This is a genomic window from Frischella japonica, assembly GCF_014489845.1.
In the GTDB taxonomy this organism is placed as follows: Bacteria; Pseudomonadota; Gammaproteobacteria; order Enterobacterales; family Orbaceae; genus Frischella; species Frischella japonica.
Window position 1 is genome coordinate 1 of sequence record NZ_JABURY010000014.1, and the last position, 57,671, is coordinate 57,671.

Annotated in this window: 38 protein-coding genes and 1 pseudogene (1 of these 39 running past the window's edge); 23 read left to right on the forward strand and 16 right to left on the reverse strand. The window is 33.3% G+C overall.

The window, feature by feature from the left end; genetic code table 11:
* Window positions 1-447 precede the first annotated feature (447 nt).
* Together FcAc13_RS05750 and FcAc13_RS05755 are read left to right on the forward strand one after the other, a co-directional pair.
* The gene (locus tag FcAc13_RS05750; protein ID WP_187755261.1) at window positions 448-1,170 is read left to right on the forward strand and encodes a cyclic nucleotide-binding domain-containing protein; all 723 of its coding nucleotides are present in this window, start codon (window positions 448-450) and stop codon (window positions 1,168-1,170) included.
* Between the two features lie 31 nt (window positions 1,171-1,201).
* Window positions 1,202-2,302: a YdgH/BhsA/McbA-like domain containing protein gene (locus FcAc13_RS05755; protein WP_187755262.1), complete on the forward strand. Its 1,101-nt coding sequence runs from the start codon at window positions 1,202-1,204 to the stop codon at window positions 2,300-2,302.
* A gap of 52 nt (window positions 2,303-2,354) precedes the next feature.
* Here FcAc13_RS05755 and hrpA read toward each other — a convergent pair whose 3' ends face one another.
* A complete protein-coding gene (gene hrpA / locus FcAc13_RS05760) occupies window positions 2,355-6,257 on the reverse strand; it encodes an ATP-dependent RNA helicase HrpA (RefSeq protein WP_187755263.1) in 3,903 nt (1,300 codons plus the stop codon).
* Window positions 6,258-6,651: 394 nt separating this feature from the next.
* Window positions 6,652-7,008 (reverse strand): hypothetical protein, encoded by a 357-nt coding sequence (locus FcAc13_RS05765; protein ID WP_187755264.1) that lies wholly within the window; start codon window positions 7,006-7,008, stop codon window positions 6,652-6,654.
* 791 nt (window positions 7,009-7,799) lie between these two features.
* On the opposite strand from FcAc13_RS05765, the gene FcAc13_RS05770 reads away from it, so the two are divergent.
* The 8 genes and pseudogenes from FcAc13_RS05770 to FcAc13_RS05805 all read left to right on the forward strand — a co-directional run bounded on the left by FcAc13_RS05770 (window position 7,800) and on the right by FcAc13_RS05805 (window position 18,490).
* Entirely contained in the window at window positions 7,800-8,237 is a 438-nt protein-coding gene (locus FcAc13_RS05770) for an META domain-containing protein (RefSeq protein WP_187755265.1), read from the forward strand.
* Between the two features lie 366 nt (window positions 8,238-8,603).
* Window positions 8,604-10,013 carry a pyruvate kinase PykF gene (gene pykF, locus FcAc13_RS05775; RefSeq protein ID WP_187755266.1) on the forward strand — a complete coding sequence of 470 codons (1,410 nt, stop codon included), beginning with the start codon at window positions 8,604-8,606 and terminating at the stop codon, window positions 10,011-10,013.
* A 411-nt stretch (window positions 10,014-10,424) separates the two neighbouring features.
* Window positions 10,425-11,780 (forward strand): hypothetical protein, encoded by a 1,356-nt coding sequence (locus tag FcAc13_RS05780; RefSeq protein WP_187755267.1) that lies wholly within the window; start codon window positions 10,425-10,427, stop codon window positions 11,778-11,780.
* A 483-nt stretch (window positions 11,781-12,263) separates the two neighbouring features.
* Window positions 12,264-12,424, forward strand: a pseudogene (locus FcAc13_RS12395) (pyruvate kinase); the annotation flags it as partial.
* Between the two features lie 229 nt (window positions 12,425-12,653).
* Window positions 12,654-14,180 (forward strand): hypothetical protein, encoded by a 1,527-nt coding sequence (locus FcAc13_RS05790; RefSeq protein WP_187755268.1) that lies wholly within the window; start codon window positions 12,654-12,656, stop codon window positions 14,178-14,180.
* 261 nt (window positions 14,181-14,441) lie between these two features.
* Entirely contained in the window at window positions 14,442-16,502 is a 2,061-nt protein-coding gene (ppk1, locus tag FcAc13_RS05795) for a polyphosphate kinase 1 (RefSeq protein ID WP_187755269.1), read from the forward strand.
* 10 nt (window positions 16,503-16,512) lie between these two features.
* Window positions 16,513-18,045 (forward strand): Ppx/GppA phosphatase family protein, encoded by a 1,533-nt coding sequence (locus FcAc13_RS05800; protein ID WP_187755270.1) that lies wholly within the window; start codon window positions 16,513-16,515, stop codon window positions 18,043-18,045.
* A 16-nt stretch (window positions 18,046-18,061) separates the two neighbouring features.
* Entirely contained in the window at window positions 18,062-18,490 is a 429-nt protein-coding gene (locus FcAc13_RS05805) for an H-NS family histone-like protein (protein ID WP_187755271.1), read from the forward strand.
* A 17-nt stretch (window positions 18,491-18,507) separates the two neighbouring features.
* Here FcAc13_RS05805 and lolE read toward each other — a convergent pair whose 3' ends face one another.
* From lolE to lolC, 3 genes are read right to left on the reverse strand one after another with little or no spacing between them, the layout of a single operon-like run.
* Window positions 18,508-19,743, reverse strand: coding sequence for a lipoprotein-releasing ABC transporter permease subunit LolE (gene lolE / locus FcAc13_RS05810; protein WP_187755272.1), 1,236 nt, complete (start codon window positions 19,741-19,743; stop codon window positions 18,508-18,510).
* Window positions 19,744-19,747: 4 nt separating this feature from the next.
* On the reverse strand, window positions 19,748-20,443 hold the full coding sequence (gene lolD / locus FcAc13_RS05815) for a lipoprotein-releasing ABC transporter ATP-binding protein LolD (RefSeq protein ID WP_187755298.1): 696 nt from the start codon (window positions 20,441-20,443) through the stop codon (window positions 19,748-19,750).
* Window positions 20,444-20,453: 10 nt separating this feature from the next.
* Window positions 20,454-21,644, reverse strand: a complete 1,191-nt coding sequence (gene lolC, locus FcAc13_RS05820; RefSeq protein WP_187755273.1) for a lipoprotein-releasing ABC transporter permease subunit LolC — start codon at window positions 21,642-21,644, stop codon at window positions 20,454-20,456.
* Window positions 21,645-21,935: 291 nt separating this feature from the next.
* Here lolC and mfd point away from each other — a divergent pair, with 291 nt between their 5' ends.
* Both mfd and FcAc13_RS05830 read left to right on the forward strand, forming a co-directional pair.
* Window positions 21,936-25,382, forward strand: coding sequence for a transcription-repair coupling factor (gene mfd, locus FcAc13_RS05825; protein ID WP_187755274.1), 3,447 nt, complete (start codon window positions 21,936-21,938; stop codon window positions 25,380-25,382).
* Window positions 25,383-25,401: 19 nt separating this feature from the next.
* The gene (locus FcAc13_RS05830; protein ID WP_187755275.1) at window positions 25,402-26,910 is read left to right on the forward strand and encodes a DUF945 family protein; all 1,509 of its coding nucleotides are present in this window, start codon (window positions 25,402-25,404) and stop codon (window positions 26,908-26,910) included.
* A 330-nt stretch (window positions 26,911-27,240) separates the two neighbouring features.
* Here the strand turns inward: FcAc13_RS05830 and FcAc13_RS05835 are convergent, their stop codons facing one another.
* Window positions 27,241-27,858 (reverse strand): riboflavin synthase subunit alpha, encoded by a 618-nt coding sequence (locus FcAc13_RS05835; protein ID WP_187755276.1) that lies wholly within the window; start codon window positions 27,856-27,858, stop codon window positions 27,241-27,243.
* A 187-nt stretch (window positions 27,859-28,045) separates the two neighbouring features.
* Between FcAc13_RS05835 and crcB the strand changes: the two genes are divergently transcribed.
* Window positions 28,046-28,420, forward strand: coding sequence for a fluoride efflux transporter CrcB (crcB, locus tag FcAc13_RS05840; protein WP_187755277.1), 375 nt, complete (start codon window positions 28,046-28,048; stop codon window positions 28,418-28,420).
* A gap of 241 nt (window positions 28,421-28,661) precedes the next feature.
* On the opposite strand, the gene rnd is transcribed toward crcB, so the two are convergent.
* Both rnd and FcAc13_RS05850 read right to left on the reverse strand, forming a co-directional pair.
* Window positions 28,662-29,753, reverse strand: coding sequence for a ribonuclease D (gene rnd / locus FcAc13_RS05845; protein WP_187755278.1), 1,092 nt, complete (start codon window positions 29,751-29,753; stop codon window positions 28,662-28,664).
* A gap of 2 nt (window positions 29,754-29,755) precedes the next feature.
* A complete protein-coding gene (locus tag FcAc13_RS05850) occupies window positions 29,756-30,916 on the reverse strand; it encodes a metallophosphoesterase (RefSeq protein WP_187755279.1) in 1,161 nt (386 codons plus the stop codon).
* 72 nt (window positions 30,917-30,988) lie between these two features.
* Here FcAc13_RS05850 and cmoA point away from each other — a divergent pair, with 72 nt between their 5' ends.
* The 5 genes from cmoA to FcAc13_RS05875 all read left to right on the forward strand — a co-directional run bounded on the left by cmoA (window position 30,989) and on the right by FcAc13_RS05875 (window position 42,258).
* Complete coding sequence (gene cmoA, locus FcAc13_RS05855; RefSeq protein WP_187755280.1) at window positions 30,989-31,720, forward strand: carboxy-S-adenosyl-L-methionine synthase CmoA; 732 nt, start codon at window positions 30,989-30,991, stop codon at window positions 31,718-31,720.
* A 130-nt stretch (window positions 31,721-31,850) separates the two neighbouring features.
* The gene (gene cmoB / locus FcAc13_RS05860) at window positions 31,851-32,819 is read left to right on the forward strand and encodes a tRNA 5-methoxyuridine(34)/uridine 5-oxyacetic acid(34) synthase CmoB (RefSeq protein WP_187755281.1); all 969 of its coding nucleotides are present in this window, start codon (window positions 31,851-31,853) and stop codon (window positions 32,817-32,819) included.
* 165 nt (window positions 32,820-32,984) lie between these two features.
* Window positions 32,985-39,014: an alpha-2-macroglobulin family protein gene (locus FcAc13_RS05865; RefSeq protein WP_187755282.1), complete on the forward strand. Its 6,030-nt coding sequence runs from the start codon at window positions 32,985-32,987 to the stop codon at window positions 39,012-39,014.
* Window positions 39,015-39,121: 107 nt separating this feature from the next.
* The gene (pbpC, locus tag FcAc13_RS05870) at window positions 39,122-41,476 is read left to right on the forward strand and encodes a penicillin-binding protein 1C (RefSeq protein WP_187755283.1); all 2,355 of its coding nucleotides are present in this window, start codon (window positions 39,122-39,124) and stop codon (window positions 41,474-41,476) included.
* A 95-nt stretch (window positions 41,477-41,571) separates the two neighbouring features.
* Window positions 41,572-42,258: a glutathione S-transferase family protein gene (locus FcAc13_RS05875; RefSeq protein WP_187755284.1), complete on the forward strand. Its 687-nt coding sequence runs from the start codon at window positions 41,572-41,574 to the stop codon at window positions 42,256-42,258.
* A 66-nt stretch (window positions 42,259-42,324) separates the two neighbouring features.
* Here FcAc13_RS05875 and FcAc13_RS05880 read toward each other — a convergent pair whose 3' ends face one another.
* From FcAc13_RS05880 to FcAc13_RS05915, 8 genes are all read right to left on the reverse strand, one after another.
* Window positions 42,325-43,386: a beta/alpha barrel domain-containing protein gene (locus tag FcAc13_RS05880; protein WP_187755285.1), complete on the reverse strand. Its 1,062-nt coding sequence runs from the start codon at window positions 43,384-43,386 to the stop codon at window positions 42,325-42,327.
* Between the two features lie 103 nt (window positions 43,387-43,489).
* On the reverse strand, window positions 43,490-44,500 hold the full coding sequence (locus tag FcAc13_RS05885) for an amidohydrolase family protein (RefSeq protein ID WP_187755286.1): 1,011 nt from the start codon (window positions 44,498-44,500) through the stop codon (window positions 43,490-43,492).
* Window positions 44,501-44,864: 364 nt separating this feature from the next.
* The gene (locus FcAc13_RS05890; RefSeq protein WP_187755287.1) at window positions 44,865-46,373 is read right to left on the reverse strand and encodes a helicase HerA-like domain-containing protein; all 1,509 of its coding nucleotides are present in this window, start codon (window positions 46,371-46,373) and stop codon (window positions 44,865-44,867) included.
* A gap of 368 nt (window positions 46,374-46,741) precedes the next feature.
* Window positions 46,742-47,614: an L-ribulose-5-phosphate 3-epimerase gene (locus FcAc13_RS05895; RefSeq protein WP_187755288.1), complete on the reverse strand. Its 873-nt coding sequence runs from the start codon at window positions 47,612-47,614 to the stop codon at window positions 46,742-46,744.
* Between the two features lie 137 nt (window positions 47,615-47,751).
* Window positions 47,752-48,396 carry a 3-keto-L-gulonate-6-phosphate decarboxylase UlaD gene (locus FcAc13_RS05900; RefSeq protein WP_187755289.1) on the reverse strand — a complete coding sequence of 215 codons (645 nt, stop codon included), beginning with the start codon at window positions 48,394-48,396 and terminating at the stop codon, window positions 47,752-47,754.
* Between the two features lie 35 nt (window positions 48,397-48,431).
* Complete coding sequence (araD, locus tag FcAc13_RS05905; RefSeq protein WP_187755290.1) at window positions 48,432-49,127, reverse strand: L-ribulose-5-phosphate 4-epimerase; 696 nt, start codon at window positions 49,125-49,127, stop codon at window positions 48,432-48,434.
* A gap of 10 nt (window positions 49,128-49,137) precedes the next feature.
* Entirely contained in the window at window positions 49,138-49,605 is a 468-nt protein-coding gene (locus tag FcAc13_RS05910) for a PTS sugar transporter subunit IIA (protein WP_187755291.1), read from the reverse strand.
* Window positions 49,606-49,636: 31 nt separating this feature from the next.
* Window positions 49,637-51,421 carry a PTS ascorbate-specific subunit IIBC gene (locus tag FcAc13_RS05915; RefSeq protein ID WP_187755292.1) on the reverse strand — a complete coding sequence of 595 codons (1,785 nt, stop codon included), beginning with the start codon at window positions 51,419-51,421 and terminating at the stop codon, window positions 49,637-49,639.
* 361 nt (window positions 51,422-51,782) lie between these two features.
* On the opposite strand from FcAc13_RS05915, the gene ulaR reads away from it, so the two are divergent.
* The 5 genes from ulaR to FcAc13_RS05940 form a co-directional block, all read left to right on the forward strand.
* Window positions 51,783-52,544 (forward strand): HTH-type transcriptional regulator UlaR, encoded by a 762-nt coding sequence (gene ulaR / locus FcAc13_RS05920; RefSeq protein ID WP_187755299.1) that lies wholly within the window; start codon window positions 51,783-51,785, stop codon window positions 52,542-52,544.
* Window positions 52,545-52,569: 25 nt separating this feature from the next.
* A complete protein-coding gene (gene ulaG / locus FcAc13_RS05925; RefSeq protein WP_187755293.1) occupies window positions 52,570-53,637 on the forward strand; it encodes an L-ascorbate 6-phosphate lactonase in 1,068 nt (355 codons plus the stop codon).
* A gap of 265 nt (window positions 53,638-53,902) precedes the next feature.
* Complete coding sequence (locus FcAc13_RS05930) at window positions 53,903-54,181, forward strand: hypothetical protein (RefSeq protein WP_187755294.1); 279 nt, start codon at window positions 53,903-53,905, stop codon at window positions 54,179-54,181.
* Between the two features lie 525 nt (window positions 54,182-54,706).
* On the forward strand, window positions 54,707-56,395 hold the full coding sequence (gene aspT, locus FcAc13_RS05935) for an aspartate-alanine antiporter (RefSeq protein WP_370633733.1): 1,689 nt from the start codon (window positions 54,707-54,709) through the stop codon (window positions 56,393-56,395).
* Between the two features lie 30 nt (window positions 56,396-56,425).
* On the forward strand, window positions 56,426-57,671 hold the 5' portion of the coding sequence (locus FcAc13_RS05940) for a bifunctional aspartate transaminase/aspartate 4-decarboxylase (protein ID WP_187755296.1). Its footprint extends 359 nt past the window's final position; the window shows 1,246 of its 1,605 coding nt (coding positions 1-1,246); the start codon lies at window positions 56,426-56,428; its stop codon lies beyond the right edge, outside the window.

Sequence of the window (57,671 nt, forward strand, 5' to 3'; positions counted from 1 at the left end):
ATAATGTATATTATGTTAAATAGACTATTAATTAATAATTTAAGCTTTACTTTATATTTTCTATTAAATCCTTTATACCCTTCAAGTTTTTGTTTGAAATTCAATCTGTTTAATTATAAAACTTTAATGTTGATTCTTTTTATATCTCTTTTGTATACAGAATCTTACCTATTATCGTTAAGGGCTATTTATAGCCCTTAACATATACTCACATCAGTTGATATGAGCTCCCCCTGTCACGCCAAAGGTCTCTGCCGTTATATAACTTGAATCATCTGAGGCTAAAAATACATAACTTAACCGACCAAATATCACTGTATTTTTTCAAATTATTAATAAAATTTAAAAATATTCGTTAATATTGATATGAATCCTTTAAAAACCTAATAAAAAATGTTACTCTCGTTCGCATAAAAATTATATTTCACAACAAGATATAGATTCTTTATGCACGATATATATAAGCCAATACGCAGTAAAAGTTATTCTGTTTCATGTGAGTTTTGCCGAATAGGCCCCTCTATTTGTATACCAAAGTTGCTTGAAAACACCCTCGATAATTTTATTAATCGCAAAAAGGAAATCGCTAAAAATCAAGTGATTGTTGATGAAGGTACACCTTTGGATAAAATATATATTATTAATAGTGGAGCCGTAAAAACCTATATTACAGTTAATGGTAAAGAGCAAATAAATGGGTTTTATCTTCCTGGTGATATCATCGGTTTAAATAGTATTCATAATTTAAAATATAATAACTCTGTTTGTGCTTTGACGAATACCTTAGTTTGTGAACTAAAATATAATGAACTGATAGGGTTAGTTTCTCAAAATACACATATGCAAAACACACTTTTGAAACTAATGAGTGAAGACATTCAAGATTATCAACAATTAATTTTATGTTTTTCCCAGAAAAATGCTGAAGAAAAAGTAGCTACCTTTATTTATTCACTTTATTTAAGATATGCACGGCGTGGGCATATTTCTTTAAATATTAAACTTTCCATGAGTCGTAGTGATATAGCAAATTATTTAGGATTAACGATAGAAACCATAAGTCGTATATTGACTCGTATGCAAGATTTAAATATTCTAACAGCACGAGGAAAATATATTTCGATTAAGGATCTATCTGCATTAATAAAGTTTGCAGAATATCACAAGTGACATTGTCACAAAAATGGGAAATGAATTTTATATGAAACAATTAAAGAAATCTTGTCTGGCTGCCCTGTTATTCTCTACTTTATCTTCCAATATAGTATTTGCAGCTCAGGAACTCACCCCAGAAAAAGCTAATTCATTACAGTCGTTTAAAGAAATTTCTATTCGTGGTTTATATTACAGCGAGTTAGATAAAGTGCGAGCAATTTCCAAAGCGGCAGATAAACAAGGCGCTGCTTATTTTTATATCACAAGTACCAATGTAGCACCAAGCAATGATGGACTACGTATCGTTTATGCAAAATTATATAAATCTGATGCCCAGTCTATTGATAAAACGGAACATAACTTTAGAAATTTTTCTGGGGTTTTAGAGTATCCTAAAGACACAGCTATACATTTTGAACCTTTTGACATTGTTAGATTGCGCGGTTATTTTCCGACTCAATATGAAATAAATACCGCAGTAGCAAAAGCAGCAGCTAAAAAACAGGCTTATGCTTTCTTTATCGATCGTTCAATCGAAGATAATGGTGGTAACCAAAACATTACCGCTTATTTATTTAAAAAAGATGCTCCCGAGCGCAAAATTCAACCAGAAAATGCAATCCCTTATGATTCTGAAGCCGGCCAGCTTGCTTTAGCACAAGGTGGAGAGGCTGCAATGCAAGTTGAGCGCCCAGGTTATTATTCCTCTACAGCATTCAATGAACAATTCTATGCTAAGAAGTTTAATAATACCGTTGAAAATGTAACAACAACTAAAGCCAAGAATCAAAACACTTCAGTTGAAACAGACACCAAGATTGCGGCAATTAATAGCGCAACAACTGATACGGCAAAAACTGATGAAAACAGTACTCAACCGTCTATTCTTCCTCAGCAACGATCATCACGTTATACTGTTACCTTACCGGATGGTTCTAAAATTGAAGAATTAAATGATGCGACTGCAGCAAAAATGGTACCATTTGATACCATCAAATTTAAAGGTTATTACGTTTCTGAACAAGAAATATCATTTAATGCTGGTAAAAAAGCGTTAGCAAAAGGCGCAAAATACTACCACATATCACGCATTGCTCAAGATAGCAGAGGACCTAATAAAACAATATATGTTGATCTTTACCGTTGACATTGCGTTTCTTATATAAATAAAACTAAAAGAAGAGGCTCTGCCCTCTTCTTTATTTATTAAATTCATCAATGACTTGATTGATTCTTTTTTCAGAAATAGGAAATGCTGTTCCAATTTGTTGAGCAAATAGATTAATCCGCAACTCTTCAATCATCCAACGGATCTGAGCAATTTTATCTTCCTGCCCTTTATATTGCCTCAGATTATTTATTAACGCAGTATAACGCTTAACTACGCGATTAATGATCATTAAATTAGCGCTATCACGTTTGGGATCAATAAATAGTTTTTCGATACGTTTATCAATAGCCTGTAAATAACGATAAACATCATGCAACTTTTGAAATCCTAAATCAGCCACAAAACCCTTATATATTAAATGTGATAATTGTTGTTTTATATCAGCAAAAGATAATGCCATATTTAAATCAACACGACCTTTCAGTTTTTTATTTAATTCATAATTTAAGGTTAAAATTTTTTCGACTTGCTTGGCTATTTCAACCACTAATTCATTAATGGTACCTTTTACCGAAACTAATAATTGTTGAAATAAATGTTGTTGAAAGATAAAGCCATCAGATTGCTGTTTAATTAAATAATCGATTCCACAAAAAATACAATCATCAATTAAGTCATCTATTTTACCAAATTGATTGAAATATAACCCGAGTTTAACTTTATTAGGAAGTTTTTCATGCATATATCTGATTGGTGACGGAATATTTAAATAAACTAATCGCCGAATACCCGCTAACATTAAATGATACTGTTCCTGTTGACTATCAACTAATTTAATAGCTACATAATCACCTTCATCAATTAATGTTGGGTATGCTTTAACAGTATAATGTTTTTGCTTTTTCTCATAAACTGATGGGATATCACCAAAATCCCATTGCGTAAGATGTTGTTTCTCAATCTCACTATTGGTTACTTGAGTTACATTACTTAACACTTTTTGGATTTTATCTTTCAATTGTTGTTTAATAGATTGAAGATCTTTACCCATAATAATGGTTTGATTATTTTCATCGACAATATTAAACGTCATCTTTAAATAATCATCGATTGCTGATAATTGCCAATTTTCTCTAGTTATGGAGACCCCCGTCATTTTCCTAAATTCATTTTCAAGTGTTGATAAAAAGTCCTGTTGACAAGAACTACACCTTTCTAAAAAGGCTTTAGCATAATTAGGTGCAGGCACTAAATTACGACGTAATGATTTAGGTAATGATTTTATTAAGGCAATAATCAATTCCTGACGAAACCCAGGGACTTGCCACTGAAATACTTCTGTATTTTCAATTTGATTTAAAATAGTTAATGGAATAGTAACGGTTACTCCATCTCTTTTACCACCAATATCAAAATGATAACTTAACTTTAATTTAAGATTATTGTCATATAACCAATAATCAGGATAATCTTGATCCGATACTTTAATTGCTTTAGGGTTAATTAATGTTTTTTTATCAAACACCAAATAATCGCTATGACGTAAATTTTCTTTTTTCCACCAAACGGCGAAATGTTTTGCTGATATTACCGTCGAAGGTATCTTCTCATCATAAAATTGATATAAAGTAGATTCATCAACTAAAATATCTTGTCTACGTGATTTATGTTCAAGTAATTCTACTTCTTCAATTAGTTTTAAATTTTTATGGTAGAAATCATAATTACCGTCCCAGTCACCTTCTACTAAAGCATGTCGAATAAATAATTCACGACTTAATTTAGGATCAATTTGACTATAATTGACTAATCGATTAGAAACGATTGGTAAACCAAATAACGTTACTTTTTCAATCGCTAGGGTTGTACCCTGCTTTTTTGACCAATGTGGTTCATTATATTGCTTTTTGATAAGATGGCCAGCTAAAGGCTCAATCCAGTCAACCTCAATCTTAGCAATATTTCTACCCCATAATTTAGTTGTTTCAACCAATTCACCAGCAACACACCACTTTGGTGATACTTTAAACAATGCAGAACCTGGAAAAATTGAAAACTTCATATTTCTTGGACCAAGATACTCTAGTTTTTCCAAATCTTTCATACCAATATGAGAAAGTAATCCGCTTAATATGGCTTTATGAATGGCTGGATAATCACTATCTTGAGTATTAATTGGAAAATTAATCTGTTTTATCGTTTGTCTAATCTGAGTATAAACATCCTGCCATTCTTTAATGCGCAAGTAATTTAAAAATTCTTTGCGACACAACTGGCGAAATTGATTATTCGTTAAACTTTTCTGTTGTTCCTCAATGTATTTCCATAAGTTAAGATAACTTATAAAATCAGAATTTTTATCTGCAAAACGTTGATGTTTCAAATCTGCTGCTTGTTGTTTATCAAACGGGCGTTCGCGCGGATCTTGTATCGATAAAGCTGCTGTGATAATCATAATTTCTCTAACACTAGTATGTTGGCGAGATTCAACTAACATCCGAGCAAAACGTGGGTCTATTGGCAATTGTGCTAATATTCGCCCTATTCTAGTTAAATGAAGACGATTTTTTTTACTATAAATTGCACCTAATTCTTCTAAAACTCGACTACCATCGGTTATATGTCTTTTATCCGGTGCTTCAATAAATGGAAATGCGTTAATATCTCCCAGATCTAACGCTATCATTTGTAAAATTACGGATGCTAAATTCGTACGTAATATTTCTGGCTCCGTAAACTCAGGACGACTAAGAAAATCCTGTTCATCATATAAGCGAATGCAGATACCTTCTGATGTTCGTCCACATCGACCTTTACGTTGATTAGCTGATGCCTGTGATATTGGTTCGATAGGTAATCGTTGAACTTTAGTACGATAACTATAACGACTAATACGTGCTTTACCAGGATCAATAACAAACTTTATACCAGGTACTGTTAACGAAGTTTCAGCAACATTGGTAGATAAAATAATACGTCGTCCTTTATGTGTTTGGAAAATGCGATTCTGTTCTGAAGCAGATAATCTAGCATATAATGGTACAATTTCCGTATGCTGTAGATCTAATTTATTCAACACCTCGGCTAAGTCACGAATCTCTCTTTCTCCGGTGAGAAAAATCAAAATATCACCAAGTTTATCTTTAACTGATAACTCATCAATTGCATTAATTATTGCTTGAAAATCATCAGAACTATCTTCATCATTGACAAAAGGACGATAACGGACTTCAACTGGATAAGTACGTCCTGATACTTCAATTATCGGTGCATGATTAAAATGGCGTGAAAACCGTTCTACATCTATAGTCGCTGAAGTGATAATGACTTTTAAATCAGGACGTTTGTTTAAAATCTGCTTTAAATAACCTAAAATAAAATCAATATTTAAACTTCGTTCATGGGCTTCATCAATAATAATGGTATCATATTGCGTTAATAAACGATCTTGTTGAACTTCAGCCAATAAAATTCCATCAGTCATCAGTTTTATCAGTGTTGTTTCTTGTACATTATCACTGAAACGAACTTTATAACCTACCAGATCGCCTACTTCGCTTTTCAATTCCTCGGCCAATCGTATAGCAACCGATCGAGCAGCCAACCGCCTTGGTTGGGTATGACCAATAAACCCTTTTACGCCTAACCCCAGTTCTAAACAAATTTTAGGGATCTGTGTCGTTTTACCTGAACCTGTTTCCCCAGCTATAATAATTACTTGATTGTCTCGAATAGCATTGTAAATCTCAGATTTCTTTTGGCTTACAGGTAATTCAGTTGGATAATTAATTGATTTTGGAATACGTTGTTGGCGATTGGCAAATTCGCAATTGGCCATTTCAATTTGTTCTTTAATGGCTAAGAAAGCAACTTCATCGCAAGATTTTTGCTTTGATAAAAGTATTAACTCTTTTTTTAATTTTGATTTTTGTTTTAGAGTTACTGATTCTAATTTACCAAATAATTCTTTTATATGTTGATAATAAGGCATAATTTAAATCGATCAAATCTTCATAAATTATTTAAATTTGTTAATTATTATAACAAATTTTATTTAGTTTATTGAAATTATTATATAGTGCCGCTAATTAAACAAAAATGTAGCGGTTAGGGTTATGCCTTAACAACAATAGTATGTGGCATTACTTTTCAAGTATTGACAAGTAGAGCAACCATTAACTTATTGTTATGAATTTCATAGCAGTAAGCAAAATTGATAATAAGTATATTAAAATAATTCTGAAAATTTCTAGGTTGTCGATAAGCTCTTAGGGGATAAGCAAAATTATCACAACCAAATTTATATTTTAATTTAGATAATTTGAAAAAAGTTAAAAAATATATAAAAAGTGCTGATTTATGGGCGGTGTGTTAACTTAAAAAGTTTACCGTAAAGTAAGGTAAAAACCTTCATCACTATTTTCAGCATCCTTTACACGATAGCTAATAGGAAATTTAGCAAATTCCTTATCTAAAAAATAAATTTCAAGATTAGCATTACAAATATATGAACCTAGTTTTTTATTCATGTTTTGAGTTATTATATTGTTAACATAAATATGAAAAGCATATTTCAAATTATCATTTTTTAAACTTGGATCTTGTTGCAAAAAGACCGCTATCATTTTATCTGTTATATATTGTTTTATCCGATTAGTTACTTTCTCATCAGAACAATTTGGCATGATATAAGCCCAAGAAAATAAAGGAAAAAAGATCATAACAATAAGCATATTTTTCACTTTTTATCTCCATCTTACCGAGCTGAATAGGTTTAGTATGCAACGCTGTTTACGCTCAAATAATTGAATAAAAACCAACTGTAAGCTAAATTATATTTCTAGTTTATTCTACAATATTACCCTTTTCTTATTTGACAACCAAGATAACGCTGACTATCACAAATAGCAAATTTTAATTGCTCACCATTCGCTGATATAACTTACTCAACCACTAAATAATCGCCATGTGTAATAACTAATTGTTAGAATAATTTTGTCGCAGTTTCATAAAAAATTCCATTTTATCCAGCTCAACTTTGAATAAATCAACCAAATTCGCCAAAGTTTTTAACCAAACTTTTTTATAATGCATAACTAGGTAATTGCTGCTAATGGTTAATATGTTAACCCGGTTGTACATCACATAGTGAAAAATAATGCTTAATCATCATCTATCATTGTCTTACTCCTTATGTTTTGATACCACTTTTGCTCTTCTCTAGTTTCATATTATGTTTAATAACAGCTTTATTGTATGTCACCACCTTAAAAACATAACTCATTATTTAATATAAATTTTTTATTAAGAATTTGTACCTAATTTATGAAATTCTTCTTGTATTTGATAAAAATAAAGCATATTTTGTATTTATGAAGTTGTTATAAATTTTTTAAGTTAATTAATAATTATTGCAAAAGTTCAATTAAGTAATGGGAAATTTGCAAAACGTTAACTCTCATTTAAATGATTTATGGTAATGTTATATTGGTTTAATCGTTTTAACTTATTTTGCTAGATGAGGAATAAAATTATGAAAAAATTTTATGGTTTATTTGTGTTACTCGCAACGACTGTATTACTAAATGGTTGTGATAAACAAGATAAACAATCGATCCTAACTGTTGAATTACAACATCATCGTTTTACTCTCATTAAAGCAAATGGTGAAGAAGTAGCGCCAGAAAAACAAGCCTTCATCGAGTTTAGTGAAAAACTGACATATAACGGAAAAATGTGCAATGAGTTTTTTGGACAAGCTTCTTTAAATCGAGATGTCATTAAAAGTGCTGATTTTTCTTCTACTCAAAAATTGTGCGACGATCAGCAATTGAATAATCTAGATACCATTATTTATCAAATGTTCAAAAATGGGGCAACTGTTGAAATTAAACAAGGCTATGATAATACCCTTTTACAATTGAAAGATAAAACCAATGATTTATATTTCGAACTTAAAGATTTAATGTAAGATGTTTTAATTAAAGGGAAACATCTTTTCTTTTAATTATTCGCATTTAAATATTATCAATAATGGTATAAAGATTGTTCTAATTATAATAAGATTAGTTGAATAAACATCATAAAATTCTTTATAAAAAAAATTGATGCTATATAATAGGCAACAATTATTAATATTGTTTATGAGTTAATCTTGTGAAAACATTATCAACAAAAAATACAGGTAACTTTGTCGACATTGTTTTTAGCTTTGTAATTATTTCACAGACAGCCATAATTTAATTCTACCAATGCTTAGTCATTGGTTTTTTATTCCTAATTTTAAACAATCCGCAAATATTTGATTTTTAACATTAACTTAATAGCAGATATCATTATGAAAAAAACTAAAATTGTATGTACCATTGGGCCTAAATCAGAGTCTAAAGAAATGTTAACCAAACTTTTAAATGCAGGTATGAATGTAATGCGTTTAAACTTTTCACATGGTGACTATGATGAGCATGGCGGTAGAATTAAAAATCTACGAGAAGTAATGCAAGAAACCGGCTTAAAAGCAGCAATTATGCTAGATACTAAAGGACCTGAAATTCGAACTATCAAACTTGAAGGTGGTAACGATGTTTCTTTAGTTGCTGGTCAAACATTTACATTTACCACGGACAAATCGGTAATTGGTAATTCTCAACGTGTAGCTGTTACTTATGAAGGTTTTGCTGAAGATTTAAGTGTCGGTAATCGAGTCTTAGTTGATGATGGTTTGATTGCCATGGAAGTTACAGAAATCAAAGGTAATGAAGTAATTTGTAAAGTTTTAAATAACGGTGATTTAGGTGAAAACAAAGGTGTTAACTTACCAAACGTGTCTATTAAATTACCTGCATTAGCTGAAAAAGACAAACAAGATTTAATCTTTGGTTGTGAACAAGGCGTTGATTTCATTGCTGCATCTTTTATTCGTAAACGTTCTGATGTCGAAGATATTCGTAAACATTTAGCCAACCATGGCGGTGAAGACATTAAGATCATTTCAAAAATTGAAAATCAAGAAGGATTGGATAATTTTGACGAAATTTTAGAAGCTTCAGATGGTATCATGGTAGCTCGTGGTGACTTAGGTGTGGAAATTCCAGTTGAAGAAGTGATTTTCGCCCAAAAAATGATGATCAAAAAATGTATTAAAGCCTCTAAACCGGTTATTACTGCCACCCAGATGCTTGACTCCATGATTAAAAATCCACGCCCTACTCGTGCTGAAGCTGGCGATGTCGCTAACGCAATTTTAGATGGCACTGATGCCGTAATGCTATCTGGTGAAAGTGCTAAAGGTAAATATCCTTTAGAAACTGTGCAAGTTATGGCAACAATTTGTAAACGTACGGATAAAACAATTTCAGCTTCATTAGAATTACAAGCACTTGAAAAACTTAGAATTACTGGAGCGGTTTGTTGTGGTGCAGTAGAAATTGCTGAAAGATTAAATGCGCCGTTAATTATTGTTGCGACCCGTAGCGGAAAATCAGCTCGAGAAGTACGTCACTATTTCCCAAAAGCAAAAATATTAGCATTATCTTCCAGTCAAAAAACCATCAATCAATTATTGCTCACTAAAGGGGTTGAACCCGTTCTTATCGATGCTATAAAATCAACTGATGATTTCTATCGTTTAGGAAAAGATATGGCCGTTAAATTAGGATATGTAAAATCTGGCGATATCGTGGTAATGGTATCTGGTGCATTAGTTCCCAGTGGTACTACCAATACAACTTCTGTTCACCGCGTCTAATCATTCATAAAACTAACTTAACTTATTAATCTTTTTGGTGAATAAACCCGATGTTTTCATCGGGTTTTCTTTTTTATAGATTATTCATGTTAATTTCTATATGTATTTGTAAATATATTGTTAATATTTATATCAAACCGATATAGACAATACCTTGCTGCAACATCACAATAATGAAAAATTCCTCAATAGCTAACTTGAACAATGATTATGATAAGATTTAAATTAGTTGATTCTAACTAATAAATCGAAAAATAAAAAGAAGGTATTAGAATGGAAATAGATAAAAATAATACTAGCCATAACTTTATAAAATTGAACTATATTATTAATTTGCTAACAGTTATCGCACCAAAATTAATTTATCAAATATCCCCAGCCCTAATTTTACTAGTTTTCAGTAATATTAATATGGCAAATGCAATAATTTCTACAACATCATCAAAAACAATTCAAGGCAATCCACCGGAATTTTTTATAACTGATTCAGTTAATAATAAATTAGGGTTTAAATATAATCACCAGAATTATAGTGAATCTATTGGTAATGTACAAAGTGATTCAATTTTATATTTTAATAAGCCAATGATTAATCTTAACGACTTTAAGATGATAACCTTTTTTACTAAACGTAGAACAACTAATGATTTAACCGGCGATTATTTTGATGTTGATGGGGATGATTTTGCAGACATTCCGGTTACTCAAGATTTAACCTTTATCTGGCGGGATAATAACAATAAAGAAATAGACGTCAATGATTACGAGAATATTGGATGCCATAACAATAAATATGCAATGCCTTTAACATTGGAAATTATCAGCAATAATATTCAGGTTCACACAAAATACGGTCATCCTAATACCAGTGATCCTGTTCAGCCTATAATTAAAACTTATCAACTTGCTTTTGTTGGCATATGTTATGCAAAACCTAATAGTTTAATTGTCGATCCTACTACACAGTGGCGCGCCGTTAAAGCCGACAAAACCGGTCTTTCTGGTTGGAATCCCACTGGCGTTAATATTAATGGCGCCAGTCAAACTGAATCGGTGCTATTTTATGGCGGAGGATATGCGAAAAATTATGTCCCTTATCATGGATTTAAATTTAAACCGGGAAATAATACACTTAGTCATTTCCCATATACAGGATTTGACGGAGCACAATTTCAAGTGGTAATGAGCGGATCACAAGAGGATTATAATTATTCTATTAGTTATAATAGTGGTAAATATACGGTTGATCAAAACGGTATGATTACATTTGTTGATAAATCAGAACCAGAAGATGAGATCATCATGACAGCAACTCTCAAATCGGATCCAAACTATACCTTCAAATATAATTTCAAAATTGCCAAGTGGCTATATCCGATGAAAATATTTGATGATGAATCGTTTAATTTTACAATTGAAGAGATGAAGCAATTATGTATCAACGATAACAAAGTGTTGGCCACTTATAGGGATTTAAGTGGCATTACTGTGAAGTATTTCGAATATAATGTAATGACAAGGGCTCTCGGTTCGGTAATAACTGAGTGGGGAAGATTGGCTCAACCAGGTCAAAAGACATCTGATACTTATCCAAAATCTAAATGGGGATATGCTTGGTACTATAACAGAGATTTTATAAAGAATAAAGAAACTGGTGGAAAAGTTCAACCAATAATAGTATCCAGCTACGATGGAATGGTTTCTCTTCCAAGTCTATGGAACGGATTTTCGAACAAATCTTTTGTTTGTCAAGCAGTTGTTAAGTAATAAACTAAGGCACTATCCAAGGCGATAGTGCTTTTATATCTTTAATATCAAATGATAACCATTTAATCGTTGTAATTTGATAAATTATAAATTACGTCCTTAACATAAATTGAATAAATTAATTTTAAATCAATCTAAACAGTATTTAATCAATATTTATCTTATTTAAAACCATATTCGAAGTGCCAAATCAATATATTAATGTTATGTAATAAGCAGCAATAATTTATAATGTTTACGAGTTAATCTTGCGAAAACATTATCAACAAAAAAACAGGTAACCTTATCGACAGTGTTTTTAGCTTTGTAATTATTTCACAGACAACCATAATTTAATTCTACCAATGTTTGGTCATTGTTTTTTTATTCCTAATTTTAAACAATCCATAAATATTTTATTTTTTACATTAACTTAACAGCTGAAATCATTACGAAAGAACTAAAATTGTATATATCATCGGACTTAAATCAGAGTCTAAAGAAATGCTAACCAAACCTTTAAATACAGCGATTAATGTTATGCGGTTAAACTTTTCACATGGTGACTATATTAACAAGGCGATTAGATTAGAAATTGACGTGAAGTGATGTTAGAGACTGGCTTAAAAGCAGCAATTATGCTAGATACTAAAGGATCGGAAATTTGTAAAAATTTATTTATAATAACTTAAGAAGTTTCTGCCAAAAATAAAATAAAGATCAATATTTATAGCAAAATGATTATAGAAAATATTACAATAATAACAAATACTTTACAGCCTACTTGAATTCTTTCGCATACAATCTTATGATGAGATTCTAATAAACGCTTTATACAATAATTTTAATCAGTATTTAGCTAATAAATCAAAAAAATAAAAAGAAGATATTAGAATGGAAATATATAAAAATAATACTAGCCCAAACTTCATAAAATTAAACTATATTATAAAATTGCTAACTGTTATCGCACCAAAATTAATTTATCAAATACCCCCTGTCCTACTTTTATTAGTTTTCAGTAATATCAATATAGCAAATGCATTAATTTCTTCGACGTCGTCAAAATCAATTCAAGGCAATCCACCAGAATTTTTTATAACTGATTCAGTTAAAAATAAATTAGGATTTACCTATAACCAAACAGATTATAGTGAATCTATCGGTAATATACAAAGTGATTCAATTCTATATTTTGATAACCCAATGACTAATCTTAACGATTTTAAGATGAAAACTTTTTTTACTGAACGTCAAGCGATAAATGATTCAACTGGTGAATATTATGATGTTGATGGGGATGGTTTTGCTGACATTCCGGTTACTCAAGAGTTAACCTTTATCTGGCGGGATAATAACCAAAGACAGATAGACGCCAACGATTATCAGAATGTTGGATGCCATAACAATAAATATGCAATGCCTTTAACATTGGAAATTATCAGCAAAAATATTCAGGTTCACACAAAATATGGTCATCCCAATACAAGTGATCCTGTTCAGCAAGCTTCTATAATCAAAGCTTATCAACTTGCTTTTGTTGGCATGTGTTATGCAAAACCTAATAGTTTAATTGTCGATCCTACTACACAATGGCGCTCCATTAAAGCGGACTATAGTGATGCTGATGCTTGGAACCTCACAGGCATTGGTATTAATGGCGCTAAACAAGATCAACCAAATGAGCGATTCGGTGGAGGATATACAGCAGATTATGTTGCTAATCTCGGTTATAAAGTAAAACCTACTGTTTCAGATAAAACTTTCCCAACAACCGGATTTGAGGGAGCACAATTCCAATTGGTAATGGGGGGCTCACAAGAGGATTATAATTATTCTATTAGTTATAATAATGGTGCATTTACGGTTGATAAAATCGGTATGATTACATTTGTTGACAAATCACAACCAGAAGATGAGATCATCATAACAGCAACTCTCAAATCGGATCCAAACTATACCTTTAAATATAAATTTAAAATTTCATTGTGGGTGTATCCAGGCGAACTAATCACATCCGAAGCGGAGAATCAGGTTAAGCAATTTAGCGAAAGATGCACAAAAAAGAATAAATCACTTGTCGGACGTAACGACTTGAATGCCAACACTTGGTACTCCAAAAATTCTTTGGACTTTGATAAGACCCCATCAGATATTAATGTACAAAATAGAGATATTCAATTTAATGTATTTATAAGGGGTATTGGAAATGGTGTAGCGGGTGAATGGGGAAGACTGGTTCCTAATACTTATCCAAAATCTAAGTGGGTATCTGGTTGGTTTTTTGTCAATGAAACACGAAAGAATAGTTCTGGTAAAGATGAAGCAATTATTGTTTCTGTCTTAGATGGTATGATTTCTTATATGAGTTCATGGTCTCGTTCAACAGGATTTAGAGACCGATCTTATGCTTGTAAATAACATGCAAAGTAATAAACTAAGGCACTATCCAATCGGATAGTGCATCTCTTTTTAAATATTAAATAATAACCATTTAATCGTTGTGATTTAATAAATTATAAATTACGTTCTTAACATAAATTGAATGAATTAATTTTAAATCGATTTAAACAGTATTTAATCAATATTTATCTTATTTAAAATCACATTCGAAGTGCAAAATCAATATATTATAAGTATAATCATGTTAGAATTTGATTAAGAGACTAATCTAAAAGTAATATGAATAGTGAAAATTTATATTTTCAAAAAGAAATAAGTTGGTTAGCGTTTAACGAACGCGTGTTACAAGAAGCGGCTGATCTTAGCAATCCACTTATTGAACGAGTAAGATTTTTAGGAATTTATTCAAATAATCTGGATGAATTTTATAAAGTTCAGTTTGCTAATTTAAAACGCAATGTGCTAATTGAACAAGAAAAAGGTAATGCATCTAGTGCCAAAAATATTCTTAAATTAGTTCATCAGAAAGTGATTCAAGCGGAATTGAAATTTGAAACACTTTATAATGAATTGCTTTTAGAAATGGCAAGAAATCAGATTTTCTTAATCAATGAACGCCAACTTACTTCACTTCAGGAAGAATGGATTAGAAAATTTTATAAACAAAATTTACGGCAATATATCAACCCTATATTACTCGATAGTCATACGGACTTGATTCAATTTTTAAAAGATGATCATTCCTATCTTGCCGTGGAAATTATTAACAATAATGATATAAAATATGCACTTTTAGAATTACCTACCGAAAAAGTTTCACGTTTTGTATTACTCCCGTCAGATTCCGCGTCCAAAAATAAATCCCTAATATTTTTAGATAATATTTTACGCTTTTGTTTGCCTGATATTTTTAAAATTTTCTTCGATGCGACGCAATTCAATGCTTACTCAATCAAATTTAATCGTGATGCAGAATATGAACTTAGTAGCGAAATGGATAGCTTATTAGAATTAATGTCACAAGGATTAAAACAACGCATCACCGCACAACCAGTAAGATTCATTTATCAAAAAGACATGCCTAAAACATTGATGGAGTTACTTTTATCTAAATTAAAATTAACTGAAAATGATGCGATGCAAGGTGGTCGTTATCCAAATTTGAAAGATTTAATGGAGTTTCCATGTATTGGTAGGATTAATTTACTTAATAAAGTCTTGTCAAGTCTAACTTACAACCGTTTCAAAAAATTTCGCAATGCCTTTGATGCAATTCGTGATCGAGATATTTTACTATATTATCCTTATTATTCATTCAGCCATGTGCTGGAAATTATGCGTCAAGCTTCATTTGATCCCAGTGTTACCCATATACGAGTCAATATCTATCGGGTAGCAAAAGATTCACGATTTGTACAAGCCGCAATCAATGCTGCGAATAATGGTAAAAAAGTCACAGTTGTCGTTGAATTGCAAGCACGATTTGACGAAGAAATTAATATACACTGGGCAAAAACCTTAATGAGTTCAGGCGTTAAAGTCATTTATTCTCAACCTAGACTAAAAATTCATGCCAAATTATTTCTTATTGAACGTAAAGAAAACGATAAAATTATGCGCTATGCCCATATCGGTTCGGGAAATTTCAATGAAAAAACCGCTAAAGTATATACAGATTTTTCATTACTTACCGCCGATCCTATGATTACAGAAGAAGTTAAAAAAGTTTTTAACTTTATTGAAAACCCATTTAAGCCTGTCACATTCAATTATCTATTAGTTTCACCACAAAATACCCGCTTAAAATTTATGCAATTTGTCCAACGTGAAATTGACCATGCAAAAGCAGGTAAACCGTGTGGCATTTATTTAAAACTTAATGCCATGACAGATAAAGAGATGATCAATAAATTATATGAAGCCTCAAGCGCTGGTGTTAAAGTGAGGATGATTATTCGTGGGATGTGTATTCTTAAGCCACAAGTACCTAATTTAAGTGAAAATATCTTTGTTACCAGTATCGTTGATCGCTTTCTTGAACATGCACGCGTCTATATTTTTGAAAATAATGGTCAAAAAGATACTTATATCTCGTCTGCGGACTGGATGCCACGTAATATTGATAACCGAGTTGAGGTGGGTGTGAAAGTGTTAGATAGCTCCTTAAAGAAAATCATTCAAGATATCTTTATGATTCAAGCAAGTGATAATGTTAAAGCGAGGATTATCGATCAAGATCTTAAAAATGCTTATCTTCAACGTGGCAATAAAAAACGAGTACGTTCACAAACAGCTATCTATGAATACTTAAATCGCTTAGAAAATGATAACCAGCATTAAGGATAATTGAATGAAAGATTTAAAACAAACATTTAATGAATATGCTGTTGTGGATCTTGGTTCGAATAGTTTTCATATGATCATTGCTAAGAAAATGGATAACTCACTGCAAATCATTTATAAAAATAAACAGCATGTTCAATTGGCAACAGGATTAGATGACCAAAATCAGTTAAGTGCTGAGATTATTCAACGTGGTATAAAGTGTTTAACTTTATTTGCTGAACGATTAAAAAATTTTCCTGCATCTCATGTTAGAGTCATTGGTACATATACCTTACGAATAGCCCGAAATCGTTATCAATTTTTAATGCAAGCGGCCCGTGTTCTGCCCTTTCCTATTGAAGTTGTTTCTGGACAAGAAGAAGCACGCTTAATTTATTTAGGGGCAATTAACAGTGAATCAGTTAAGCAGTCTGATGTCAAATTAGTTATTGATGTTGGCGGAGGTTCGACTGAGATTGCAATTGGAAAAGACCAAATTCCGTCTTTTGTCGAAAGTCGCCCTATGGGGTGTGTAACCTTTGCTAAACAATTTTTTCCCAAACAAATTATTAATAAAGCATCATTTGAACGAGCAAAATTAGCTGCCGAACAACAAGTCGAAAAATTGATTACATCGGTTAAAAGCAAAAACGTATCGATTGCTTTTGGTTCATCAGGTACTATCAAAAGTATTTATAACATATTACTTGATTTAGGAGTAACTGATGGCATCATTACGCCAAAACGTCTTGATGATCTGGTAGCCTATATTTTAGAATTTAAAACCTTTTCTGAAATTGATTTTCCATCATTATCCAACGAACGAAAACAGATTTTTGTAAGTGGCCTTGCCATATTTTATGGTGTATTTAATGCATTTGCTTTACAAGAACTTCATTACACTCATAGTGCTCTTAGAGAAGGTGTATTATATGAATTAACAAATCATAACCAAGGAAATCAAGATATCTGTCAAAAAACGGTCAGTTTCTTAATTAAACATTATAAAATTGATGTTGTACATGCTAGCAAAACGGTTGATATCGCCAAATGGCTATTTTCCCAATGGCAACAATCTTCCAAGATAATAATTGATGAAAAATTAGAATCTTTACTTTATTGGGCTGCATGGCTACATGAAATAGGATTAAGTATTAATTTTTCCAATATTCATAAACATTCTGCCTATATCATAAAAAATTGCAACATGGCAGGGTTTAATGAAGAACAACAATTTTTAATGGCAACATTAATACGTTATCATCGCAAAGCATTCAAGTTGGAAAATATTCCTAATTTCAGTTTATTTGAACAAAAACACGTAATTGTGATGTTACAAATTCTAAGATTAGCGGTTTTAATCAACAATCAACGCTGTGCGACATTAGATGAAAAAGTATTTAAATTAATGACTTTAAATGATAATATTTTCCATCTTGATTTAATAATTGAGCGAAATTTTGCTGAAAAAAATCAATTGATTTTACTTGATCTTGAGCAAGAACAAACCTATTGGCAAGAAAATAAAAACTGGCAGTTAAATTTTATAATAGAATAAAAATAAAAAAATTGTTATGGTTAAAAAGATCCTAATATCCAATAATATTCGTAGTTTAAGAGCTCAAACAAAAAATTTGTCGCTGGAGCTTTTAGAAGATATATATCAAAAACTTAATCAAATTATCCAAGAACGTTATGAACATAACAAACTTGCTCTAGAAAATGTTATCAAATATGATAAAAAACTCGAAACCTATTTGCAGCAAATGAAACAAGATGGAATAGAATTAAATGATTTGTTAAAAAAAGCCGATTTTCCTTCTTTCCGAAAAATTCACAGAGTCAGACCTATTCGTCCACCAAAATATAAATATTTTGATGATTCAGGCAATTTCAGAACCTGGACAGGCCAGGGTAGAATGCCTAAACCTATCCGGATTGCCATCAATTCGGGAAAAAACAAATCACTTAATGACTTTCTTATTGAATTTAGCAACAAATAAACCAATGAAATAGTAAATTAATAACCATTTAAAATTTTAACCGGATCAACGTTACAGGCTCTTCTGGCTGGGTAATAACTGGCAATTAATGTTAATAATAATGAAGTAAAAAATACTATGATTACATCACTTAGGTGAATTTCTGAAGGCAGAAAATCAATAAAATAGATATGACTATTGAGCAACGAATGACCAAGTAATACTTCTACACCTTTCACTATCTGTGATAATTGGCTGGAAATGCTTACCCCTAATACTACACCAACTAAGCTTCCAATTAATCCTGAAATAACGCCATAGCAAATAAATGTTTGGCTAATCAGTCGGTTATTCGCCCCTAATGTTTTAAGAATAGCTATTTCTCGTTGTTTATCCTTAACAGCAATAACCAAAGTTGAAACAATACTAAAACATGCTACACTAATAACGATAATCATAGCAAGATACATAATTTGCCGAATCATTTGAATATCATGGTACATATAACCATAGCTACGTTCCCAACTGGAGGTTAAAATCGGTTGATAGAGATTTAACTTAATGCGATTAATAACGTAATTGGCTTGATAAATATCTTTAACATTAACCTGAATACCCGTGACACTGTCACCTATTTGTAAATATTTCTGAGCATCAATCAGAGGAAGCAAAGCAAGCTCATTACCTAAACTGCCACTAAAATTCATGATACCTACCACTTGCAATCTTATACGTCTAGGTTGTTTTAATTGTCCTGCTGAATCAGAAGAGGGAATCATTAATGTAATCCACTCCCCTTCTTTTACCGCCAATGATTGAGCTAAACCAATACCAATTAAAATTTGTTTACTATTTGGTTTAAATTCTTGCCATCGATTAGCTAAAATATACTTTGGTAAGCGACTAGTTTGTGCTTCCTGTTCAAGATCAATTCCTTGTACTTGTACAGCCTTTAATTTATTACCATTTTCCAATAATCCGGTAAAACGGATAAAGGGAGCTGATGAAATAATTTCTGGATTTTGATCAATTTGTTGTTGAACAGTTCGCCAATTAGTTAATCGTCCATTTGCTGCAAAAAATTCACCATGTGGAATCACGGATAATACTCGGTTATGCAATTCCCGTTCAAAACCATTCATAGCACTTAACCCAATAATTAACGCAGCAATACCAATTGCAATACTGGCGGTCGAAATAACCGAAATCAGGGATAACATAGCACTTTGTTTACGCCCTTTTCTAAATCTTTTTGCCAAAACCAAAGCCAACATAGCATTATCCTTGTTGTTTTAATAATGATAGTGAACCTGAGGTCATAACAAATTGCTGCTGCATTTTTCGCGCCAATTGTAAATCATGAGTAACGACTAAAAATGCTGTACCTTGTTTTTGATTCAAATCGATCAGTAATTCAAATATAGATTCGGCAGTGGCTTGATCTAAGTTACCCGTTGGCTCATCTGCCATAACAATCGACGGATGATTAATTAATGCGCGACCAATAGCAATACGTTGACGTTCCCCCCCCGAAAGTTCCGAAGGGCGATGTTTAGCACGATGTAATAAATTAACCGCTTCCAACATTGCCAAAGCGCGTTCTTGAGCTTCTTGATTGGGAATTCCACTTATCATTAAAGGCATAGCAATATTTTCAAGCGCACTAAAGTCAGAAAGTAGATGATGAAATTGATAAACAAAACCAATTTCTTTGTTACGTAATTTTGCTTTTTCATTTTCAGATAGTTGATTAATTGAGTGAGATCTAAATAAAATATCACCCGAAGATGCACTATCTAAACCACCTAACAAATGCAGTAATGTGCTTTTACCTGAGCCTGAACTGCCAATAATGGATGTTAAGGTATTGGGATAGATATCAAAAGTGATCGATTTTAATACTTCAGTAATGACTTTACCTTCTTGGTAATTTTTACAAAGGTTTAACGTCGATATTAACGGTTGACTTTCCATAGTATATGCATCATTCATAACGCAATGCCTCTGCCGGTTGAATATTAGCTGCACGATAAGCAGGATAAAGAGTAGCAAAAATTGATAATAGAAATAAGGCTAAAAAAACAGTCAGCACTTGCTGAAAATTGACATCTGAAGGTAGTGGAATTCCTGCAAAACTTAATCCAAATTTTGCGAGATACAAAGCAACAATCAAACCAAATAAGCATCCGATTACCGAACCTATAATTCCGGAACTAGCACCTTGAATAATAAAAATTAGCATTGTTCGATGACGATTTAAACCTTGTGTTTTCAAAATCGCGATTTCGTTCTGTTTTTCCATCACCAACAAACTTAAAGAAGTAATGATATTAAAGGCTGCTACAATAACAATCAAACTAATCAATAGAGCCATAACATTTTTTTCCATGCTGATTGCCTGAAATAATTCACCACGCTTTTCACGCCAATCTTCAAATTGCATATTTTTTGGTAATGATTGTGAAACAATATTATCGATAGCTAATGGATTATCTAGCATTAACCGCCAACTGGTTATGGTATTATCAGGATAACGTAGTAATCTGGCTGCATCATGGATATTAAGGTAAATAATTGACTGATCAATATCACGATTTACTGAGAAAATTCCGCTAATTTTAAAAATTCTTTGACTGGGTATTTTTCCAATTGGTGTAATTTGGCTAGCATCTGTCACCATTAATCGTAACTTATCACCTACAGAGACATTTAATGACTCAGCAAGCTTACTACCCACAATAATGTTATATTTTCCTTGTTTTAAGTCTGACAATTTCCCATCATACAAGTAAGGAACAATCGGATCAAATTCTTGAGGATCAATACCAATCATCGTACTCATGGTTAAATTGTTTGGACTTTGAATTATTGCATCACCCGTTACTAAGGGTGTGATGTGCATAATGTGTTTATTTGCAGGAACTATTGAACTGGGATAAGTTGTTAATGACAAACGATGGTCCGCTGTTGTCAATTGCGCTTGAGGAATAAATTGTAAAATATTTCTTTGCATCTCATTTTCAAAGCCATTCATAACTGACATAATGACAATTAAGCCAAATGCACCTAATATAATACCAATCATAGATAGCCAAGAAACAAAGCGACCAAAATTGTCCGCTTTTCGACTAAAAGCATAACGTAAGCCGATATAAAACGGCAATGGATGAAACATATTTATTTCTCTAAAATCAAAAAGATGAGTTTTTCTTGCTTTGATGTTGTGATAAAAATGACTTCATAATATCGGCAAATAAACCTGATATCAAGTGTTAGCTAACGGTGGAATATTTTAAATTGTCAATAATGAACTAGAAATAGCTCAGACCTTAAAATATGTATAAATATACAATAACTTAAATAACGATATAAAAGAGATGCAAATTTAACCATCAAATTTGACTGTAATTTTTAACGTTTACTGTATAATTAGACATTAATTAACGATTTATTTTGATAATTTATTATGTCTAATATAAAAATACCCCATAAATATGGCCAAATACAAGAGTATGGGCAATTAGTGGGGGCAGCCTTTTCTCTTTTTTGCGCTCAAGTACTTGCCCAGCATCAAGGTCCGGTTCTCATAATTACCGATGACATGCAACAAACGACACGTTTGAAAGATGAATTAAAACAATATAATACTAGCTTTCCAACATTATTATTCCCAGATTGGGAAACACTGCCTTATGATAGTTTTTCACCGCATCAAGATATTATTTCTGAACGTTTATCGACCCTTTATCAATTACCCCATCTTTCTAAAGGTGCATTGATAATTCCAATCAATACCTTAATGCAAAAAGTTTGTCCAAACTCCTATTTGGCTGGTCATGTATTTATAATGCAAAAAGGACAACGTTTATCGCGTGAAGGATTAATTTTGCAACTTGAAAATGCCGGCTATCGACATGTAAGTCAGGTAATGGAACATGGTGAATATACAACTCGTGGCGCTTTGTTTGATGTTTTTCCAATGGGAAGTCAAGCACCCTATCGCATCGACTTTTTTGATGATGAAATAGATAGTATTCGTATTTTTGATGTTGAAACGCAACGAACTCAGCAAGTATTTGACCAGATCCAATTATTGCCAGCACATGAATTTCCATTTGACCAGTCGGCGATCGAACTATTTCGTTCACAATGGCGAGAAAAATTTCCAGTTCGACTTGATTCAGAAAGTATATATCAGCAAGTATCAAAACATATCTTACCTACAGGCATCGAATATTGGCAAAGGTTGTTTTTTAATGAACCGCTGATTTCTTTATTTGACTATCTGCCAACCAATACTTTATTAATCACCACCGAACAATTATCAAGTTTTGCTGAAAAATTCTGGCAAGATATTAAAGCGCGTTTTGACAGTCGCAATGTTGACCCGATGCGCCCATTACTCAGACCAGACGAAATTTGGTATAAAGTTGATGAAATATTTTCAAAATTTAAGCAATATCCACGGCTAATTCTAAGTCAACAGCGATTAACTGGTAAAAATGCCACAAATTTGAATTATGATCTATTACCTAATTTAGCAATTCAAATCCAACAGAAAGAACCTTACCAGAATTTCTTACAATTTATTGAAAATTTTTCAGGTAATATCGTCTTTTCTGTTGAATCAGAAGGTCGCCGTGAAGCATTACAAGATATTCTTCATCGTATTAAAATCTTTCCAAAATTGATACAGCGTTTCGAAGAAATCACGCCTCTATCATCTAAACAGTTTTATTTAATGATTGGTGCAAGCGAAAATGGATTTATTGACCACGTTGACAATTTTGCCCTTATTACCGAAAATGAACTCCTTGGCCGACGTATTATCCGTCGTCGAAAAGAGAGCAAACAATCGATTAATACCGATGCTTTAATTGGCAGCTTGGCTGAACTAGTACCAGGAAAACCCGTTGTTCATTTAGAACATGGTGTTGGTCGCTATGCCGGATTAACAACTTTAGAAGCTGGTGGTATTACTGCTGAATATTTAATATTACTCTATGCTAATAACACAAAGCTTTATGTGCCTGTCTCATCATTAAATTTAATCAGTCGCTATTCAGGTGGGGATGAGGAAAATGCGCCTTTAAATAAACTCGGTACTGATGCTTGGAGCAAAGCACGTCTTAAAGCGGCCGAAAAAGTACGTGATGTAGCAGCCGAATTATTGGACATCTATGCTCAACGTGAAACCAAACCTGGTTTTGCATTTAAGCAAGATCGAGAACAATATGAACTATTTTGTCAAAGCTTTCATTATCAGGAAACTGATGACCAATTAAATGCCATTGGCGCAGTGATCGGTGATATGTGTTCTCCCTATGCCATGGATCGACTGGTTTGCGGTGATGTCGGTTTCGGTAAAACTGAAGTGGCAATGCGGGCAGCATTTTTAGCGGTCATCAATCATAAACAGGTTGCCGTCTTAGTTCCCACCACCCTACTCGCACAACAACATTATGAAAATTTCTGTGATCGTTTTGCAAATTGGCCGATTCGAATTGAATCCTTATCACGCTTTAAAACCGTAAAACAACAGCAACAAATTATTCAAGCGCTAGAAGAAGGCAAAGTGGATATTGTAATTGGCACACATAAACTACTACAAGCCGATGTGAAATGGCGTGATTTAGGTTTATTGATAGTTGATGAAGAACATCGATTTGGTGTCAGACAGAAAGAACGTATTAAAGCAATGCGGGCCAATGTCGATATCCTAACCTTAACCGCAACGCCAATTCCAAGAACCCTAAATATGGCAATGAGTGGTATGCGTGATTTGTCCATTATTGCCACAGCACCCGCCAGAAGATTGGCTGTGAAAACCTTTGTACGTGAATATGATAATTATGTTATTCGCGAAGCGATATTAAGAGAAATTTTACGTGGTGGGCAAGTCTATTATTTACATAATGACGTCGCTGATATCGAAAAAATACGCGAAAACATACAAGAGCTAATCCCTGAAGCTAGGGTTGCTGTCGGTCATGGACAAATGCATGAAAGAGAACTAGAACGTGTAATGAATGATTTTCATCATCAGCGATACAACTTATTAATATGTACTACTATTATTGAAACGGGCATTGATGTTCCCAATGCCAATACGATTATTATCGAGCGAGCTGATAAATTTGGTTTAGCACAACTCCATCAGTTAAGAGGACGAGTTGGTCGCTCTTACCATCAAGCTTATGCTTATTTATTAACACCATCACCGAAAGCGCTTAGCAAAGATGCCAAAAAACGGCTTGAAGCAATTGCTTCACTTGAAGATTTAGGTGCAGGTTTTGCTTTAGCTACCCACGATTTGGAAATACGTGGTGCAGGAGAGTTGTTGGGAGAAGATCAAAGTGGCCAAATCGAATCGATAGGTTTTAATTTATATATTGAATTACTTGATGAAGCCGTAAAATCACTTAAATCAGGCAAAGAACCCTCCTTAGAATCACTATTAAATCATCAACAAACGGAAATCGAATTAAGGTTACCTACGTTAATTCCCGATGATTTCATTGCCGATGTCAATACTCGTTTATCGCTATATAAACGTATAGCATCCGTCGAAAACAGTGATCAGCTTACTGACATTAAAATCGAGATGATCGACCGATTTGGCAAACTACCCGATCCAGTCATTTTTTTATTAATAACGACAAAATTTCGTCTAACTGCTCACCAACTTGGGATTACAAAGTTAGAATTAACGGAAAAAGGTGGTTATATTGAATTCGGAACAGCAAATCAAATTGCTATCGATTATCTAATCAGTCTTATTCAAACCGATCCGAGAAGCTACCGTTTAGACGGACAAAATCGCTTAAAATTACTCAAGACCAGTTTAGATAGACAACAACGCATAGATTATATTGATAGTTTATTAGAGCAATTTAAAAATAACAAAGGATGAATGACAAAAGGAAAAAATAATGAAAAAAAAATTAATTACCCTAGGAATTTTAGCAACTATAGGAATAGCTTACACAGGAAGTTCTTGGTATTTTGGTAATAAAATAAGGAGTGAATTTACCCAAAAATTGCCACAAATCGAGAGTGAATTTAATTCATTTTTAAAAGACACATCATCTTTGTTTGATGATATTGAAGTCAAATTATCCATTGCAGAGTATGAGCAAAACATTTTTACCAGTAACATTAAGGTTAAACTTTCATTAAACCGAACTTATGGTTTAGAACTTTATCAACGCGCTGAGTTAACTGAATTAGGCTATGATTTTGAAAAAGAACTGATGAATTTTAACGATGCGCTAACTATTTTCCATGGGCCATTTCCAATCTATAGCTTATTAAACGGTGATGCCATTCCAAAACAAGCAGTGATCACCTATCAATTAAAAAAAGATTTATTTAATAAAGAATTACAAAATGTGGTAGGTAATAAACCCTTACTAAACATGGAAACAAAAATTGATTTTATTGGTAACACAACGACCATTTTAACGACACCAGCTATTAATTATAAATCGGATGAAATGGAAAGAAATACCTTTATTTCTAGTGCAAATAAATTAACCATAAATCAAACCACAGACATGAATAAGTCTGTAAAAGATATCAATTTAAATATTAAAAAGTTTCAATTTTCAATTGCTAATCAATCCTTTTATTTAAAGCTAAATATTGATGATTTATATTTAACCGGCAGCCAAATGGTAGATTTGGTTAAACAAAATATTAACACTAACTTAGATTTTCAATTAAACAATTTAAACCTATTGGTTAATAAGGAGAATTTAGATTTTAACAAGATTAAATTAAAAACTAATGTTAATGGTAAATATTGCATGAATAGTATTAAGAATATTCAATTTGATATCGATCAAATTATCTATGGCAAACAAAATCTTGGACAATTTAATAGCGAGGTCAATTTTATCTGTAATGTTAATATAAACCACGATCAGGAGATTAACCACCAAACAAACAAAATTGAAGTAGATATTGCTAATATGTCTCTCGACACTACGAATGGCAAACTAAGTGCGGCATATAAAATAAAATGGTCTGATCATAGACCAAGCTTTACAACCATGTTAAAAAAAATATTAGATATAATGATTGCCCCTGAAACTGTAATAAATTCCGATTCATACTTACAATATAAAAGGCATATTCAATTACCAGTTAAAGCATTGGCAATGTTATCTGCTAAAACTCGTAATGTAGAAAATGAAACTGTGTTAATTAATCGTGCTTTATATAATCCAAAAACTTGGCTCGGTGCAACAGAAATATCTATAGTAGACGGGAGGATCCATTACCCCTTGTTTTTGATTAATAATGATACTATTGAGAGTAATATTTCATTTTCTACAATTGATAAACAATTTTATATTAATAATAAATCGGTTGATCCATCTTCTCGCTACGAAATCTCCAATAACTTTAGACATAATAGATTTTTTGATAGCTATTGATGAGGTGGCAATAGCGAAAGGAATGGAATAAATGATAGTGGAAAAAAATGGCAAACAGGGTGTAAGAGTTGCGAATGTAAAGCATTTAGGATAGATAGTAAGTAAATCACAATATGAAAATATCCAACATTTATATTTGTCCAGTGAAAGATAATATTTTAGATTGATATAGTCTGTTTTGCTGATGGTTGTGTTTACTAATTAGAAAACCTTTATCATGGAATCGCCCCATAAAAAGAGCCGTTTATTTTAGTCTTGTCATTAGAACGTAAGAACTTAGTCTATCGCATCAGGATATCAATTGTATATCCTGATGCAAATATTAGCGCTTCAATTTCGATCTTCTCGCATAGCTATAATTCGTTCGACCGTATCAACAATAGCTTGTGTTTGGGAATCAATCTCAATATTTACGCAATCCCCCTCTCGTTTATATTTTAAGGTAGTTATGGCTAATGTCTCAGGAATTAAATGAATCAAAAATTGATTATTTTTAACTTCGCCAACCGTTAAGCTAGCGCCATCTATACCAATAAACCCTTTATATAAGACATATTTCATAAATACCAGCGGCATCTCTAATCGCATAGTACAGTTAGTTGCTGTTGTCATGATATTTTTGATTTTAGCCGTACAAGAAATATGCCCTGACATAATATGTCCACCAACTTCATCACCATATCTAGCACTACGTTCAATATTAACAAAATCACCCGCTTTTTTATTACCTAATGTGGTAATGGCAAGCGTTTCTTGCATAATATCAAAATTCACGCTATTAGCTGTAACTTGGGTTACGGTTAAACAACACCCATCATTTGCTATCGAAGCGCCGATTGCAATATTTTTAGTTAAGTGATGTGGAAGTTCCACCTGGATAGTACGTAGTTTATCATGATCAACAATTTTGATGATCTTCCCAACGCCTTGTACAATACCGGTAAACATATATCGATTCCTGTTAAAAAAAGTAATAAGGTTATTTTAGCATTTTTTTCTCTTTTAATAACCTCATACAGCAAAGTGATAATTCATCTTTACCAACATATTATTTACTTAAAGCATGTTATTCTATTGCATGACATCGTATAATAATATCCCTATAAAATAACGAGATAATAAAGGATAGACACTTATGTTAAAAGCCATCGTGGCAATTATTATTGGTTCAAGCTTGGGGGGGTTAAGTCGCTGGTTATTATCTACTCGATTCAATCCACTTTTAACTATCCCATTTGGTACTTTATTATCAAACTTGTTAGCTGGTTATATAATTGGTTATGCTCTGATGTTTTTTACTAATCATCCAAATATTACGCCTGAATGGCGGTTATTGATTATGACTGGTTTCTGTGGTGGGTTATCTACGTTTTCTACCTTTTCGGTTGAGGTAATATTATTTTTTCAACGAGGTCAAATAGGATTAGGTTGTATAACAATTTTAATGCATGTTATTGGATCGTTAGTCATGACTATTTTAGGCATTATGACATTTAACTGGTTAAAATAGATAGTGATAGTGAAGATAATATGCTTAGAACATGATGGTTAACATTCAAGTAGATCATTTCACAGTATTCTTAAACCTAGTATCGAAAACAAGTAAAACAGATTACTTTAGAATATTAATGATTAATATATTATAGCTGGTAATGTTCTAGGAACACGGAGCACATTATTATATTATCTAACACATATATATCTGTTAATATTGAATAAAATTGATAGTTTCAATCGCTAGGTCTCCCAAATTAATTATTTGTCATTAAACGTTGTTTAAATAAAAGGCCTCTCCAGCCAGTTAATAATTCTGGTTGTTCAGTTATTTCATGATGATGCCATTTAACAAATTGTTCGATTTGCCTCTTAGATACCAATAAATCTAAATTGAGTCCCGTTTGCATAGATATTTCATTGGCGGCTTGCTTAATCAAATTCGACCATATTTTATAATCTGGATAATCAACTAATCGTTTGATGGGTTCAGCAGATTCGCATGTCTGATGTAAAATAGCGAGAATTTTATCACCGAAAAGACGTAATGCTTTACCTTTCATTCCTAAAGAAGATAATTCAGCTAAAGATTTAGGTTGATAACGCGCTATTTGCCATAATATCTCCTGATGAATAACAAAATTTAATGCTATATCGTGTGTTTTAGCATAATCATAGCGCCAACTGGCTAATTTTTTTAAATAACCTAATTGAATTGGCCGAAGTTGCCAAGCGTTTTTAATCGATAAGTAAGCATTACTTGGTTGAATGGGTAAATAACGGCGGCGGACAACATTTTGACACTCTTCATAAGCAGCATTAAGCCACCCTTTATCAAATAATAATGACTTTAACTTGAGTATTAAAGGATATAAATAAAACACATCATTTGCTGCATATTGGCATTGTTTCTTAGTTAAAGGTCGTTGTAGCCAATCCGTTAGGGTTTCGCTTTTATCTAATTTAATAGCTAAATATTTATTGACCAATGTAGCATAACCAGTACTCAGTGGGTTATCTAAAAAAGACGCTAATATTTGACTATCCAGTATATTTTCTAATTCAATATTAAAATAATGGCTAAACACTTCAATATCTTCACTACAAGCATGAAAATATTTTTCAATCAAATTATTCTTTAATATTTCAATAAAAGGTTGCCAATTTTCTATGTATAAAGGATCAACTATTGCTAAATTTTGTCCATCATAAACCTGTAACAGTGCTAAACGCGGATAAAATGTTTTAGTTCGTATAAACTCAGTATCTAATGCTAAGCTATGTGACGTTTGAAGCTTTGTACATAGTTGTCGTAATGCCAAGTCATTGGATATAAATTGGTAAGACACAATTAATCCTTATTTTCTATTTGTTTTTTAAAATGTAATTCAGCAACCACGATTTCTGCACGTGTCATTAATCGAATAGGAGGTCCCCATAAACCATAGCCACAAGTCACAATACTGGTAAAACGCTTATTGTCTTTAGGCTGATAAATTCCCCAAGGATTTTGATAAACTTCATTGACAACCAATGTCATTGGAAAAATTTGTCCGCCATGAGTATGCCCGGCAAACATAACATCAATACCAAGATTTTCGGGTTCAATCAAATCGGCAGGTTGATGATCTAATAAAATAATGGGTTTATCTTCATCGACAAAGTTCATAAGGAATGGCAAATCCATACGATGTTCTGAAAGATCATCGCGGCCAATGATCGAAATTCCCGTTTGTTCATCATAATAAACATCATCTAATAAAACTTTCATATTTCCATCCTTGAAAGCATTAATAACATCTTGAGTGGTATTGTAATGATCACGTTCAATACCATAATGCTCATGATTACCAAAAATAATGAAAGTACCATAAGTCGAATGAATTTGGCGAAAGTCTTCCGCTAATTTTTTATCTATAAAAGGTTTTACTTTACCATCAAGGGTATCACCGGTAAAAAACACATAATCGGGGTTAAGATCATTAATATGGGAAACCATATCTTGAATAAACTTTTTCGAGGTAATTTCATTTAAATGAATATCAGATATCTGGACGATTTTTAAACTTTCAACGTTAGCGGGCTTATCCACATTAATATCGTATGTGACAACCCTAGGCTGGCTTGAACAATAGAGTCCAATTAAAAATAAAGAGAAAGAAATGCCGATAAATAGCCCTTGAATGACAATATTCTTGTTATCAGCTCGCTGGAAAATAAATCGCCGGATAAAACGTATAATATCAATTATTACTATTCCCCAAAAGAAACAAATAATGATAGAAAATAATAGATAGCCAATTAATGGTAGCCAGTAATCTGATAAATTACTGAAATGTAAACAACCTAAAAACGAGAAGGCACCAATAAAAATAAATAACCAATAAAGTTTTTTTGCTAAAGTATTAATGTATCCTTCATGATGAATATTAAATAAATTGATTGATCTAAAACCAAGATATAGTGCAACCAAAAAACTGCCTAAAACATCAAATATTAAATTCCAATCCATAAAAATTACATCTATTACCCAAGAATAGTGTTATCATAACAGAATTTTATAAGCAGTTAATATTATTTAATAATGGAACATAAGAAAGACACACTTTTTTTAAACCCCATCGAACAATTGGGTAATTGGACATTTGACGAAAAAGTTGCAGAAGTTTTTCCAGATATGATTCAACGCTCAGTACCTGGCTACACTAATATTCTCGCTATGATAGGCATGTTAGCTAAACGATTTATCACATCAGGTACTAATATTTACGATCTTGGTTGTTCTCTTGGTGCCGCGACCCTATCAATACGACGCAACCTTGATTATAACGATTGTACAATTTATGCCGTTGATAATTCACCAGCCATGATTAAACGCTGCCAAACCCATTTAAGCGCTTATAAAGCCGTTACCCCCGTAAAAGTAATGTGTAGCGATATTTGTGACATCGAAATGCAAAACGCATCGATGATTGTACTTAATTTTACTTTACAATTTTTAACACCTGAAAATCGGCAAAAATTGATCGATAAAATTTATCAAGCACTCATCCCTGGTGGAATTTTAGTTTTATCCGAAAAATTTAGTTTTACTGATCCTATCATTGATCAATTACTGTTTGATATGCATTATGATTTTAAACGCGCCAATGGCTATAGTGAATTAGAAATCAGTCAAAAACGGAGTATGCTTGAAAATGTCATGATTACTGATTCGATTACTACGCATGAGCAACGTTTAAAGCTAGCAGGATTTAATCACATCAGTACTTGGTATCAATGTTTTAACTTTGGTTCAATGATCGCGATTAAATAACCTTAACTGTACTAATAACCGTGAAGTTAGATAGCTTCAATTAACTAAAGTATTTATATCAATAGTAAAAATCAAAGTTTTTAACAAAGCAACGAATTTTTAACCTAAATAAATTAAAGTGAATAAACAAATGATTGATTTTGGTAATTTTTATCAGATTATTGCAAAAAACCATCTTGCCCCTTGGCTTGAAACCTTACCGGCTCAATTAGCTCATTGGCAAAGACAAAACATGGATCATCGATTTCATCAATGGCTTCGTTGCATTGAACATTTACCTAATCTCACACCTGAACATGTCGATTTATTGCACAGCGTAACGGCAAAAAATCGCATCCCCCTTTCGGAAGGAGAGCAAAAAAGAATAATTCATCTATTGATGTCCTTATCACCCTGGCGTAAAGGTCCTTTCTCACTTTATGATATTCACCTCGATGCAGAATGGCGTTCCGATTGGAAATGGCAACGACTTATTCCCTTTATTAGTAGTCTTGCTAATAAAACAGTATTAGATGTAGGATGTAATAGTGGTTATCATTTATGGCGGATGATCGGTGCTGGTGCCAAATTAGCAGTTGGTATTGACCCAATGCCATTGTTCTTGTGTCAATTTGAAGCTATCCGTAAATTATTAGGTAATGACCAACGCGCCCACTTTATTCCTCTAGGTATTGAAGACATGCCGAAATTAGCTGCATTTGATACTGTGTTTTCTATGGGGGTTTTATACCATCGCCGGTCACCATTAGATCACCTGTATCAATTAAAAGAGCAACTTAAAGTTAATGGTGAACTAATTCTTGAAACGTTAGTCATTGATGGTGCAGAAAATCAAGTATTAATGCCGAGTGAACGCTATGCTCAAATGCGAAATGTCTATTTTATTCCATCAATTCCAACAATGAAAATTTGGTTAGCAAAATGTGGCTTTCACAATATTAAGATCGTTGATGTTTCAGTCACTAGTTTAGAAGAACAGCGAAAAACAGATTGGATGACATCGGATTCGTTAGCTGACTTTTTAAATCCTATCGATAATACTAAAACTATTGAAGGTTATCCTGCACCTATGCGTGCGGTATTTACTGCTGTAAAGTAATTTTTTATTTTATAAAAAGTGAATATAATTTATACTAACGCTAAATCGGTTAGTTAAATTTCATTAAATCGATATTAATAAAAAACTTAATATGTTAAGTATATGTTAAGTTTTAACTTTATAAATCCAAATTAAAAAAAATTTTATTGATGATCAGGAAATATAATGGATACCATACGATTCATTTTGCGTCTGCCATACCTTTTACTTCACATTATTTTAGAAGCTTGCTTATATTTTTTATATTTTTTATTATTAATCTTGAAAGGAATGTTATGGTTCTTCAGCCCGATAATTGGTCAAATTGACTGGTCCATTCCCAAATGGTATCCCCGTTCAAAAGTTGTTTACCAAACGACCATTCAAACTATAAGCAAACATAGTACCCTAATAGGAAGCGTTATTTATCTGAGTATTGTGGCGTATGTAAGTGGTAATTATGCATATCATTGGTATTTAAATAGACCAAAACCGATCGAGCCGGCTCCAATCATTATCAATACGTATGGTGTAGATTTTACTAAACCAACCGAGAGCGGTATTATTATCGACCAAAACCCTTATTATAATTCTTTAAAAATCCATTTTACAGGTAATAAACGCTCACCTGCTCCAATTGACAAAATTGGTAAACAAATAACTGAAGGTATCCAAATTACCCCTGAAATCAAGGGTACATGGAAGTGGAATGATCCTAGAACTATCTCTTTCACACCTGAAACAACATGGAATATAGCTGAAAAATATACCGTGACAATGGATGCTTCAAAGTTATTGGATGCCAATAATTTAATCGCTAAAAATAAAGAATCTTTTACATTCACAACAAAAGAATTTATTTTAAATATAAAGAACAAGGAATTTTATCAAAATCCAGTTGATGCAACTGAAAAATTAGGCATTTTTGAAGTTCATTTTTCGCATCCTGTTGATAAAAAATCATTTGAAAATAATCTCAAGTTAGCGCTTTATGAAACAACTGAAGATAAAAACAATACCAGAAAATTCATAAAAAATGTTCATTTAACTACAACTTATAATTCAACTAATACCATCGCTTATATTAAAAGTGAACCTTTGGAATTTGCGGAAAGAGATCAATATTTAATCCTCGATATTACAAAAGGTATAACAAGTAGCTTAGGCGGAAACCTAACAGAATCAGATAGATGGGATCATATCCTAATCCCTAATAAATATCATCTTCATATTAATTCAGCCGAAGTTTCATTAGTCGAAATATCGCAAAACGAAATACGCCAAATATTGACGATAAAAACTAACTATAATATTAAAGCTAATGACTTACAAAAAGCGATAAAAGTATGGCAATTACCGCTTGCTAATTTCAAATATAGTGAAGAATACTATGATAAAATAGATGGTAAGTATAAAACAAAATTCCTTGTTGGAAAAAATACCTTAAATAAATCAAAAATATTACCAACAAAATATGTTGAGACCGGCGATACCAGAACTTATCAAAATCAATTTAGCTTTGAAATCAATGGTGAACAATCACAGCAACTCTATATTACCATCGATCCTTCTTTAATCTCCGAAGGTGGCTATGCCTTTAAAGAGGGCTATAAAAAAATCTTGCGTATAAAACGGTATCCGCAAATTGTCAATTTTGCATCTGCTGGATCTTTATTAAGTTTATCAGGAGAGAAAAAAATCCCGGTTGTTACTCGTAATACTAAAAAATTAAAGTTAGAACTTAAGCGAGTCATTCCTTCACAATTACAACATTTAGTTTCGGATAATGTTAATGAATTTAGTCAAATGCGTTTTGATTATTTAAATACTGATAATTTCGTTGAAAAATACGCTATTGAGAAAGAAATCAAAGGTAATCCACAATCTATCAAATATACTGACTTTGATCTAACACCTTATCTTAAAAAGGATATTGCAAATGATAGTGCTATACGTGGCATTTTCTTATTAAATCTTTATGCTGACAATCCTGATAATAATGGTAAGTACGCTTATTATGATTCGCGCTTTATTATCGTGACCGATTTAGGAATCATTAATAAAAAATCACTTGATCAATCCTATGATCTGTTTGTGCAATCTATCAGTAATGGAGATCCAATTGAAAATGCTAAAGTTTCGCTGTTGGGTGCTAATGGTATTGAAATTACTGCTCAACAAACGGATAGTACTGGACATGTCCATTTTGCTCCTTTGTCAGAATATTACAAAGGAATTAAACCGCTATTATTTTTAATTGAAAAAGATGGTGACATGTCATTCTTACCAATATCTAAGGGGTATAGAGGCTACGATAGACAACTCAATTATTCAAGATTTGATGTTGGTGGAGAATATGAAACACTGGATCGTGGTGAACTTCGCGCACATCTTTTCTCTGACCGAGGTATTTATCGACCAGGTGATACATTTCACATCGGTACCATAATTAAGGCCGATGATTGGAATAAATCATTAAAAGGTATTCGCTTAGAAGCGGATATTTATGATCCTAAAAATAATCTTTTAACAACGAAAAAAATAAAACTCGATGAATATGGATTCAATGAAATTTCATACAAAACAGAAGATAATTCACCTACAGGTAACTGGAATATATATCTTTATTTGAGTAAGCCTAACCACGAAGACGATCGTACTTATTTAGGTTCAACATCCGTCATCATTCGTGAATTTGAACCTGATAAAACAGCAGTTAAAGTACAAATTACGCCACGAAGTGAAAAAGGATGGATTAAACAATCTGAACTTAAAGCACAAATTACGGCAAATAATCTTTTTGGAACACCAGCGCAAGACCGATTAGTTGAAAGTAACTTACATTTATATCCAACTAAATTTTATTTTAAACAATACCTTGATTATGATTTCTTTAGGTATGGTAACAATCAAAGTGATTTCAAAGTTGATCTCGAAGATACCTATACCAATGAAGAAGGCAAAGCTACGGTAAACTTAAATGTTGAAAATTTTGATGGTCAATATGAAGCACGTTTCTTAGCTGACGTTTTTGAGCCTAACAGTGGTCGAAGTGTCGCGGCAACAGATACTATTTTAATTTCTTCTGCAGATTATCTCGTTGGCGGTAAAGCTGATGGTATATTAGATTATATTAAACGTGATACTAAACGTTTATTAAATCTGATCGCTATTAATCCAGAACTTGAAAAAATTAGATTAGATAATTTAAAACTGATTACTTTAGAGAAAAAATATCTCTCTGTTTTGGTAAAACAACCATCTGGAGTCTTTAAATATGAATCAGAACGAAAAAATGTAGTCATTTCAGAAACACCTTTTGAAATAAACGACAAAGGAACCACGTATCAGATTCCAACTGATACACCAGGTAACTTTATTTTACAGATAAAAAATAACCACGATGAAATTGTCTATCAAGTTGATTACTCTATCGCAGGCACGGGCAATGTTACGCGTTCTTTGGATCGTAATGCAGAACTTGCATTAAAGATTGATGCGACCAAATATAAACCTGGTGATGAAATAGAAGTGTCAATTACCGCACCTTATACAGGCAGTGGTATCATCACTATTGAACGCGATAAAGTTTATGCATGGAAATGGTTCAAAACAGATACGACCAGTTCCATACAAAAAATTACTTTACCAAAAGAAGTGGAAGGCAACGCTTACATTAATGTACAATTTGTTCGGGATCCTAATTCAGAAGAAATCTTTATGAGCCCATTAAGTTATGGGGTCGTTCCATTCACAATAACGAACGATAAATTTACCGAAAAAGTGACTTTAGTTGCTCCTGAACAGGTTAAACCTGGTGAGACAATTCCTATCACCGTTACAACAAATAGTATGCAACGAGTCGTTGTATTTGCAGTTGATGAAGGTATTTTACAAGTTGCGGGCTATCAATTAAAGAATCCACTGAAAAGCTTCATCCGTAAAAAAACACTATCTGTTAGAACAGATCAAATTTTAGATCTGATTTTGCCGGAATATAATCGTTTGTTAAAATTATCCGCCCCAGGTGGTGATGATATGCTTAAGGAGGACCAAGATATGTTAAATGGTCATTTAAATCCATTCAAGCGTAAAACAGATGAACCGGTAGTTTATTGGTCAGGAATCATAGATGTTGAAGACCAAAAGAATCTCTCTTACAAAATACCAGAACATTTTAGTGGTAAAATACGCATTATGGCTGTTACTGTCGGTAAAAATACCATCGGAACGGCACAAACTAGTACCACTGTTCGTAATGATTTTGTATTAAGTCCAAATATACCTTATTTTGTTACACCTAATGATGAATTTGAAATCAGTTTAATGGTAGCAAATAACTTAACCGAAATAGGAAATGAAGAAATTCCAATTAAAGTTAAACTCGCTACAACACCACATTTAATGGTCGTAGACGAACCAAGCAAGACGATCAAACTTGCATCGATGAAAGAAGGTACTTTAACTTACCGTCTAAAAGCGACTGATATTCTTGGTAGTGGTGATTTGCAATTTACTGCAACGTATAAAGATAAAATAATATCGAGACAAGTAAGTACTTCAGTACGACCTATCAATCCTTATCGTTTAAAAACAATAATGGGTCGTATGGATGGCAAAACACAGACAATTAACGAGATACGCCAAATGTATCCAGAGTTTGCTGAACAAGATGCGGCCGTTTCTTACTCACCGATGATTTTAGTTAAAGGTCTTACTGATTATCTGGACAATTATGAATACTATTGCTCAGAACAAATTGTCAGTCGTTCCTTACCATTATTAATTGGTAATAAGCACCCTGAATTTAACTTGGTCACCGACAAAACATTACCTTTTAATGGGGTACTACAAAAACTGCAAAGCCGTCAAAATAGCGAAGGCGCTATTGGTTTATGGTATGCCACCTATAACGTTGATCCATATATAACGCTATATACGGTTAATTTTTTACTTGAGGCAAAGGAAGCGGGATTAGTATTACCAAAAGATTTACTCACAAAAGCTAATGAATATACCAAAAGAGTGGCTGAGGGAAGTTTGACTGGTCGCTATAATCTACGATTACGTGCTTATGCTATTTATTTGTTAACCAGACAAAATATCATTACGACAAATTACATTGCTTCAATTATGGAAGATCTCAAAAACAATAAGAATCAATGGTGGGAAACTGATATTACTGCTTTATATTTAGCATCGTCTTATAAAATGCTAAAAATGGATAAGCAAGCGGATAAAATATTATCGCCCGTTTGGAAACAACTAGACAAAGCTTATAATAAAGCCTGGTGGACAAATAATTTTTATGATCCATTAGTAATGGATACAGGTAAAATTTACTTGATTGCTAAACATTTTAATGAAAAAGTAAAAGATATACCTGCTCAAGCGCTTGAAAATATTGCCTTAATGTTGAATCAAGAACGTTATACAACCCATTCAGCAGCAATGACAATGTTAGCTTTAGACAGCTACATATCATCAATCAAGGAACTTGACTTAAAAGAAGATGATCTCACGATTACTAGTACCATACAATCAAATGAAAATGAGCGTAAAAATGTAACGATCGCAAAATTGAAAAAATTGTTAGCTAAAAGTAAATTTAGTGATGAATCATCGGCTATCAGTTTCCATAATATGCAAAATTTACCAGCTTGGTATCTGTTATCGCAAAAGGGTTATGATCGCACTGTTCAACAAGAGCCGATAACTAAAGGTCTCGAAGTTTATCGAGAATACACCGATAAAGATGGTAAAGAAATAAGCACGGTTAAATTAGGTGATATTATTAATGTTACTGTAAGAATCCGTTCATTATCCAAAGAAGGACAAACGAATATTGCCATTGTCGATCTACTACCAGCTGGTTTTGAAGTTGTACAACAAAATGCCTTAAATCGTTCACCTAACAATAGTGAGAACGATGAAGACAGCGAAGAGGAATATGATGACTATGATGGTGAACAATGGATTTCACCTATCGCAACAGGTAACTATACTTGGTATCCAGATTACACTGATGTGCGGGAAGATCGTGTGATTATTTATGGTTCCACCGCTAGCGATAATTTACAAACCTTCAAATATCAGATTAAAGCCACCAATATCGGCGAATATGCAATTCCACCAGCCTATGGTGAAGCAATGTATGATCGCGATATTCAAGCTGTATCAAAAGGTGGTAGTAAAATTACTGTTGAAACACGTTAATCCACCTTTTGTTAAGTGGGTACAATTTTATAATTGTACCCCTTTTCTAAATCGTTCACGTATTATGATAATAATAACCTATTATTCAATATAATAATCTGTATAACATGACAAAATTTATAAGATATGTCCAAAATATTATCGCAGCACTGATAATATTTATGTTGATTGTTTTTGCTTTCCGTTTAACGCCTCATCCTCCATTATCAGAAGCACTATCGTTTTCAACGGTTATTTATGATGAAAATAATAAATTATTAAGATTGACCTTGGCTGATGATCAACAATATCGATTATGGACGCCACTAGAAGATATTTCCCCCAATATTATTAATGGTCTGTTACTACATGAAGACCAATGGTTTTATTATCATTTAGGATTCAATCCAATTAGTATAGTTCGCGCATTTTGGGCTACCTATCTGGGAGGGGGCAATCGTCAAGGAGCATCGACAATTACTATGCAATTGGCTCGGATGCACTGGAAAATCAATACTAAAACAATTGGTGGCAAATTACAGCAAATATTCAGAGCTATTCAATTAGAATTAATGTATTCTAAACACGATATTTTAGAAGCTTATTTTAATTATGCTCCTTTTGGTCGAAATATCCAAGGTGTTGGTGCGGCCTCATTAATTTATTTTGATAAATTACCCAATAAAATTAACTTACCTGAAGCTTTAGCGCTCACCGTTCTTCCCCAATCTCCGACTTACCGCATTGATAAAAAAACTGGCATAGCAGGTAAAGCATTGATTAATGCCAGACGACGATTATTGGAACGTTGGCAAGAACAATATCACACTGATAATAATATCATCGCACTGTTTGATTTACCTTTAGTCATGCGTCAACCAGAACAACTTCCGTTTATTGCTCCTCATTTTACCGATCAAATCTTACAGCAGGATACAAATTTAAATAAACACCAACAACGCGTAATTAAATCCACGTTAAGCACAGATTTACAACAGATTATAGAACAACAAGTCAATGCTTTTATCGCGCGTAGCAAACAAAAAGGTATTTATAATGCTTCTGTATTATTAGTGGATAATAAAAATATGGGAATTAAAGCGCTGGTAGGTTCGGCTGATTATTTTAATGCTAGCATACATGGGCAAGTTAACGGAACTTTAGCTAAACGCTCGCCCGGCTCAACATTAAAACCGTTTATTTACGCCTTAGGTATGGACCAAAGCATTATTCATCCCAAAACTATCCTAAAAGATGTTGAAACTGACTTCGGTTTTTATAACCCAGAAAATTTTGATCGACATTTTAAAGGCCCCATTTCAGTTACTGATGCCTTAATTCATAGTCGTAATATCCCTGCTGTTTATGTAGCGAGCAAATTAAAAAAACCTTCATTCTACCAATTTTTAAAACAAGCTAATATTAGTAATATGGCGGCAGAAGAACATTATGGTTTAGCATTAGTACTTGGAGGGGGTGAAGTGACACCACAGGAACTCGCTTCACTCTATGCTATGTTAGCAAATCAAGGCGTATGGCAACCATTAACATTGACTCAAAATGAGCATGAACCAGCATTGCGTAAACCGTTACTTAGTCCAGCAGCAAGTTTTATGACGCTGGATATGTTATTAAAAAATACCCGTAAACAAGATATTTTAATAAAAAAACAAAAAGCCATGACACCAATCTATTGGAAAACGGGTACTTCCTGGGGATTTAGGGATGCATGGACTGCTGGTGGATTTAATCATTATACATTAGTGGTATGGTTAGGCAATTTTGACGGCACAAGCAACAATGCTTTAATTGGCGCTAATGCAGCTACACCATTATATTTTAATATAATTGATGCCATAACCGCCTATTATCCTTCACAAAAGCAATATCATAACCATGCTCCGGCCAACCTTACTCAAGTTGAAATTTGTTTACCTAGCGGTAATTTAGTGACGCAATGGTGTAAAATTAAAGGGAAAACTTGGTTCATTCCTGGTGTTTCACCAATCACCGTTGACACGGTTTATCGACCGGTCTTGATTGATAACAAAACCAACAAAGTAGCTTGTCCTCCTTATAATCCGCAAACATCACATATCGAAGTATTTGAGTATTGGCCATCAGACTTAGCAAAAGTTTTTGCTAAAGCAGGAATGCCGAAAAAACAACCGCCTAAAAGTACCCATTGTAATAATGCACAAACCTATTTAGGTGATCCACCTCGAATAACTTCACCATTAAAAAATGCAGTTTATAAATTAAGAGTTAATAATCAAAAGAATGAAAAGATTAGTTTAAAAGCTACCGCTGATGGTGAGGTAAAAGAATTATATTGGTTTATTGGCAATAATTTCCTTGGCAGTAGCCCGGTCAATGCTTCCATTGATTGGGTACCGATACAAAGTGGTATGTTTAAAATCACAGTTATTGATGATTTAGGACGTAGTGATAACAGAAAATTGAAAATCGATTTACTTGAATAATTTTATTTAAATTATTCATAGTAAATTTTAAGTACCTACGCTACTCTTACAAATAGGTCAAAAACTCACAACAATAAAGTTTATAGGAAATCACCATGTCATACACTCTTTATATTGGCAATAAAAATTATTCCAGTTGGTCAATGCGACCTTGGATTGTCATGCAACATTTCGCCATCCCATTTGAAGAAAAATGGATCCATTTTGACAATTTTGATGAAAATTCTAAGTTTAAACAGACCGTCCTAACCTTCAATCCATTTGGCAGTGTTCCTTTTTTAGTCGTGGATGATTTCGTTATAACTGACTCATTAGCAATATGTGAATATTTAGCGGAGCAACACTCTGCATTAGCACTTTGGCCAACTGATATAAAACAACGCGCACAAGCGCGAAGTTTAACAGCACATATGCATACCGGATACCAGAAAATTCGTCAATATTTGCCTTTTAATATTGAAGCACAATTACCTGAAATTGGTAAAATTATTTTACGTGATCACCTGCCAGTCAAAAAAGAAATTGAATTTCTTGATAATTTACTAAGCCGTTACTTAAAACGTTCACAAGGTAATTATTTATTCGGTAATTTTACAATTGCTGATGCGTTTTATGCCCCTCTTTGTTTAAGATTAAAAAATTACCAAATCCAAGTATCTGATGATTTACTAAAGTATATTCAGACACTTTGTTCAACTCATGGAATCACGCAATGGATTGATGCAGCTTTAAAGGAACACCATTTTGTTGCGATAGATGAGCCATATCGCTTTTCGCGCTAATATCTAAATAATAACATGCTAAAAATGCCCAAAGGGCATTGATGCATTCATAAAATTAATTTTTTATTATTCAAGCAATGCACGTTTAATCTCAAAAGCTAATTGTGGGTTCCACATTGCCCCAGTTGCACTCATGACGGCATCGGCACCAGCGTGCCTAAATGCTTGATAATGCTCCAGACTGCTAACCCCACCAACCCCAATAATAGTAAAATGATGAATTAGCTCGGCTCTTAATCGAGCTAAACGTGCAACCATATCTAATCCAGCCCAACGGATAGCCTCTCCACATATGCCACCAACTGGCCTGGTTGAACTTAAAGCAGGCTGACCCTGAGCATCTACCGGTTTAGCTGATAATGTATTAATTGTACTATATCCCTCAATCACACCATCTAATTTCTTTAATAACGGTAATATGGCATCATCATGCGCAAAATAAGCCAATTTCAAAAATAAAGGCTTATTAGGCACCGCATTTTTAATCGCGTGAGCAACTCGCTCCACTTTTGTAAAGTCAAAACATAATAATTTATTCACACCTTCATTTGGACAACTTAAGTTCGCCTCCAAAATGGGAGCACCAGTCTCATCCACTAATTTAGCTGCATTGGCATAATCTTGCTCAATCGTTGCTTCATTACCTGGAGTACCTTGGAAACTACCAATAACATGTTGCCCTGATTTAGCTGCCAACACAGCATCAGCCATATCCGGTTGCCAAACATCAGGATCAAACGACGGCACCCCAAAAGAGTTGGTTATCGAAATTGGAAAAGTAAAATCGTGATCAGCCAAAACCGTATCAACTTCAGCCGACAACTTTCCTTTTGGGTGAATAGATAATACATTCGGTAAAGGATGACTTTTATGCGCGCGGGTTCGTACCGTTTTATATACACAGAGATCAAAACCATAACCTAAAGCAGCTTTTACATACTTAGCATTCAATAGCGGTCCCGCTGGAATACCAAAGGGTAAATTTACGTCAAAATTCAAAAAACGAGAACTATGGGGCATGACAATTGATGATTTAGGTAAATAGGCAAAATCACCAAAAGGTCCTTGTTGATAATTATCCTCATAACTGAGCAGTGGGTCATAAAAAGGCGTGATGTTGTTATTCATGGTGTACCCTTGAAATATTAATTAAACTTACCAAACTGATTTTACTAATACTAATGAAACATAGAGTATTTTTAACATTAACTATTTTATAATATTATTGAACTCATAAACCTAAAACTAAACGTCCATTTTGGGTTGCGACTTTAATGACATTATCTAAATCAGTATAACGGCACCCTGTTACGAGTAACTTTAATTCTTCCCACATATTTCCGGTTGAAAACGGCAACATATAGTCACTAATATTATCGGTACCAATCGCAACGGGAATGCCAGCAGTTGATAATTCATCCACTGGAGTAAGGGAATTTCGTGTTGGGCCATGATCTTCGCGACGAGGACTATCAATCCAAGCAAAAGGACAAGCTATCACCATCATTTTTGCTTCTTTCATTTTTTGATAGAGTTTCTGTCGATACGCAAAATCGTGCGCTGTAATGGAAATACTGTGAATAGCTACAACTTTGCCATGCATGTCGTGTTCAATGGTTTTATCAGTCAGTTGCTCTGTTTCGATTTCCTCTGGGGAATTAAATTGATCAACATGCACATGTACCATTTTACCTAAACGTTTGCCGGTTTGCATTAATACATCTAAGTGAACTAGTCCCATTCCAGGACCATGATCACGCTCATCGCGACGTGGTAATCCACCTATGATATCCACCATATCAGCTCCTTTATCAAACCAATAACGCGCTTCTTTATCTATCACCCCTTTCAATGTTTGATTAACTAATTTAATTACAATATCGTTTTTATATACTGCTCTGGCACGTAAAGCCCCTTTTATCGCACGTTCCTGAGCAATAGGATCGATATCAACAAATGAGCCCATTGCAGATACGCCTTGCTCAATCATACGTTCCACAGCCATACTAAAGTGGCGGTAATAATCTTCCTCAGTCATAGCAGCTTTGATACGATCGAGCGTATCCCATTTTTCAATTAAAGTTTGTTTTTGGTAGATATAAAAACTTTCCCGTGTAATGGTAAAAGCACGATCTGCATGCATATGAGCATTAACCCAACCACCATTTTGTTTGATACTTTTCATCAAAAAAGCTTTTAAACTCTGATCCCGACTTGCTAATAAAATATCTTTATTTGTCATAATAAATTCTCGTCATTGTCCTATTGTAATCGATAAAATTTTAGCCAAAAAAAATCCTCCAATAGGAGGATTAATAATGAGAAATAACTAAACTATCATTAAAATTGTTAGTATTAAAATAAAGTACTTGGTAATGCATTTTAGAAATCAACGTCTCCGCTGTCTTTTAATTGATTGAGATTTTAATGGAAAATTTATGAATAGCAACCTTTTTAATTAAAAAAAAGGTAAATAAATGAAAAAGTTATAGTCTCATTTTTGAGACTATAACAATATATAGCAAATTGGCATTTTTATATAAAATAGAACACAACTAATGGGCAATTAGTCAATAAAAATTATATTTACCATAAAACTATTTTCACTAACGTTTCTTTAAACTCCCTAATATTCCACGCGTAATTTCACGACCAATATTATTAGCAATTTGTCGTGAAGTGCTTTGAATTACTTTTTGCGCTAAACCATCTTTCTGCCCACCCCGAACACCCTTACTGCCAAACAGAAAATCTTTAATTCCATCCCAAAATCCGCTCGATTCAGTTTGGGATGAGGTAGATGAAGTATCTGTAGATTCTGTACGTGTAGAGACTGCACCAGCCTTTAATTTTTCATAAGCAGATTGACGATCAATTGGTGTAGCATATTTTTGTTGTAAAACTGATTGTAAGATAAGCGCATGCTGTTGCTCATTTGACATTGCACCCATTAATGATTCAGGTGCAATAATCATTCCTCGCTCAACCATATTAGGTCGACCTTTTTCATCAAGAAATGAGATTAATGCTTCCCCAACACTTAAATTAGTTATCACTTGTTCAGTATTAATTTCCGGATTTTGATGCATTGTTCGAGCTGCAGCTTTAACTGCTTTTTGGTCATTAATTGAAAATGCTCGTAAAGCATGTTGAACTCTGTTACCTAATTGGCCTAAAACACTATCGGGTATATCGGTTGGATTTTGGGTAACAAAATAGATCCCGACGCCTTTTGAACGTATTAATCGTACCACTTGTTCTATTTTTTCAAGTAATACTTTAGAAATATCATTAAATAATAAATGCGCTTCATCAAAAAAGAACACTAATTTTGGCTTTGCTAAATCACCCACTTCGGGTAAATGTTCAAATAATTCCGATAATAACCATAGTAAAAATACAGAGTAAAGTTTTGGCGAATTAAATAATCTTTCACATTCTAAAATATTAATTTTTCCGTTGCCATTAGCATCTAACTGCATAATATCAGCAATATCTAACATTGGTTCGCCAAAGAAATAATCTGCACCTTGTTGCTCTAATGACAATAAGCTACGCTGTATACTACCAATTGAAGCTGCTGTAATATTGCCGTAATCGGTTATGAATGATTTGGCATTATCACCAACATATTTAACCATTTCACGTAAGTCTTTAAAATCCAATAATAATAGCTGATTATCATCAGCAATTTTGAACACTAGTTGTAAAATACCCGTTTGTACCTCATTAAGATTCAATAACCGACTTAGTAATAAGGGACCGATATCCGAAATCGTTGCCCGTAACGGTATACCTTTATCACCATATACATCCCATAACTCAATCGATGATGCGCACGGTTGCCAATCGTTAACCCCAATATTAGTTAAACGGGTAGTTAATTTATCTGACACAGTAGCCGCAACGCCCAAACCGGTTAGATCCCCTTTCACATCAGCTAAAAACACGGGTACACCTATTCGCGCAAAACTTTCGGCCATTTTTTGTAATGTTACTGTTTTACCAGTACCAGTAGCCCCAGTAATCAAACCATGACGATTAGCAAATGCGGGTAAAAGAACCAGATCACGATGATCAGGCTCCGATTTTGCAATAACTAGAGAAGTTACCATAATCATTCCTTACAATTTTTTTACTATCATAGACGTATTTGTTGATCAGACACAATAGTTTTTTTGAATTATTATAACAATAACAATCACTTAAACTAATAAAGCAGATATTGGAAAAGTAATGTAAATATAGATTATGTTATTTTTAATAACACCCAAAAAGTGCAAAATTTTATTAAAAAAAGAAAATCAAATCATTTACATGTTATCATCGATGATTATCATAATAATTCGTTTACTTTAGGCGATCCTGTATTTATCGTTTTTACAATGCTTAAAAATAAAAACTTAATAAATTGGGAAATGATTTATAGTTAAAAAAATAAATAAGCAGCAATAAATTACTGCTTTTATTATGACAAATGCGTTTACATAAAGGGAAATTTAACTGATTGAGCAGCTTGTTTTAAGCGATTTTTAGCGATAATGATATTCTGATGCCAGTTATTATCATTAGCCCACATTTCAATGACAAATGGTGCCTGATAATTCATTTCTTTTAATGTGTTGAATATTTCAACAAAATTGACCTCGCCTTCCCCAATAACTAAATCACGAAACTGTCCTTTAAAATCAGGTTTCACTTTTAAGGTATCTTTCAAATGAATTTGAACAATATGTTCTTGTGCCAATTTCAACTCGGTGCAAGTATCATAATTCCAACCATTTATATTACCTACATCGGGATAAGCCATAAAATAAGGTGAAGATACCTGTTTTTTAAGTATCTCAAATTTACTTAAACTATTAAGATAATCAGTATCCATTATTTCTACCGCTAGCATTACACCAGCTTGTTCCGCTAACTGGCTAGAATATTGCATACCTTCAATAAATCTTAAGTGAGTATCTTGATTGGCAGGTTCATAATATACATCATAACCGGCTAATTGGATCACCCTTATGCCTAATTTATGTGCCAATTCGATGGCTTTTAGCATGATCACTTTTGCTTGTTTTACATTATTTGGTTCGGCAGAACCAAAAGGAAATTTTCGATGCGCGCTTAAACACATTGATTGTAATGGTAATGCATAATCATCACATAGTAATTTTATTTCACGAATTTGCTGCTGCGACCAATCCAGTCTAGCCTGTCTAGCTTCAGTTTCATCAATCGAAATTTCTAAAAAATCAAAATCTAATTGTTTTGCTGCTGCAATACGTTCTGACCAGGTCATTTCAACAGGGAGTGCTTTTTCATAAATACCGACACGATTTTTCGATTTAATTATTGTCATAAAATTGCCTTTTTGATCAAAATAATAGCCACAATGCGTTTTATCTTTTAAATTATCAACAATGAGTGGTTAATATTAGTTTGTTTAGCAAGGATCAGCATAATCGCTGATCCTATAAAGAAAACAACTAAAGAGTTTTACCAATATTTAGCAATTTGTTCTCTCAATGCCGCCGCTGTTTCTTGCCCATTTTCACCGGCTAATGCTCGACCAGCAATGAAAGTTTTAGTTGAAATGCCAGCAAATAAATGAATATCTTCGGGTACAATCCCCCCTGTAATGGATAATTCTAAGCCAAGATCAGATAATTTTCTCATTTTGACTAAATCTTCCTCGGTCCAGCCTACCCCAGCTAATTCAGCATCACGTGATCGATGATAAATCGCTTGCTTTATTCCTAATTCACGCCAAGCTTTTGCATCATCGTATGTCCAATGACCATAGAGTTCAATTTGTATTTCACGACCAAACTCGTCAGCAATTTTTTTACATGCGGCAACAGTTGCAATATGCGCTGCTGCAGATACGGTTAACCAATCTGCTCCTGCTTCAAAAGCCATTTTCGCTAATATAGCACCGCCGTCAGTTGTTTTTAAATCACAAACTAATATATGATTGGGATGTTCTTTACGTAATTTACGTACAGCTTCCATTCCTGCTCCAAATGCCAAAATCGTGCCAACTTCAATAACATCAACATAATTGGCAACATTTTTAGCAACAACCATAGCTGGTTCTAATTGGGTTTGATCTAAGGCGATTTGAATCATTGGTTTGCTCATTATATTATTCCTTATTTTTCATTATAAATTGAAAATTATTTATGTTGACCATAATAAGCATTTGCACCATGCTTACGAAAATAGTGTTTATCAGATAACGCTTGTTCGATGTGAATAACCGGATTAAGTAAGCGTGTTGCTAAAGCCATATTGGCAACTTCTTCAAGTACTACAGCATTATGTACCGCATCGAAACAATCTTTACCCCAACAAAATGGCGCATGACCCGATACTAGAACCGCTGGCATTGCCACCGGATCAATATGACGATTAGCAAATTCCTCAACGATGACTAACCCCGTATTTTTTTCATACTCTTGCTTAATTTCCTGATCTGTCAAATGTCTGGCACAGGGAATGTCACCATAAAAATAATCAGCATGCGTAGTACCTAACGCAGGGATATCTTTACTAGCTTGCGCCCAAATTGTTGCATGGGTGGAATGAGTATGCACAATCCCACCTATCGAAGGGTAGGCTTTATATAACTCAAGATGAGTAGGGGTATCACTAGATGGATTAAGCTTTCCTTCAACTATATTACCTTGCAAATCAACGATAACGATATCATCAGCTTGCATTTGCTCATATTCCACACCAGAAGGTTTTATCGCGACTACATTTTGCTCCCTATCGATTTCTGACACATTACCCCAAGTAAATGTCACGAGATGATACTTTGGCAAGAGTAGATTCGCCTTTAGGACTTTTTCTTTTAATGCTTGAAACATAACTGACTCCCTATTCTAAGGCTTGATCAATAACGTCATAAACATCTTCTTTAGTATGACATTGAACAAATTTGTCTAAATTTATTCCAGTTTCACTGTTTTCATCTTCCAACGCTTGAGTCACTTCCATCAATCCAGCCATATGTTTATCCGAATCACTACCAGCTAGTGTGATTAATACTTTAACTGGTTCATCTTCACCATCAAAAAGAACCGGTTCTTTTAAAGTAACTAAGGCAAATGCAGTGCGATTAACGCCATCTTCAGGACGTGCATGTGGCATGGCAAAGCCTGGGGCTATAATAATATAAGGTCCCATTTTCTCTACGCAGTTAATGATGGCGTCATAATAAGCCGCTTCAATTGCACCCGATTTCACTAACATATCAGTACCTAGTTTTACTGCTTCTTGCCAATTACTTGCCGAAGCACCAAGTAAAATAGAATCGTTTTCAATTAGTGATTGTTTTAATGCCATATCCCATTTCTCCCCAAAATATTATTCGTTGTTAGTTCTGTTGTTTTTGATTAACTTGCTGAATCAACTCAATCAATTCATCACCAAATGTATTAGGATTGAGCATGTTTTGCACACCAAGTGCAAATTGATTTTCGCCCACTTCAATCTCATGTGATAAATGTTTAGATGAAACAATGATATCTACATTATTTAAACGTGATTTGTAATCAGTGACCGCACAAGAATCCATAACATTGGCAATGCCTTTATTATCAAGGTAATTAGCTATTTTCATTTTCATCATCATTGAGGAACCTTGACCACTCCCACATACCGCTAAGATTCTAATTGGTCGTGTTTCAGTTTGATTCACTTCATTTAATTTACTAAGTACTGCTGGATTTTGATCTTCTGTAGCATCTGCTTCATCATCATTAACTTTATTTTGTGCATTGGTAGCTTCTTCTAAACGTAGTGCTTTGGCAGCAAAAAACATATAGACCAATGATAAAGCGATTAATACATAGATAAATAGATGAGAAATGGATAAACCTTGTAAAATTGGTGGGAATAAAATAGCCCAGTCAGCCATCCCCATCCAAGCTGGAATAGGTGTACCGTTTTGTAAGAAAATATCTAATGCCCAAGCTGAACCAAGTACTTCAATAATCCCCATCACAAAACAGATTTTCATTACTGCTTTCCAACCACCAAAGTGATTCGCAAACACCCCAATAGTTGCATTTGAGAAGAACATTGGAATAAAACCAGGAATAATCATAATCGGTGATTGGCAACCTAATAAGATACCAATAGCCACAAACTGACCTAATGCCCCCCAAATAAAGCCAAATACCATAGCATTCGGTGAAAAAGCATAGATAGCTGCACAATCAATCGCCAAGACGGCATTAGGAATTAATTTTTCAGAAATACCTTTAAAAGCTTCAGATAATTCTGCAACAAACATACGTACGCCGCCAACAATAACTTGAATTGCCACAGCAAATTTTAAGCCGGTCTCAAGAATATAAATGGTCCAGTGCGTTTTACCAGCCATAACTTGTAAGTCATATAAACCAAAAGATAACAGAATAATACCGAAAAAGAATGTCATGACGATGGTTGTTGCAGCGATACTATCATGAAAAATATGTAACCATTTTGGTAATTTTAAATTATCAACAGAATCATTTTTATCACCTAACTTTGGAGCTAATTTGACTGCAATCCATGAACCTAATTGTTGTTGATGTCCGATCGAAAAACCAGCCCCACCAGTAACCGCTTGAGTCGGCTTAAACATCATGTTGGAGAAGATCCCCCAATATAATGCAATGATAATGGCACTATATATGATGGTTTCCCACATACTAAAACCGAAAAGATAGTAAAATAGTACAATTAAACCAACTTGTTGAAACATGATATGTCCGGTAAGCATAATGGTACGAATACCGGTTATGCGGCGAAATAACACTAACACGATATTAAACGCTAAGGCTAATAAAACGGCGTAACCTACCCATGAGTAATTATCTCCCATGCCTTGTTCTACCGCTACCATTGAAGCATAGGTATCAATAATAGAACCATCAATATGATGATATTCAGAAAGCTTTTCAATTACTGGTTTAAATGTTGATACCAAAACACCTGAACCCACTTGTAACAACATGAATCCGACAATTGTTTTAATTGTTCCTTTGATAACAGTTGTTACATCTTTTTTAAGTAAACAGTAGCCTAAACAAGTTACTAAACCTAATAACAATGGAGCTTTAGTCATCACTTGACTATAGAAAATGTAAAACACACTATAAATTGTTTCCATATTGCCTCACCTTGTTTCTTTTTTTTATTTAAAAAAAAATCGTTAGTTACATAACATTAATTATATTTAGCGCACCCTCTCTCATTTTCGCGCTTATGACTTAAACACCACAATGATAACAATCAAATTAAATCACTCAATGATTATTTATGATTATTGTGATAACAATCACGATTAGGTTATTTATTTATATTTTCATATGTAATTTCTATAGACATGTTGTCAAATATGAACTTAAATGTATTTAACATTAAATGATTGACAATGATAACTATTAACAATAAAATCATAAGTAATCATAAAGCAGATTATTACAATCATTTTAAATGATTGATAACATAGGTTTTTATACATTATGGTCATGAATGAAGCCAAAAGGCACGAAGATATTGTTAAATTGATTGGCACGATGGAAAGTATTTCAGTCGTGGAATTAACTGAAATATTTAATATTTCTCCAGCTACAGCCCGACGCGACATTGTAAAACTCGCAGATGCCGGTAAAGTTAAAAAAGTACGTAATGGTATTGTTAGAATCGAAGAAAAAAAACCAATTTGGTCACCATTAGATATTAATAATACCGACAATTACCATGAAAAAGCACGAATTGCGATTAAAGCATCAACGTTAATTAAAGATGGTGAAAGCGTCATATTGAACTGTGGTTCGACAGCTTTTCTACTGGGTCGTGAATTATGCGGTAAAGACGTTAATATCATTACCAACTATTTTCCGCTAGCAAGTTATTTAATTGAACATGATCATGAGCACGTTACAATCATTGGTGGACAATACAATAAGACGCAAAACATCATATTAAATCCTACCAGTGAGTTATCCGCAATTTATAGTGGCAATATTATGTTTACCAGTGGTAAACAATTGACACCAGCAGGACTTTATAAAAGTGAAATTTTAACTGCTGTTTCTGAACAACAAATTTTAAATAATGCACAAAAATTAGTAGTTGTGGTGGATAGTACAAAAGTTACTGAAAAAATTGGATCAGGTATGCTTTTTTGTCCAACCACCAAAATAGACGTAGTGATAACTGGCAAGTTAGCCGATAAATCCGTAGTAGAGAGTCTTAAACAACAAGGTGTTGAAATAATATTAGTATAATTTTAATAATGATAAGGATTGAAATATGAGTAAAGTTAATGAAATTACACGCGAATCCTGGATTTTGAGTACTTTTCCAGAATGGGGAACTTGGTTAAATGAAGAAATTGAAGCAACTAAAGTGGCTCCTAACACTTTCTCAATGTGGTGGCTGGGTTGTACCGGTATTTGGCTCAAATCAGCGGGTAATACAAATATTTCTGTAGATTTTTGGTGTGGTACGGGTAAACGTACTCATGCTAATCCTTGGATGAAAAAACAACATCAAATGATGCGTATGGGTGGCGTACGTGAACTACAACCTAACTTACGTACTACACCATTTGTCCTAGATCCTTTTGCAATCAAAGAAGTCGATGCCATAATGGCTACCCATGATCACGCCGATCATATTGATGTAAATGTGGCAGCCGCAGTATTACAAAATTGTAGCGATAATGTCAAATTTATTGGACCAAAAGCATGTGTAGAGCTTTGGCAAAAATGGGGGGTACCTGCAGAACGATGTATTACCGCTCATGTCGGTGATATTATTGAAGTGGGCGATATTACTATTAAGGTGCTTGATTCATTTGATCGTACGTCATTAGTAACTTTACCGGAAGGGGTGTCATCGACAGATAAATCAATTTTAGATGGTATGGATGATCGCGCCGTCAATTATTTATTTGAAACCACTGGCGGTAATCTTTATCATTCGGGCGATTCTCATTATTCAAATTATTATGCTAAACATGGTAATGACCATAAAATCGATGTTGCACTATTATCTTATGGTGAAAATCCACGTGGTGTGACTGATAAAATGACCTCTTCTGACATTATTCGTGCAGCGGAATCCCTTAATACTGAAGTCGTTATTCCATTCCATCATGATATTTGGGCAAACTTTCAAAGTGATACACGTGAAATCGAAGTCCTATGGAAGATGAAACGTGATCGTTTGCAATATAAATTTGCACCATTTTTCTGGCAAGTTGGTGGAAAATATACCTATCCAACTGATAAAGGTCGTATGTATTATCAACATTATCGTGGATTTAGAGATATCTTTACAGATGAACCTGAATTACCATATCGTTCATTCCTCTAATCCTTAACCACTGCAAGATACAACCACTCTTAGGGGTGGTTTTTTATGACATAATAATGAACACACGTATTTATAAATATAAACAAACTATCCTGATAATTTGTTTTTACTAAACAAACGACTATTTGATTTCATAAATTTTTCGTCATTTACCATATCAACCACAAAAAACATAACTTATTGTAAAATAACACAATTTTTATTGCTATTATATACAAAACCATGTAACATCAAATTACGTTAACTGTTTGATATATTTAATGTTATGAAAAAGTTTCTTAAAATCCTTTCTGTTATTGCATCTGTTTTAGGGGGTCTCGCTGTTATTAACGGTGTGATCTGTTTTATTATCATTATGGTCAATCTATTTAATGGTTATAATCCATCTTTGTACATCATTGATCAATTATTCTTTATCCTTGAAATTTACCTTCTTTTTGCTGCCGTTAGTGTGATGGTATTTTTGCAAAGCCTTTGGGTGTATTATCAGATTACCAGCAAAAAACCGAAATATAATCGTAGCGTTAAAACACATCAGAAATAGTAATTTATGGTGTCGCTAAGACACCTTCTATTTTTTCTCGTGTATTATGAACACTAACTTTCACACTATCGTAACGCATAAATGCGCTAACACATTCAAAAATAATCATTTTTTCCTAATAACCAAAAAATATCATGTCAATAAAATTAAGCATTTGATGTTCTGGTCCTTTTTATGCTGAATGGGTTTCCAAGGGGTACTTTTACAAGATTAAAAACCAAATTTACCACTTTTTAAAATAGTTTTAGCTATTTTTTTGTGACAACGTCACAAAACGCGTTCTTTAATAAATATTAATCACAATTCTATTTTTTAAAATCAATTCCCCTTTTTTTTAAAAAAATATCAATGAGGTAACGCTTTAAATATCGAATTAAAACTTAATATTTATTAAAAAATGTGAATTTTTAATACTGATTTTCGGTTAAATAAAATTCAGGTAATTAATAAAAATATCAGGGATACAAACAATTCACTATTTCTTGATTCATTTTAGTATTTGTGGAGGATAAAATGCTGCAATGGCTGTCACATTGGATTATGGCTGGGCTGAAAAGCTCACCTGAAATTCTGTTATTTTTATCATTAAGTCTAGGTTACTTAATTGGGAATATCCGAATAGGAAAATTTCAATTAGGTGGTGTCGCTGGATCATTACTGGTTGCAGTAGGGTTTAGTTTGTTAGGTGTCACGATCGATGCTGGCGTAAAAGCCGTTCTATTTGCCCTATTTATCTATGCGGTTGGTTTCGAAAGTGGTCCACAATTTTTCCGTTCTCTAGGTGTAAAAACTTTACGTGAGATCTTTTTAGCGTTATTTATTGCCATTGCTGGACTAATCACAGTGTTGGTGTTAGCAAAAATCTTCCATCTTGACAAAGGGTTAGCTGCAGGACTTGCGGCTGGAGGATTAACGCAATCAGCCATTATGGGTACAGCATCAGATGCTTTAAATCAATTAGGCTTAATGCCCGAAAAACTTAGTCGATACCAAAGTAATATTACTATTGGTTATGCAGTGACTTACATTTTTGGATCGTTAGGCGCGATTATTGTTTGTGTTAATATTCTACCCAAAATCATGGGGAGAGATATCCGTGATGATGCGATGAAAGCACAAGCTGAACAATTGAATGGATCAGTCGTGTTAGGCAGTAATCAACATTTAGCTTTATCTGATATTACTGGTCGACTATATCAAGTCAATCACCTAATGAAACAATCTGTTGCACAAATTGAGAAAAAATATGATGGCATCAGCATTGAGCGCATAAAACGAGGCAGAAAAATTATTGAAGTTTCATCTGAAACGACTTTAAAGCTGAAAGATATTGTTTTAGTTGTCGGTCATCGCAATGCTATCCTCAAAGCAAGTTCACAATTTGGAACAGAATTAAATTCAGCTTCAGGTATGGATTTTGTGATGAATACGCAGGATGTTGAAATGCGTAATACCCAATATGTTGGGCAGAGTCTAACGAAAGTTCTCTCTTCTGACGAAGTGATGAAATTTAAACATGGCATTTACTTGCTTGCGATACACCGTGACGGTGAATCACTTCCACTAACTGGTGATATTCATTTACAGCTTGGTGATGTAATAACCATATATGGTGCTGATAGTGATTTAAAACGTGTTGTTGATCGCATTGGTGCACCCATTACCAAAAGCGGAAAAACTGACTGGATTTTTCATGGTTTAGGTTTAGTTGTCGGTTTAATTATTGGTCTTATTGTTTTACGTATTGGTGAAATTCCAGTCACATTAGGTGCTGGTGGTGGTGCACTGTTATCTGGTTTATTGTTTGGTTGGTACCGTTCACGCCATCAAACTATCGGTAATATCCCATCAGGTGCCCTGCAATTACTTAAAGACTTTGGCTTAGCTGGATTTGTCGTCGTAATTGGTTTAAGTTCAGGACTTGAAGCAATTAATACGATTAAACAACAAGGACTTTCACTCTTTTTAATTGGTATTGTGGTCACATTGCTTCCAATGATACTAGCTATCTACTTCGGAAAATATGTACTGGGTTATCAAAACGCAGCTGTTTTTGCTGGTGCATTAGCTGGTGCCCGCAGTGCCAATCCTGCTTTTGGCGAAGTGCTTAACAAAGCCGGTAACGCTACCCCTACTAATTCTTTTGTAATTACTTATGCCTTAGCTAATGTGTTTTTAACATTGCTCGGCCCATTAGTTATTGCATTTGCTTAATTCAAACTGTCAAAATAAGGTTATCAAATCATGAAAAACAAAATAGATTATGCTCAATACGCAAATTTAAGTCCATTCGAATTAAAAGATAATTTAATTAAACTGGCTCAAAGTCATACCGATCGGATGATGTTAAATGCCGGTCGCGGTAATCCCAATTTTCTTGCAACTTGGCCAAGACAAGCGTTTTTTCAACTAGGAATTTTTGCAGTAGAAGAATCAGAAATGTCTTATTCTTATATGAATGAAGGTGTCGGAGGATTCCCTATTAAGCCTGGTTTAACTGGACGTTTTGAAGAATTTGTGCGTCGTAACTATAACACGCCAGGTGTCCCTTTTTTAGGCAAAGCATTTTCCTATATTCGTGATCAGTTAGGTTTAGATGAAAATGCCTTCCTCCAAGAAATGGTTGAAGGTATTTTGGGGTGTAATTATCCTGTTCCTGATCGAATGTTACATTATAGTGAAGAAGTTATTAAATCATATGTTTTACAACAGATGGGAGTTCAAACGCTAACTAATACTGATATTGATTTGTTTGCCACGGAAGGGGGTACTGCCGCAATGACCTATGTATTTAATTCAATGAAAGAAAATGGTTTGATTCAACAAGGTGATAAGATAGCCATTGGTGCACCTATCTTCACGCCTTATCTTGAAATACCGGGTTTGAATGATTATCAATTGGAAGAAGTATTAATCAATGCTGATCCAGAAAAAGACTGGCAATATCCAGAATCGGAACTGCGTAAATTAGAAGATCCAAGTATCAAGGCTTTCTTTATTGTTAATCCATCCAATCCTCCGTCAGTAAAAATTGATGATAAAAGCCTGCAAGTTATTGCTGATATCGTCAAAAAACGACCTGATTTGATCATTCTAACTGACGATGTATATGGTACTTTTGCCGATGATTTCCAATCGTTATTTGCGATTTGCCCTCAAAATACCATTTTAGTTTATTCATTTTCTAAATATTTTGGTGCTACTGGCTGGCGATTAGGTGTTATTGGTTTAGCGCGAGATAATATTTTAGATAAATCCATAAGCGCGTTACCAAAAAAGACCAAACAGATATTGCATAAACGTTACAGCTCAATTGTGACAGAGCCTGATCAGCTAAAATTTATTGATCGTTTAGTAGCAGATAGTCGAGCTGTGGCATTAAACCATACAGCAGGACTTTCCACTCCCCAACAAATCCAAATGGTGCTTTTTGCATTATGTGAAATGATGGATACCGACCAAAGTTATAAATCCACCTTAAAAACATTAA

What these genes read in the sequence shown, in the direction of transcription:
- FcAc13_RS05750 (WP_187755261.1), top strand. Translation starts at nt 448, where the DNA reads ATGCACGATATATATAAGCCAATACGCAGTAAAAGTTATTCTGTTTCA.
- FcAc13_RS05755 (WP_187755262.1), top strand. Translation starts at nt 1,202, where the DNA reads ATGAAACAATTAAAGAAATCTTGTCTGGCTGCCCTGTTATTCTCTACT.
- hrpA (WP_187755263.1), bottom strand. Translation starts at nt 6,257, where the DNA reads ATGCCTTATTATCAACATATAAAAGAATTATTTGGTAAATTAGAATCA.
- FcAc13_RS05770 (WP_187755265.1), top strand. Translation starts at nt 7,800, where the DNA reads ATGAAAAAATTTTATGGTTTATTTGTGTTACTCGCAACGACTGTATTA.
- pykF (WP_187755266.1), top strand. Translation starts at nt 8,604, where the DNA reads ATGAAAAAAACTAAAATTGTATGTACCATTGGGCCTAAATCAGAGTCT.
- FcAc13_RS05780 (WP_187755267.1), top strand. Translation starts at nt 10,425, where the DNA reads ATGGCAAATGCAATAATTTCTACAACATCATCAAAAACAATTCAAGGC.
- FcAc13_RS05790 (WP_187755268.1), top strand. Translation starts at nt 12,654, where the DNA reads ATGGAAATATATAAAAATAATACTAGCCCAAACTTCATAAAATTAAAC.
- ppk1 (WP_187755269.1), top strand. Translation starts at nt 14,442, where the DNA reads ATGAATAGTGAAAATTTATATTTTCAAAAAGAAATAAGTTGGTTAGCG.
- FcAc13_RS05800 (WP_187755270.1), top strand. Translation starts at nt 16,513, where the DNA reads ATGAAAGATTTAAAACAAACATTTAATGAATATGCTGTTGTGGATCTT.
- FcAc13_RS05805 (WP_187755271.1), top strand. Translation starts at nt 18,062, where the DNA reads ATGGTTAAAAAGATCCTAATATCCAATAATATTCGTAGTTTAAGAGCT.
- lolE (WP_187755272.1), bottom strand. Translation starts at nt 19,743, where the DNA reads ATGTTGGCTTTGGTTTTGGCAAAAAGATTTAGAAAAGGGCGTAAACAA.
- lolD (WP_187755298.1), bottom strand. Translation starts at nt 20,443, where the DNA reads ATGGAAAGTCAACCGTTAATATCGACGTTAAACCTTTGTAAAAATTAC.
- lolC (WP_187755273.1), bottom strand. Translation starts at nt 21,644, where the DNA reads ATGTTTCATCCATTGCCGTTTTATATCGGCTTACGTTATGCTTTTAGT.
- mfd (WP_187755274.1), top strand. Translation starts at nt 21,936, where the DNA reads ATGTCTAATATAAAAATACCCCATAAATATGGCCAAATACAAGAGTAT.
- FcAc13_RS05830 (WP_187755275.1), top strand. Translation starts at nt 25,402, where the DNA reads ATGAAAAAAAAATTAATTACCCTAGGAATTTTAGCAACTATAGGAATA.
- FcAc13_RS05835 (WP_187755276.1), bottom strand. Translation starts at nt 27,858, where the DNA reads ATGTTTACCGGTATTGTACAAGGCGTTGGGAAGATCATCAAAATTGTT.
- crcB (WP_187755277.1), top strand. Translation starts at nt 28,046, where the DNA reads ATGTTAAAAGCCATCGTGGCAATTATTATTGGTTCAAGCTTGGGGGGG.
- FcAc13_RS05850 (WP_187755279.1), bottom strand. Translation starts at nt 30,916, where the DNA reads ATGGATTGGAATTTAATATTTGATGTTTTAGGCAGTTTTTTGGTTGCA.
- cmoA (WP_187755280.1), top strand. Translation starts at nt 30,989, where the DNA reads ATGGAACATAAGAAAGACACACTTTTTTTAAACCCCATCGAACAATTG.
- cmoB (WP_187755281.1), top strand. Translation starts at nt 31,851, where the DNA reads ATGATTGATTTTGGTAATTTTTATCAGATTATTGCAAAAAACCATCTT.
- FcAc13_RS05865 (WP_187755282.1), top strand. Translation starts at nt 32,985, where the DNA reads ATGGATACCATACGATTCATTTTGCGTCTGCCATACCTTTTACTTCAC.
- pbpC (WP_187755283.1), top strand. Translation starts at nt 39,122, where the DNA reads ATGACAAAATTTATAAGATATGTCCAAAATATTATCGCAGCACTGATA.
- FcAc13_RS05875 (WP_187755284.1), top strand. Translation starts at nt 41,572, where the DNA reads ATGTCATACACTCTTTATATTGGCAATAAAAATTATTCCAGTTGGTCA.
- FcAc13_RS05880 (WP_187755285.1), bottom strand. Translation starts at nt 43,386, where the DNA reads ATGAATAACAACATCACGCCTTTTTATGACCCACTGCTCAGTTATGAG.
- FcAc13_RS05885 (WP_187755286.1), bottom strand. Translation starts at nt 44,500, where the DNA reads ATGACAAATAAAGATATTTTATTAGCAAGTCGGGATCAGAGTTTAAAA.
- FcAc13_RS05890 (WP_187755287.1), bottom strand. Translation starts at nt 46,373, where the DNA reads ATGGTAACTTCTCTAGTTATTGCAAAATCGGAGCCTGATCATCGTGAT.
- FcAc13_RS05895 (WP_187755288.1), bottom strand. Translation starts at nt 47,614, where the DNA reads ATGACAATAATTAAATCGAAAAATCGTGTCGGTATTTATGAAAAAGCA.
- FcAc13_RS05900 (WP_187755289.1), bottom strand. Translation starts at nt 48,396, where the DNA reads ATGAGCAAACCAATGATTCAAATCGCCTTAGATCAAACCCAATTAGAA.
- araD (WP_187755290.1), bottom strand. Translation starts at nt 49,127, where the DNA reads ATGTTTCAAGCATTAAAAGAAAAAGTCCTAAAGGCGAATCTACTCTTG.
- FcAc13_RS05910 (WP_187755291.1), bottom strand. Translation starts at nt 49,605, where the DNA reads ATGGCATTAAAACAATCACTAATTGAAAACGATTCTATTTTACTTGGT.
- FcAc13_RS05915 (WP_187755292.1), bottom strand. Translation starts at nt 51,421, where the DNA reads ATGGAAACAATTTATAGTGTGTTTTACATTTTCTATAGTCAAGTGATG.
- ulaR (WP_187755299.1), top strand. Translation starts at nt 51,783, where the DNA reads ATGAATGAAGCCAAAAGGCACGAAGATATTGTTAAATTGATTGGCACG.
- ulaG (WP_187755293.1), top strand. Translation starts at nt 52,570, where the DNA reads ATGAGTAAAGTTAATGAAATTACACGCGAATCCTGGATTTTGAGTACT.
- FcAc13_RS05930 (WP_187755294.1), top strand. Translation starts at nt 53,903, where the DNA reads ATGAAAAAGTTTCTTAAAATCCTTTCTGTTATTGCATCTGTTTTAGGG.